The 42,223-nt window shown below is 35.6% G+C and carries 44 protein-coding genes and 1 tRNA gene (1 of these 45 running past the window's edge); 22 read left to right on the forward strand and 23 right to left on the reverse strand.

The window, feature by feature from the left end; genetic code table 11:
• The 7 genes from ABEG11_RS15860 to dnaA all read right to left on the reverse strand — a co-directional run.
• Window positions 1-324: the 5' end (the start) of a ParA family protein gene (locus ABEG11_RS15860; protein ID WP_348825157.1), read on the reverse strand. Its footprint begins 444 nt before the window's first position; 324 of the gene's 768 nt are visible here — the first part of the coding sequence; the start codon lies at window positions 322-324; the stop codon falls past the left edge of the window.
• 224 nt (window positions 325-548) lie between these two features.
• Window positions 549-1,430, reverse strand: a complete 882-nt coding sequence (locus ABEG11_RS15865) for an SDR family oxidoreductase (RefSeq protein ID WP_348825158.1) — start codon at window positions 1,428-1,430, stop codon at window positions 549-551.
• A 158-nt stretch (window positions 1,431-1,588) separates the two neighbouring features.
• Window positions 1,589-2,713: a methionine aminotransferase gene (locus tag ABEG11_RS15870; RefSeq protein WP_348825159.1), complete on the reverse strand. Its 1,125-nt coding sequence runs from the start codon at window positions 2,711-2,713 to the stop codon at window positions 1,589-1,591.
• Window positions 2,714-2,759: 46 nt separating this feature from the next.
• Window positions 2,760-3,179, reverse strand: coding sequence for an energy transducer TonB (locus ABEG11_RS15875; protein ID WP_348825160.1), 420 nt, complete (start codon window positions 3,177-3,179; stop codon window positions 2,760-2,762).
• An 18-nt stretch (window positions 3,180-3,197) separates the two neighbouring features.
• On the reverse strand, window positions 3,198-3,920 hold the full coding sequence (locus tag ABEG11_RS15880) for an SAM-dependent methyltransferase (RefSeq protein WP_348825161.1): 723 nt from the start codon (window positions 3,918-3,920) through the stop codon (window positions 3,198-3,200).
• A 69-nt stretch (window positions 3,921-3,989) separates the two neighbouring features.
• Window positions 3,990-4,457, reverse strand: a complete 468-nt coding sequence (locus tag ABEG11_RS15885; RefSeq protein ID WP_348825162.1) for a low molecular weight protein-tyrosine-phosphatase — start codon at window positions 4,455-4,457, stop codon at window positions 3,990-3,992.
• Between the two features lie 4 nt (window positions 4,458-4,461).
• Window positions 4,462-5,889 (reverse strand): chromosomal replication initiator protein DnaA, encoded by a 1,428-nt coding sequence (gene dnaA, locus ABEG11_RS15890; RefSeq protein ID WP_348825163.1) that lies wholly within the window; start codon window positions 5,887-5,889, stop codon window positions 4,462-4,464.
• 184 nt (window positions 5,890-6,073) lie between these two features.
• Between dnaA and ABEG11_RS15895 the strand changes: the two genes are divergently transcribed.
• Complete coding sequence (locus ABEG11_RS15895; protein ID WP_348825164.1) at window positions 6,074-6,478, forward strand: acyl-CoA thioesterase; 405 nt, start codon at window positions 6,074-6,076, stop codon at window positions 6,476-6,478.
• 30 nt (window positions 6,479-6,508) lie between these two features.
• Here ABEG11_RS15895 and ABEG11_RS15900 read toward each other — a convergent pair whose 3' ends face one another.
• From ABEG11_RS15900 to ribD, 3 genes are all read right to left on the reverse strand, one after another.
• Window positions 6,509-7,132, reverse strand: a complete 624-nt coding sequence (locus ABEG11_RS15900) for an IMPACT family protein (protein WP_348825165.1) — start codon at window positions 7,130-7,132, stop codon at window positions 6,509-6,511.
• A gap of 124 nt (window positions 7,133-7,256) precedes the next feature.
• Window positions 7,257-7,862: an HAD family hydrolase gene (locus ABEG11_RS15905; RefSeq protein ID WP_348825166.1), complete on the reverse strand. Its 606-nt coding sequence runs from the start codon at window positions 7,860-7,862 to the stop codon at window positions 7,257-7,259.
• Complete coding sequence (gene ribD, locus ABEG11_RS15910) at window positions 7,855-8,898, reverse strand: bifunctional diaminohydroxyphosphoribosylaminopyrimidine deaminase/5-amino-6-(5-phosphoribosylamino)uracil reductase RibD (RefSeq protein WP_348825167.1); 1,044 nt, start codon at window positions 8,896-8,898, stop codon at window positions 7,855-7,857. Before ribD ends, ABEG11_RS15905 begins: the two co-directional genes overlap by 8 nt.
• Before the next feature lie 105 nt (window positions 8,899-9,003).
• On the opposite strand from ribD, the gene ABEG11_RS15915 reads away from it, so the two are divergent.
• Window positions 9,004-9,495, forward strand: coding sequence for a GNAT family N-acetyltransferase (locus ABEG11_RS15915; protein WP_348825168.1), 492 nt, complete (start codon window positions 9,004-9,006; stop codon window positions 9,493-9,495).
• 77 nt (window positions 9,496-9,572) lie between these two features.
• Complete coding sequence (prmC, locus tag ABEG11_RS15920; protein ID WP_348825169.1) at window positions 9,573-10,430, forward strand: peptide chain release factor N(5)-glutamine methyltransferase; 858 nt, start codon at window positions 9,573-9,575, stop codon at window positions 10,428-10,430.
• 34 nt (window positions 10,431-10,464) lie between these two features.
• Here prmC and ABEG11_RS15925 read toward each other — a convergent pair whose 3' ends face one another.
• Together ABEG11_RS15925 and ABEG11_RS15930 are read right to left on the reverse strand one after the other, a co-directional pair.
• Window positions 10,465-10,824 carry a four helix bundle protein gene (locus tag ABEG11_RS15925; RefSeq protein ID WP_348825170.1) on the reverse strand — a complete coding sequence of 120 codons (360 nt, stop codon included), beginning with the start codon at window positions 10,822-10,824 and terminating at the stop codon, window positions 10,465-10,467.
• Window positions 10,825-10,933: 109 nt separating this feature from the next.
• Window positions 10,934-12,178 (reverse strand): ABC transporter permease, encoded by a 1,245-nt coding sequence (locus ABEG11_RS15930; protein ID WP_348825171.1) that lies wholly within the window; start codon window positions 12,176-12,178, stop codon window positions 10,934-10,936.
• 265 nt (window positions 12,179-12,443) lie between these two features.
• Here ABEG11_RS15930 and hisS point away from each other — a divergent pair, with 265 nt between their 5' ends.
• Window positions 12,444-13,814, forward strand: coding sequence for a histidine--tRNA ligase (gene hisS / locus ABEG11_RS15935; RefSeq protein ID WP_348825172.1), 1,371 nt, complete (start codon window positions 12,444-12,446; stop codon window positions 13,812-13,814).
• A gap of 84 nt (window positions 13,815-13,898) precedes the next feature.
• Here the strand turns inward: hisS and ABEG11_RS15940 are convergent, their stop codons facing one another.
• The gene (locus ABEG11_RS15940; protein ID WP_348825173.1) at window positions 13,899-14,591 is read right to left on the reverse strand and encodes a carboxylesterase family protein; all 693 of its coding nucleotides are present in this window, start codon (window positions 14,589-14,591) and stop codon (window positions 13,899-13,901) included.
• Between the two features lie 250 nt (window positions 14,592-14,841).
• Between ABEG11_RS15940 and ABEG11_RS15945 the strand changes: the two genes are divergently transcribed.
• Both ABEG11_RS15945 and ABEG11_RS15950 read left to right on the forward strand, forming a co-directional pair.
• Window positions 14,842-15,957 carry a PQQ-dependent sugar dehydrogenase gene (locus ABEG11_RS15945; RefSeq protein ID WP_348825174.1) on the forward strand — a complete coding sequence of 372 codons (1,116 nt, stop codon included), beginning with the start codon at window positions 14,842-14,844 and terminating at the stop codon, window positions 15,955-15,957.
• A 71-nt stretch (window positions 15,958-16,028) separates the two neighbouring features.
• A complete protein-coding gene (locus ABEG11_RS15950) occupies window positions 16,029-16,481 on the forward strand; it encodes a c-type cytochrome (RefSeq protein WP_348825175.1) in 453 nt (150 codons plus the stop codon).
• A 42-nt stretch (window positions 16,482-16,523) separates the two neighbouring features.
• On the opposite strand, the gene ABEG11_RS15955 is transcribed toward ABEG11_RS15950, so the two are convergent.
• Window positions 16,524-17,033, reverse strand: a complete 510-nt coding sequence (locus tag ABEG11_RS15955; RefSeq protein WP_348825176.1) for a DUF456 domain-containing protein — start codon at window positions 17,031-17,033, stop codon at window positions 16,524-16,526.
• Window positions 17,034-17,146: 113 nt separating this feature from the next.
• Here ABEG11_RS15955 and ABEG11_RS15960 point away from each other — a divergent pair, with 113 nt between their 5' ends.
• The gene (locus ABEG11_RS15960) at window positions 17,147-17,623 is read left to right on the forward strand and encodes a hypothetical protein (protein ID WP_348825177.1); all 477 of its coding nucleotides are present in this window, start codon (window positions 17,147-17,149) and stop codon (window positions 17,621-17,623) included.
• A gap of 206 nt (window positions 17,624-17,829) precedes the next feature.
• On the opposite strand, the gene ABEG11_RS15965 is transcribed toward ABEG11_RS15960, so the two are convergent.
• Together ABEG11_RS15965 and ABEG11_RS15970 are read right to left on the reverse strand one after the other, a co-directional pair.
• Window positions 17,830-18,927 (reverse strand): glycosyltransferase family 2 protein, encoded by a 1,098-nt coding sequence (locus ABEG11_RS15965; protein WP_348825178.1) that lies wholly within the window; start codon window positions 18,925-18,927, stop codon window positions 17,830-17,832.
• Window positions 18,924-19,868, reverse strand: a complete 945-nt coding sequence (locus ABEG11_RS15970) for a hypothetical protein (RefSeq protein ID WP_348825179.1) — start codon at window positions 19,866-19,868, stop codon at window positions 18,924-18,926. Before ABEG11_RS15970 ends, ABEG11_RS15965 begins: the two co-directional genes overlap by 4 nt.
• A 67-nt stretch (window positions 19,869-19,935) precedes the next feature.
• On the opposite strand from ABEG11_RS15970, the gene ABEG11_RS15975 reads away from it, so the two are divergent.
• The 10 genes from ABEG11_RS15975 (at window position 19,936) to ABEG11_RS16020 (ending at window position 27,877) form a co-directional block, all read left to right on the forward strand.
• Entirely contained in the window at window positions 19,936-20,358 is a 423-nt protein-coding gene (locus tag ABEG11_RS15975) for a DUF1003 domain-containing protein (protein WP_348825180.1), read from the forward strand.
• Window positions 20,359-20,367: 9 nt separating this feature from the next.
• Window positions 20,368-20,922, forward strand: coding sequence for a crossover junction endodeoxyribonuclease RuvC (gene ruvC / locus ABEG11_RS15980; RefSeq protein WP_348825181.1), 555 nt, complete (start codon window positions 20,368-20,370; stop codon window positions 20,920-20,922).
• A gap of 32 nt (window positions 20,923-20,954) precedes the next feature.
• On the forward strand, window positions 20,955-21,824 hold the full coding sequence (locus ABEG11_RS15985; RefSeq protein ID WP_348825182.1) for a hypothetical protein: 870 nt from the start codon (window positions 20,955-20,957) through the stop codon (window positions 21,822-21,824).
• Window positions 21,825-21,921: 97 nt separating this feature from the next.
• Window positions 21,922-23,058: a radical SAM family heme chaperone HemW gene (hemW, locus tag ABEG11_RS15990; protein ID WP_348825183.1), complete on the forward strand. Its 1,137-nt coding sequence runs from the start codon at window positions 21,922-21,924 to the stop codon at window positions 23,056-23,058.
• Between the two features lie 45 nt (window positions 23,059-23,103).
• Entirely contained in the window at window positions 23,104-23,559 is a 456-nt protein-coding gene (locus ABEG11_RS15995; RefSeq protein ID WP_348825184.1) for a DUF3291 domain-containing protein, read from the forward strand.
• Between the two features lie 4 nt (window positions 23,560-23,563).
• Window positions 23,564-24,337 carry a cyclase family protein gene (locus tag ABEG11_RS16000; RefSeq protein WP_348825185.1) on the forward strand — a complete coding sequence of 258 codons (774 nt, stop codon included), beginning with the start codon at window positions 23,564-23,566 and terminating at the stop codon, window positions 24,335-24,337.
• A 28-nt stretch (window positions 24,338-24,365) separates the two neighbouring features.
• Window positions 24,366-24,764, forward strand: a complete 399-nt coding sequence (locus ABEG11_RS16005; protein WP_348825186.1) for a GNAT family N-acetyltransferase — start codon at window positions 24,366-24,368, stop codon at window positions 24,762-24,764.
• Complete coding sequence (locus ABEG11_RS16010) at window positions 24,764-25,132, forward strand: MmcQ/YjbR family DNA-binding protein (protein ID WP_348825200.1); 369 nt, start codon at window positions 24,764-24,766, stop codon at window positions 25,130-25,132. Before ABEG11_RS16005 ends, ABEG11_RS16010 begins: the two co-directional genes overlap by 1 nt.
• A gap of 84 nt (window positions 25,133-25,216) precedes the next feature.
• A complete protein-coding gene (locus ABEG11_RS16015; RefSeq protein ID WP_348825187.1) occupies window positions 25,217-25,921 on the forward strand; it encodes a PH domain-containing protein in 705 nt (234 codons plus the stop codon).
• Between the two features lie 261 nt (window positions 25,922-26,182).
• The gene (locus ABEG11_RS16020; protein ID WP_348825188.1) at window positions 26,183-27,877 is read left to right on the forward strand and encodes an alkaline phosphatase D family protein; all 1,695 of its coding nucleotides are present in this window, start codon (window positions 26,183-26,185) and stop codon (window positions 27,875-27,877) included.
• A 79-nt stretch (window positions 27,878-27,956) separates the two neighbouring features.
• Here ABEG11_RS16020 and ABEG11_RS16025 read toward each other — a convergent pair whose 3' ends face one another.
• Complete coding sequence (locus ABEG11_RS16025; RefSeq protein ID WP_348825189.1) at window positions 27,957-29,057, reverse strand: DUF4407 domain-containing protein; 1,101 nt, start codon at window positions 29,055-29,057, stop codon at window positions 27,957-27,959.
• 234 nt (window positions 29,058-29,291) lie between these two features.
• Here ABEG11_RS16025 and ABEG11_RS16030 point away from each other — a divergent pair, with 234 nt between their 5' ends.
• The 3 genes from ABEG11_RS16030 (at window position 29,292) to ABEG11_RS16040 (ending at window position 34,229) form a co-directional block, all read left to right on the forward strand.
• Window positions 29,292-32,111, forward strand: a complete 2,820-nt coding sequence (locus ABEG11_RS16030) for a TonB-dependent receptor (RefSeq protein ID WP_348825190.1) — start codon at window positions 29,292-29,294, stop codon at window positions 32,109-32,111.
• A gap of 70 nt (window positions 32,112-32,181) precedes the next feature.
• Complete coding sequence (locus tag ABEG11_RS16035) at window positions 32,182-33,177, forward strand: metallophosphoesterase (protein ID WP_348825191.1); 996 nt, start codon at window positions 32,182-32,184, stop codon at window positions 33,175-33,177.
• Complete coding sequence (locus ABEG11_RS16040; protein WP_348825192.1) at window positions 33,174-34,229, forward strand: phytase; 1,056 nt, start codon at window positions 33,174-33,176, stop codon at window positions 34,227-34,229. Before ABEG11_RS16035 ends, ABEG11_RS16040 begins: the two co-directional genes overlap by 4 nt.
• Before the next feature lie 68 nt (window positions 34,230-34,297).
• Here ABEG11_RS16040 and pckA read toward each other — a convergent pair whose 3' ends face one another.
• Both pckA and ABEG11_RS16050 read right to left on the reverse strand, forming a co-directional pair.
• Entirely contained in the window at window positions 34,298-35,902 is a 1,605-nt protein-coding gene (gene pckA / locus ABEG11_RS16045; RefSeq protein WP_348825193.1) for a phosphoenolpyruvate carboxykinase (ATP), read from the reverse strand.
• Between the two features lie 65 nt (window positions 35,903-35,967).
• A complete protein-coding gene (locus ABEG11_RS16050; RefSeq protein ID WP_348825194.1) occupies window positions 35,968-36,369 on the reverse strand; it encodes a DUF423 domain-containing protein in 402 nt (133 codons plus the stop codon).
• A 307-nt stretch (window positions 36,370-36,676) separates the two neighbouring features.
• Between ABEG11_RS16050 and ABEG11_RS16055 the strand changes: the two genes are divergently transcribed.
• Entirely contained in the window at window positions 36,677-38,047 is a 1,371-nt protein-coding gene (locus tag ABEG11_RS16055; RefSeq protein WP_348825195.1) for a saccharopine dehydrogenase family protein, read from the forward strand.
• 31 nt (window positions 38,048-38,078) lie between these two features.
• Here ABEG11_RS16055 and ABEG11_RS16060 read toward each other — a convergent pair whose 3' ends face one another.
• The 4 genes from ABEG11_RS16060 to ABEG11_RS16075 all read right to left on the reverse strand — a co-directional run bounded on the left by ABEG11_RS16060 (window position 38,079) and on the right by ABEG11_RS16075 (window position 41,845).
• The gene (locus tag ABEG11_RS16060) at window positions 38,079-39,344 is read right to left on the reverse strand and encodes a M56 family metallopeptidase (protein ID WP_348825196.1); all 1,266 of its coding nucleotides are present in this window, start codon (window positions 39,342-39,344) and stop codon (window positions 38,079-38,081) included.
• Window positions 39,341-39,712, reverse strand: a complete 372-nt coding sequence (locus tag ABEG11_RS16065; RefSeq protein ID WP_348825197.1) for a BlaI/MecI/CopY family transcriptional regulator — start codon at window positions 39,710-39,712, stop codon at window positions 39,341-39,343. The genes ABEG11_RS16060 and ABEG11_RS16065 overlap by 4 nt, the downstream gene beginning before the upstream one ends.
• 17 nt (window positions 39,713-39,729) lie before the next feature.
• Window positions 39,730-40,155 (reverse strand): hypothetical protein, encoded by a 426-nt coding sequence (locus tag ABEG11_RS16070; protein ID WP_348825198.1) that lies wholly within the window; start codon window positions 40,153-40,155, stop codon window positions 39,730-39,732.
• Window positions 40,156-40,456: 301 nt separating this feature from the next.
• The gene (locus ABEG11_RS16075; RefSeq protein ID WP_348825199.1) at window positions 40,457-41,845 is read right to left on the reverse strand and encodes a dipeptidase; all 1,389 of its coding nucleotides are present in this window, start codon (window positions 41,843-41,845) and stop codon (window positions 40,457-40,459) included.
• A 110-nt stretch (window positions 41,846-41,955) separates the two neighbouring features.
• Between ABEG11_RS16075 and ABEG11_RS16080 the strand changes: the two genes are divergently transcribed.
• Window positions 41,956-42,037 (forward strand) — tRNA-Leu (locus tag ABEG11_RS16080).
• Window positions 42,038-42,223: the final 186 nt, after the last annotated feature.

The following is a 42,223-nucleotide window of genomic DNA, read 5'->3' on the forward strand; positions in this document are numbered from 1 at the left end:
GAGCATATATTCTCTGTTTTCTTTATCCACCAGTTCGATTTCAATCGCGACAAGGTCAATATGTGCAGGAATTAAATCAACATTTGGAGAGGAACATTTGATGACAGCCTCCAGCGGTGTGTGGCTGTGTTCGAGAATTTGATAGGTCCCAGTTTCAACTGTTTCGACATCAATTCCTAATCCAGATGTGGCATTTGCCTGAGGATCAGCATCTATTAGTAATACTTTTTTTTCTAATACACCAAGTGAAGCAGCTAGGTTAATTGAAGTTGTTGTTTTTCCAACTCCGCCTTTCTGATTTGCAATCGCTATGATTTTGCCCATTTATTTTCTAAATTTTGAACGGTAAAAATACAATTATTTATGGGTTTTGAAAATCTATTTTGTTAACAAAAACAAATAGTTTTTAGACTTCTGTATATAAGTTAATGAATATTGGCAGTTATTGTGTTTTAATTAAAATGCAAAAGAGAACTTTATAGCTCTCTCTTGCAGTTGTGTTATGTTAATATGCTCAAAAATAAAATGAATTTTAGCATTTTGTTTGGCTAGCGGTTCTTTTTAGCTTTAATCATCATTTCTAACTGATCCCAAAGTTCTTCGGGAATGGCTTCCAATAAATTAAATTGTCCAGCACCTTTGAGCCATTCGCCTCCATCAATTACGATTACTTCGCCATTTACGTAAGCAGAAAAATCAGAAACTAAATATGCTGCTAAATTGGCTAATTCCTGATGATCGCCTACTCTTTTCAGAGGAACTTTTTTTGCCATATCAAATTTCTCAGCCAGATCTCCTGGCAATAATCTATCCCAGGCTCCTTTGGTAGGAAATGGTCCGGGAGCTATTGCATTGGTTCGGATTCCGTATTTTGCCCATTCTACTGCCAAGCTTCTTGTCATTGCCAAAACGCCGGCTTTTGCTGTGGCACTTGGAACCACGTAGGCCGAACCTGTCCAGGCATAGGTGGTAACAATATTCAAAACAGTCGCCGAACTCTGTTTAGCATCGATCCAGTGTTTTCCAAAGGCAAGTGTACAGTTTTTGGTTCCTTTTAAAACTATATCAATAACAGTATCAAAAGCATTTGCTGATAAACGTTCAGTTGGTGAAATAAAGTTGCCCGCAGCATTGTTCAATAATACATCTACTTTCCCAAACGCTTTTAAGACTTCCTGCAGCATATTTTCGACTTCTTCATAATGACGGACATCACATTGAACTGGTAAACACGTGCCGCCCGTTTCAGTTTCTAATTCTTGTGCTGTATTTTTCAGTTTGTCTGAATCTCTGGAAGTAATGGCAACTTTTGCGCCCAACTCCAGGAAATATTTAGTCATCGCTTTTCCTAAGCCACTTCCGCCTCCTGTAACCACTATTACTTTGCCTTGTAATGCATCGTCTCTTAACATTTTATCGGTATAACTCATAATGTTTTATATTTTGAATTGTAAATATAACAAAATAAAATAGTATGCATGCATAATTTTTAAGTTGCCTAGTTTGTAAGTTTTTAAGTTTCTGAGATATGGAGAAACTGAAGGCTTTTGAAAAATCTTAGAAACTTAACACCTCAGTAATTTAGTAACTATACTTGACTCAATCTTCTTGCGGCTTCTTCTAATGTGAGATTGTCTTTGGCAAAACAGAAGCGTATCAGTTTTAAATCTTTTCCATTTTCATAAAAAGAGGATATCGGAATGGCAGCAACACCATAATCTTTGATTAATCGTTTGCAAAAATCTACGTCATTTTCATTCGAAATATTGGCATACGATGCTGTCTGGAAATAAGTTCCTTCGCATGGCATCAATTCGAATCGGCTTTTTTTTAATAATGTTCTGAAATAATCTCTTTTCTGTTGATAAAACGGGCTGATTTCATTTATATTAACCAAATCCAAATACTCAGAAACGGCTATCTGGCAGATACTATTGACGCTGAAAACCAGAAATTGATGGACTTTTTTGATTTCTTTCATCAAATAACCAGGAGCGACAAGATAACCTATTTTCCAGCCTGTTACATGGAATGATTTGCCAAATGAAGAAACTGTAATGCAGCGGTCGAGCAGTTTTTTTCGGGTATGGGTTGAAATATGTTTTTGTTCGAAGGTAATGTGTTCGTAAACTTCATCTGAAAGCAATAAAACATTGGGGTGTTTTTCCAGAAGTGTTTCAAGGTTTTCCAGATCGGAAGTATTTAGAATTTTGCCAGTTGGATTATGCGGATTATTGATGATAATCATTTTGGTTTTTTCTGAAAAAGCATTTGAAATGGTATTCCAGTTAGGTGTGTAATCGTCATTCAGTGCTACACGAACGGGTTTGGCTTTGCTTAATAAAATTGGAGCTTCATAACAATCATAGCTTGGCTCAAGAATAATTACTTCGTCATTTTCTTTTAATAAAGCCAGCAGTGCAGTGAAAATCGCTTGAGTGGCACCTGCTGTAACCAATATTTCAGTTTCAAGGATGTCACGCTGGTAAAAGGATTGTACTAAACGTGCAATATTGGCCAATAATGGAGGATAGCCAGACATGGGTGTGTATTGGTGTACATCTTCAGTCGCCAGCCGTGAAATGATTTGGGTTAATCTTTTATCTGCGGGAAAATTAGGGAATCCTTGCGAAAGATTAATTGCATTGTACTCAAAAGCCATTTTGGACATTACTGTAAAAATGCTTGTGCTTATATGTGGCAGTTTACTCATAAAAATATGGTATTAGAAACTTATAAGCCTAAATATAAAAACATTTTTATTGATTTATAGGTATTGCCATAGAATAAAGAACTCTTACTGCCTTGCCATTTTGTTTGCCTGGAATCCAATGTGGTACTATTTTTAATACTCTTATAGCTTCTTCACCTGTGCCATGTTTAAGATCTCTAATCACTTTTATGTCACTTAATGATCCATCTTTTTCGATTATGAAAGTAATATAAATTTTTCCTTTTAATCCAGCTGTTTCTGGGATTTTGTAGTTTTCTTTTATGAAACGATATAGCTCTTCCGATCCTCCAGGAAATACAGGTTTTACTTCTACACCGGTTAAGGCATGGATACTGTTATCTTCATTAATGACAGCTTGAGGAGAGTTGTTGCTTGAGTTGTTTTCCGATTGAGAAAATACATATTGAGACAAACTGATTAAAACTAATATTAAAATTTTTTTCATTTTATATTTTTTAAAAGTTTACATTTTATGAATGATAAAAATTGTAGGGCGTTTGTGTAAGTCAATAGATTCTTTTTTCCATGCCGAAATTTTTTTTGTTTTGATGTATTCCGTTGGCAGAGTGATATCTGTTGCAATGCATAAATGGGTTTCAGGATGCAAGGTTTGGATTAAATCTTCCAGTAATTTATTGTTGCGGTACGGAGTTTCTATAAAAATCTGAGATTGATTTTTTTCGAATGAAGTTCTTTCTAAACTTTTAAAACTCGCTCTTTTTTCGTCTTTTTCGATGGGTAAATAACCGTGAAAAGTAAAGCTCTGCCCGTTCATTCCAGAGGCCATTATAGCCAATAGAATAGAGGAAGGACCAACCAGCGGAACGACTTGAATTCCTTTTTCGTGGGCTAGTTTTACGATTACTGCACCGGGATCGGCTACTCCCGGACAGCCGGCTTCGCTCATGAGTCCCATGTTTTTTCCTTCCAAAAGAGGTTTGATGAACTCTTGATGTTCCTTTGTTTCGGTATGTTTATTGAGAACAAAAAGCTTTAATTCGGATTGCTTTTTCTCGGGATTAGTAAGTTTTATAGATTTACGGGCAGTTTTATCATTTTCAACTACATAGTAATCAATGAGATCTACGCATCTTTTTATGGTTTGCGGTAAAACATCCAATGGGTCGCAATCGCCCATTGTAGTTGGAATTAAGTACAATTTTCCAAAAAGAGGTGTCGGTTTCATAATCAGATGTTATTGTGTTTTGCTTCTAAAACGATTTTTGTTATGAAAGCAAAGATAAAAACGTATTTTTTACGAATGTTTAGCGATCAGCATCTTTGCTATTACTTCACAAGCATCATCGAGCATTTGATACACTTGGTCAAAACCATTTGCCATTCCATAATAAGGATCTGGAACATCTACATTTTCATCAGGAAATATAGCGTTTAAAATCAGCTGAACTTTGTTTTTATGAGCCTCGTTTTGTGCCAGATGAATCACGTCATTGTAATTGCTGTTATCCATCACAAAAATATAATCAAAAGTATCGAAATCAGCTCTCGAAAACTGTCTTCCTTTTTGATTGCAGATATCTAAGCCATTTTTTTTGGCGGTCGAAATGGATCGTTTGTCTGGTGAATGGCCAACATGCCAAGAACCTGTTCCTGCAGAATCTACCTGGAATAGTTCACTAGGAAGTTTAGATGCTAATATGCCTTCTGCCAGAGGAGACCGGCAGATGTTGCCCAGACAAACCATTAAAACTTTAACAGGCATTGCTTTATAGCGTTAATTTTGAATTGATATCTTCGACATACTTTTTGAATTGCTTGTCGGTAGCGACTAAATTGTCTACTGTTTTACAAGCGTGCAGTACGGTAGCGTGATCGCGGTCTCCTATTTGAGATCCAATATTGGCTAAGGATGCCTTAGTGAATTTTTTAGCAAAAAACATCGCTAATTGTCTCGCTTGCACAACATGTCTTTTTCTCGTCTTAGATTGTAAGGTTTCTATGTCCAATTGGAAATAATCGGAAACAATTTTCTGGATGTAATCGATAGAGATTTCTCTCTTTACATTTTTTACAAATTTTTCTACGACACTTTTGGCTAATTCAATGGTCACTTCTTTTTTGTTGAACGAAGATTGGGCGATCAATGATATGATGGCACCTTCCAGTTCGCGAACATTTGTTTTGATGTTTCTGGCAACATATTCTATAATTTCGTCTGGCATTTCGACACCATCTCGATATAGGATATTTTTTAGGATAGAAATTCTGGTTTCGTAATCCGGTTGGTGCAATTCTGCAGACAATCCCCATTTGAAACGGGATAACAAACGCTGTTCAATATCCTGCATGTCTACAGGAGCCTTGTCTGAAGTAAGGATTACCTGTTTTCCGTTTTGATGCAAATAATTGAAAATATGAAAGAATACGTCCTGTGTTCCGGATTTTCCAGAAAGGAATTGAACATCATCAATGATTAAAACGTCGATTAATTGGTAAAAATGAATGAAATCATTTCTATTGTTTTTCTTTACCGAGTCAATATATTGTTGCGTGAAAATTTCGGCAGAAATATATAGAACGGTTTTTTCAGGAAATTTGTCTTTAATCTCAACTCCAATGGCATGCGCCAAATGCGTTTTTCCCAGTCCAACCCCTCCAAAAATCAACAACGGATTAAAGGATGTTCCTCCAGGTTTGTTGGCGACAGCCATACCTGCAGAGCGGGCTAATCTATTGGAATCTCCTTCAAGGAAATTATCAAAACTGTAATTGGCATTTAGTTGCGATTCAATTTTTAAATTTCGGATTCCAGGAATTACAAAAGGATTTTTTAATTCAGGGTTAAGATTTTTAAAAGGCGCATCTACTTCCTGCGCTTTTACAGGTCCTCTATTGGCACTTGGCAGCTGTTCCGTAAACGGCTGTTTGTTACCATAAGTGTTTTCCATTTTAATTTTATAGAGTAACTTTGCATTTTTTCCAAGTTCTTTGGTCAAGGCCACTTTTAATAATTTTACATAGTGTTCTTCCAGCCATTCGTAGAAAAATTTACTTGGTACTTGAATATATAATGCATTATCGGTAAGCTCAACTGATTTAATTGGTTCAAACCAAGTTTTGTAGGCTTGATCTTGAATGTTGTCCTTTATAAAGGACAGACAGTTTTCCCATACTGATTGTGCAGTCTTGTTCATATATCTAGTTAAAATTATTTATTCTGGGTGCTTATTATCTTACAAAAAGAATGAGAAAATTATTCTTTTTTCGGGATAACAAATATGTGAACAATTATCTGTAAAAAAAAATATTTTAAGATATAATTTTTGAAAAAATTATTGTAAGAAGCTTTTTTGAGTTTAAATTTTTAATGCAAAATTAATGAAAGATCATCAAATTCAAATCCGTGTGCGTTACTCCGAAACGGATCAAATGGGCGTTGTTTATCACGGAAATTATATTCCCTATTTTGAGATAGGAAGAGTCGAATGGCTTAGAAACAAAGGGATTTCATATAAAAGCATGGAGGAAAGCGGTATTGGTCTCCCAATCGTGAACATGAATATCAGCTATAAAAAATCAGCTAGATATGATGAGCTGTTAACGGTGCATACGGTTTTCAAAAGTCAGACGTCTGTCAAGATTGAATTTGATTGTGCTATTTATAATGAAGCGAAAGAGTTATTAACAACTGCCCAATTTTTGCTGGTTTTTGTGTCTTTAAAAACGGGCAGGCCAACCGCTCCTCCGTCTTACATTTTGGAACTATTAAAATCCTTTGAATAATAATCAGAATGTGTTCTTTTTTATGAGAATTTACAGTTTTTTTATGTCAATTTCAAACAATGAATTAAAAGTGTCGAATATCATTTCGGCATTTTTTTTTCTGGTTTTTATCACAAATTTTCCAATTGGCAAATTCGTTTCTTCATTTATTTCCATTTCCTGATTTACAATATCCAGCTTTTTTTCTTTGATTACACGCATCACTTTATTCATGTTTTTATAATCGAATGAAATCTGAAAAGAAATATCAATGGTTTTTTCAATTATCTCACAAGTTTCCAGTGTCATTTGTGCCGAAGTCCTGTAAGCAGTTATCAAACCGCCAACGCCTAATTTTATTCCTCCATAAATCCGGACTACAACTACAAGAACGTTAGTTAGTCCAAAAGATTGTATCTGGCCATAAATTGGTGTTCCCGCCGTATTGCTGGGTTCTCCATCATCGTTGGCTCTGTATTGAATGGTTTCGGTTCCAATTTGATAGGCGTAGCAGTAATGAACAGCGTGGGGGTGCTTCTTTTTTAAGACTTCGATAATAGGTTTTACTTCTTCTTCGGATTCGATTGGGAAAGCATAGCCAAAGAATTTGCTGCTTTTTTCTTTAAATAGAGTTTCTTCAGAAGAAAATGCAATAGTGTTATAGGTATCTTTCATTTGTCAATGACAATATCAATATCAAAAAGTCAATATCAATTTAAAATTTAGGAATATGCGGCTATTATATTAGTTTTTCGTTTTTTTTCATTGTTATTGCCATTGCAATTGATTTTTGCCATTTCTATTGAATGATTTTTTTATCAAATAAATGAACAACGTCTTCTTCTCCTACTTGTAAATTCCAAATTTGAAGACCAAGTGCCGCCGCGGCATCTGTATTTTCTTTTTTGTCATCTATAAATAAGGTTTGTTTGGCCTGCAGTCCATGCTGTTCGAGTACAAAGCTGTATACATCAGGATTGGGTTTCCGCATTCCAATTTCAAAAGAGAAATATACTTTTTCAAAACATTGGTAAAAATCGCTGTAAAACGAAGCTCCCGTTTTTTGTTCGAAAGTTTCTATGTGAATCGCATCGGTATTGCTCAATAGAAACAAGCGGTACTTTTGCGAAAGCATTTGAAGAAATTCCAATCTGTATAATGGGAAGTCGGCTAATATGGAATTCCACGCTGCACGGATATCTTCAATCGAAGCATCGTTAGTGTGTTTTTGAATTCCAGATAAAAAATCATCACCCGAAATTGCGCCTACTTCATATTGTAAATTCAATTGGTTTAAATCTTCGTTCCAATGGGGTATGCCAAGATTTTTTAAACCGTCTAAAGTTGCCTGTTTGTCCAGATTGATAAATACATCTCCAAAATCAAAAATAATAGCATTAATCATGGTTTCTAATTATTGTAAGTTCGTCTTTTTCAATTAAATGTTTTTCGGAACCTGTTTTTGGCAGTAAAGGAGCTTTGATTCCTTTGTCTAATGTAGTTTTTCCTGTAAAAATTCGAGCTTCGTTCCAAAGATCAGCATCGATAAAGGTCTGTAAGGTCTGTAGTCCGCCTTCTATAATAACCGATTGAATGTTTTGTCGGTATAATGAATCAACGATTTGTTCGGCTATATTCTGTTTAAAATCAATTACTTCAAAGGTAGTGTTTTCTTCCGAGATGGCGTTTTCAGAATTCGTAAAGACAATCGTTTTTAACTGATTATCAAAAACAGCATTCTCTTTCGGAATGCGATTATTTTGATCCAATACAATTCGGACTGGATTGTTTCCCTGCCAGTCTCGGGCATTCAGTTTTGGATTATCATCGATTACGGTTTGCGTTCCTGCCAAAACAGCCTGTTCTTCAGTACGCCATTTGTGTGTCAGTTGTCGCGAATATTGATTGCTGATCCAAACTGGTTTTTTCTCGCTTTTTTCTAAAGGAGCAATAAAGCCATCCTGACTTTGCGCCCACTTTAATATAATGTATGGTTTTTTCTTTTGATGAAAAGTAAAAAAACGCTTGTTTAACTCATTGCATTCCTCTTCCAGAACTCCAGCAGTAACATGAATTCCCGCTTCAATTAATTTTTTTATACCCTTTCCTGAAACTTCGCTGAAAGGATCTACGGTACCAATGACCACATTTGGGATTTTGTTTTTTATGATTAAATCAGAGCATGGAGGAGTTTTTCCAAAGTGGCTGCAAGGTTCCAAGCTGACGTAGATAGTCGCTTTTGATAATAATGATTTGTCTTGGACAGAGTTTACGGCATTTACCTCGGCATGAGGCTCGCCAGCTTTTTTGTGCCAGCCTTCGCCTATGATTTTGTCTTCATAAACAATGACGCTTCCAACCATAGGATTTGGGTAAGTGGTTCCAAGACCGTTTTTGGCCAGAGCGATGCAGCGGCTCATGTATTTTTCATGTATCTTCACCTTGCAAAAATAGTGATTTTGAAATTAGGATTTAGTTTGAAAGTTTGGATGTTTTACCAATGACAATGGTTATTTTTGTGGTTTAAAATTAAAAATGCAGCTATAATGAACAATTGGATTATCAGAAAAATACAAAAAGAAGACAATCAGCAGGTTGCTCAATTAATAAGAGATGTTTTTGATGAATTGAATATTCCAAAGACAGGAACTGCTTACGAAGATCCTTATCTCGATTTCATGTTTGAAGAGTATAGCAAGCCAAGATCTGTTTATTATGTGGTGGAAAGTGAAGGGAAAATCTTTGGTTGTGCTGGAATTGCTCAACTTGCAAATGAAGCCGAAACTTTTTGCGAATTACAAAAAATGTATTTTCTTCCAGAAATCCGAGGAAAGGGAATAGGCAGTAAAATGATGGAGCAATGTTTGCAAAGTGCCCGTGATTTTGGTTTCGAAAAGTGTTATCTGGAAACAATGCCTTTTATGAATGATGCTCAAAAACTGTATAAAAAATCGGGTTTCGAAAATATCTGCTCGTCAATGGGGAGCACTGGGCATACAAGCTGTCCAGTCTGGATGCTTAAAGATTTAAGATTGTAGATTTTTGATTAACGATATTTGATTTCAGATTTAAGACTGAAATCTAAAAAATAAGATTTGCGAATTTGCGGTAGATTATGAAAATAAAAGAATATAGAGCTCAATTTATTGAAACTCTTACTCCGATTTATGATGAAGGTGAAGCGGAGAGTTTTTTCTATTTGATTTTAGAAAAAAAACAGCAGCTGAAAAGGATTGATTTGGCTCTGCATCCCAATTTGATATTTTCTGAAGAAGAAATTGCTGTCTGGAATTTAATTTTAGAACAATTGAAATTGGAAATCCCTATTCAGTATTTGCTTGGGAAAACCAGTTTTTATGGATTGGATTTCGAAGTCAATGAAAATGTCTTGATTCCAAGACCTGAGACAGAAGAATTGGTAGATTGGATTTTAGAAAGTCAAAAGCCGAAAGCCGAAAGTCAAAATCTGAAAATTCTGGATATTGGAACGGGAAGTGGCTGTATTGCTATTTCGTTGGCAAAAAACATTCCAAATGCTCAGGTTTTTGCTCTTGATGTTTCTGAAAAAGCTTTGGCAACAGCCAAAAAAAATGCAGTCCGCAACGAAGTAAATATTACGTTTCTTCATCAAAGTATTCTGGAAACAGCAGATTTAGGTCGAGAGTTTGATATTATTGTTTCAAATCCGCCCTACGTGCGACATCTTGAAAAAGAGGAAATCAGGAAAAATGTTTTGGACAATGAACCGCATCTGGCACTTTTTGTTGAAGACGATGATGCTTTGATTTTTTATAGAAAAATATCCGAATTGGCTCAGAAGAACTTATCAGATTCTGGAGAATTGTATTTTGAAATCAATCAGTATTTAGGAAAAGAAATGGTTGATTTATTGGAAGCAATGAATTTTAAGAATATTGAATTGAGGAAAGATATTTATGGAAATGACAGGATGATGAAGGCAGATTTCAGATAACAGGTTGCAGATAGCAGAAAACAGTTCTCAGAATTTAATTGAACTTGTCAGGATTGGACATCATGTAATTTAATAATTTTCCAATTTCTATACTTTTTGAAGTTAAGCCATCAAAATTTTCTTGATTGATATATCCACAAGCCAAAGAATATTCTAACCAAGATTGAGTTTCTGAGTTTTCGGCGTCACTATCCGTTAGCTTGGAAATGAAATGATTTACATATCTTCTCTTTCTGGTCGCTTCAGCAATATTTACAGAAACACTTCTTGAAGAACGCCTAATTTGATCTGTTAAAGAATATTTTTCTTCTGGTGGAAAGTTTTTCGTTAAATGATAGATAGACATTGCTAATTCAAATGATTTCTTGTAGGCTAATAAATCTTGAAATCTCATAGTGTCTTGAAAGTTATTAGTTTTTTTATTATATCAGTAATCTACTTAATCTGCCTTCTGAATACTGTTTTTGCCTGCCTTCTGCTATCTAAAATCTGCTATCTGAAACCTACTCATAACGCAACGCCTCAATGGGATCCAGATTTGCCGATTTCACCGAAGGATATAATCCAGAAACCACAGCTACTATAAAACTGGTAATTACAGCTGCCATAATTGCTCCCCACGGAATAACAAAAGCAAAGTCCATAGCACTCGAAATCGCAAAACCTATCAGAATTCCAAAAATAATCCCTACAAAGCCCCCTATTTGGCCAATCAGTAATGTTTCAATAAAAAACTGAAAGGCAATAGTAGTTTTTTTGGCACCCAAAGCTTTTCTGACTCCAATTTCTCTCGTACGTTCCGTTACCGAAACAATCATGATATTCATCAAGGCAATTGATGATCCTAAGATTGTAATAATTCCGATAAGCCAAGAGGCGATACCCAAATATTGTGTGATGCTCAATATTCTATTTATTAAATCGTCACTTCGTACAATTCCAAAATTATTGTCTTTTACTGGACTCAGTTTCCGGATTCTGCGCATGGTGCTTATAGCATAGTCAGTCGCTTGGCTTAATAATTCTTTTTTGCCTACCATAACACTGACAGAATAATTAATGTTTGGAGCAGTAAATAACGAACGGGCAACTTGTATAGGAATTAAAACTCTTAAATCCTGACTGTTTCCAAAGGTCGATCCTTTCTCCTTCAGCATGCCAATCACCTTGAATTTTGCACCTCGTATGGAAATCGTTTTGCCAATAGGGTTTACATCCTTAAGGATTCCTTTTGCAAAATCAGATCCCAATACACAAACATAAGCGTTGTTCGAAATGTCAAAATTGGTAAAATTTCTTCCCGAACTGGTTTCTAGGCCGGAGTTGCCTAAAAAATGATCATCAACACCCAAAACATTTATTTCAGGGTCTGTTTTTAAACTCTCATATCTCACTTCGGCAGTCGATGTGGCGGTAAAAGATAATGACGTTTCGGTCATTGGGTAGTTGTATTTGTTCTTGAAAGCCACCGCTTCGGGATAGGAAATAATAGGGTTTATAATTTCGCGTTCATCGCCACCACGGCGTCGGGAGGTGTTTTCATATTGATTAATGTTAAAAGTATTGGCTCCCATCGAAGCAAAATCCGATGATAATGTGTTCTCGAGTGCTGACACCACGGTCAGGATTCCAACCAAAGCCGTTATACCAATAGCAATAATCATCACCGTCAAAATGGTTCGCAATAATTGGGTTCGGATAGAGCCAAATGCAATTCTGATATTTTCCTTAAATAATTTTAGCATCATGAGTGTTTGACACCAAAATACAATTTTTGTTACAAATATAATTTGCGAAATAATACTATTTTTTAAGGAGCTATTTATTTCGTCAATTCGCTTCGCTAGCATTTCGTTATTGAAGAAGTTTAAATTAAAAGTTGAAATTTTCAAACGGAATTATTTTAAAAGTAGGATATTTGCAGAATTATTTAAAAAGGATGTTTTTGGATTTAGTTAATTTTTATCTGAATCCAAGAATCTAATAAATCTGAAAATCTAACAATATAAATAAATGGCTTCAAAACCAAGCATTCCAAAAGGAACCAGAGATTTTTCACCTGCCGAGGTGGCAAAAAGACAATACATTATCCAGATCATCAAAAATAATTTTGAAAAATTTGGATTTCAGCCTATAGAAACTCCTTCATTCGAAAATTCCGATACCTTGATGGGAAAATATGGAGAAGAAGGCGATCGATTGATTTTTAAGATATTAAATTCTGGGGATTATTTGGCTAAAGCCAATGAAACTCACTTGGAAGCCAAAGACAGTACACGATTAACATCAAGTATTTCCGAAAAAGCGTTGCGTTACGATTTAACTGTTCCATTTGCCCGCTACGTAGTACAGCATCAAAACGACATCGAATTTCCATTCAAAAGATACCAGATTCAGCCTGTTTGGCGTGCCGACCGTCCGCAGAAAGGCCGTTTCAGGGAATTTTTCCAATGTGATGCCGATGTGGTAGGTTCAAAATCGCTGTGGCAAGAAGTAGAGTTAGTACAATTGTATGATTCTGTTTTTACCGCTTTGGGATTGCAGGGAGTTACAGTTAAAATCAATAACCGAAAAATACTTTCCGGAATTGCCGAAGTCATTGGTGCATCTGATAAATTGATTGATTTTACGGTAGCTCTTGATAAACTTGATAAAATAGGCGAGGATGGCGTAAAGAAAGAAATGATCGAAAAAGGAATTTCCGAAGAAGCGATTGTTAAGGTTCAACCTTTATTTAACTTCACGGGAACCATTTCGGAGAAAATTGAAAAACTTTCCGTTTTATTGTCTTCTTCAGCCGAAGGATTAAAAGGGGTAGAAGAACTGCGTTTCATTTGTGATAACGTATTGAATTTAGGATTGTCTACTGCCAATTTGGATTTGGATGTAACATTGGCAAGAGGATTAAATTATTATACAGGAGCCATTTTTGAAGTTGCAGCTCCAAAAACCGTTTCAATGGGATCCATTGGTGGTGGTGGTCGCTATGATGACCTTACAGGTATTTTTGGATTAAAAAATATGAGCGGAGTAGGAATCTCTTTTGGGCTTGACCGCATTTATCTGGTTATCGAAGAGTTAGGATTGTTTCCAGAAGCGGTTACTTCTGCTTCGAAAGCTTTGTTCATTAACTATGGCGAAAAAGAAGCTTTCTATTCGATGAAAGCCATAAAGGAACTGCGCGCCGATGGAATAAAAGTAGAATTATATCCAGACAATGCTAAAGTTGCCAAACAGTTCCAGCATGCTGACAAACGACTTATACCTTACGCAGTAATTGTAGGAGGCGAAGAAATGAATGAAAATCAATTCAGCTTGAAAAACCTGGTTTCTGGTGAACAGAAAAAAGTGAATTTGGAAGAACTTAAGGCTGCCTTGAAATAAAACAAAATATAAAACACGAATTCCGCTGATTGTCACAATTATTGGTGATAATCAGCGGAATCCGTATTTTTAAAACTGAATTTTTTATGGGAGGAATTTTGTTTTTTCGAGCATCCACTTATAAATTTTATCTTCTCTGAAATAATGTTCAACACTGCCATGGTTGCCTCCTTTGACTATCGTAAAAGTAAGGTTCGCTTCAGGATTGCAGGTCTGGATGGCTTTGACCATTTTTTTAGACTCCGAAAGCGGAACAATATAATCTCTATTACCGTGTATAACCCACATTGGAATCTTTGCCAGATTGCAGGCATCTTTTACATTACCGCCTCCGCAAATAGCTACTGCTGCTGTAATTTTATCAGGATATTTGCCTGCAAAATCGAATGTTCCGTAACCGCCCAGGCTCATGCCGCATACATACACTTTAGTCAAATCAGTATTGTAATTATTTTGCACATACTCCAAAAGTTTTAAAAGTTTGTCTGGATTCCAGGCTCCGTGTGCAGTTTGTGGTGCAATGACAATAGCGGGAATTTCTTTTCCGGTTTCAATAGCACGGAGTATTCCATATCGTTTTACCCGATTCAAGTTTGTTCCTGAAAGGCTTTTGCCATGTAAAAACAAGATTACAGGGGCTTTGTTATCTAAGACTTCCTGTTTAGGCAAATTAATCCAGAAAGGATAGTCAGTTTGATCGGTTATGGCTTTTAATTGGGCTTGTGCTGTAGTAATAGTGCAGATAATAAGCAGGTAAAATAAATGTGAAAGGCGCATTATTGTTTTATTGTAGGTTTGAAATTGGATGGCAAATTAAGTTTTTTAATCAAGAGGGTCAATTTTTTTCGGCTTTTGATAGCTGAAAAAATGATTGGTGTTTTTTAAGTCGTTATGAATCATGTGAATATGTTTTATAAAAATTACCGCAGTAATCTTTTTAATAGCCGGATCTTATAGCCTAGATGCGTGAATTAATTGTTAAAAACCAGCCTGTAGAAACTTTATTTATTATTTTTATTAAAAAAAGATGGTCAAAATCACACTCTTGATTTGCGCTTTTATAAGTTTAAGCTGTCAGGGACAACAGGTAAATCCAAATGATATTCCTCTTCAGGAAGAAGTGAAAAACTATATTCTTGAAACCGTTATTGATGGTATCAGTAATCCTTGGGGAATGGCATTTCTTCCAGATGGATCAATACTGGTAACCGAAAAAAGCGGCATATTATATCATGTAAGGAACAATGTAAAAACCGAAGTCAAAAATGTTCCAGCTGTTTACAGCCGTGGACAGGGAGGTTTGCTCGATATAGTATTGCATCCAAATTATGCTAAGAACGGCTGGATTTATATTACCTATTCCAGCAAAGAAACAGAGGGAAGCAATACCAGATTAATTCGTGCAAAACTTGAAAACGAAAGCTTAACACAAATTGAATCTTTATATAAATGCGAACCTAACACAACTAAAAGCCATCATTTTGGTTCACGGATTGTTTTTGATAATCAAGGCTACCTTTATTTTTCGGCGGGAGAAAGAGGTGATCATTTTGTGAATCCACAGGACATTACTCGTGATAACGGAAAAATTTACCGATTGAATGATGATGGCAGCATACCAAAAGACAATCCTTTTGCTGGACAGCCCAAAGCTAAGGAAGCTATTTACTCATATGGACATCGTAATCCACAGGGATTAGTAAAAAATCCCATTACGGGAGCTATTTGGGAACATGAACATGGACCACAAGGAGGTGATGAAATCAATATTATAAAAAAAGGGGCTAATTATGGCTGGCCTGTAGTAACATACGGCATTGACTATGATAACACGGTTATAAGCAAAGAAAAACAAAAGGCTGGTATTGAAGATCCTCTGTATTACTGGATTCCATCAATTGCTCCTAGCGGGATGACTTTTGTAACGGGTAAGAAATACCCCGAATGGAAAGGCGCGCTTCTTGTGGGGTCTTTAAAATTCCAGTACCTGGAGTTGCTTAAATTAGATGGAAATAAAGTTATTGGAAGACAAAAAATAGCTGCCAATATTGGCAGATTGCGCAATGTAATTCAAGGGCCTGATGGCTATATTTACATTGGTGTAGAGGGAAAAGGAATCTTGAAAATTGTCCCTGACAAGTAAATTACAACGTTGCAATTATCAATCTTTTCATAGAGATTTATTTCAGTATTAAGTAATTTAAAACATTATCGATGATTACAAAAGTCAGTAATATTCCTCTGTTAGTTTTGTGCGGGCTGTTTTTTTTAAATACAGTATCTATAAAATCAAATCCCAATCTAAATTACATTGTGATAACAGACCAGCAGACTCCTTTGCAGGAAAGCATGGCAAGAGGAAAGGAGCTGTATGCTGAATTTTGTATCCAATGCCATTTAGCTGCAGGAAAAGGGAATGGCGATATTGTACCGCCTTTAGACAATTCCGACTGGCTGAATAAGAAAAAAACAGAGAGTATTCACGCTATAAAGTATGGGCAGACGGGGGAGATAATTGTCAATTCAAAGAGATACAATGGCACTATGCCCCAAATGGGTTTAAGCAATGAAGAAGTCGCAGATGTGATGAATTATATCTGTAATTCCTGGAGTAATAAACAAAATAAGATGATTACAGCAGAAGAGGTGGCCTTGGTAAAGCCATAATGCGGGCATTTAACAGGGTTCAGCTTTGTCCAGCCTAAAATTTTAGGATAGTTTCAATAAAGCGCCGCTATTTTGCCACACTATCCAAAGAAACAATCCCAAGTACATCATACATACCACAAATTTCATAAAAGAAGAAGCCAGAAAACCGAGCAGAGACCCAGTTGCTGCTTTCAAGGCACGCTGATGATCTTTGCTGTCATGTATCAGTTCGCCAATAAAAGCGCCGGCAAATGGACCTATAATAAAACCAAAAGGAATTGGAGCAAAAATTCCAATAATCAAGCCAATATTAGTCCCCCAGATGCCATAGGAACTTCCGCCAAATTTCTTGGTTCCCTTGGCTGGAATAATATAATCCAAAATGCTTAGCGCAATTGTAATCAATAACGAAATACCCAATACCCAATAATTAATGGGAACCGCATTTGTCAGGTAAAGCAACAGAATTCCAGCCCAGCTTATGCTTGGACCAGGCAAAACTGGAAGGAAACTCCCAAAAATTCCAACTATTACACAAATAAAGCCCAAAAACAAAAGCAGGATATCCATAAAAATATTTTTAGTAATTTTGAATTCGAAAATACGTCATTGTATTCACTGCACGAATATGAGAAAAATAATTGTATTTTTATAAAATAGTAGTCCCATTCAAAAAATAAGCCTTGAAGCAGTATTTCCTTTTTTTAGTTTTTATATTTTTTAATTCCTGTCAGTACTTTGACAAGGAGGTTCCTTCCGAAAAAGAATTGCTGCAAAAGGAGTTGAAAGCGATTAATTGGAAAGAAGTAGACGAGTATCCCTCAATGGTAGACTGTGATAAAATTGAAGATAAAAAACAGCGCCAGCAATGTTTTTTTGAGATTTTAACGCAGCTGATACAAGAGAAATTAAGCAATGACACCCTATCGATGCTCTATCCAGAGCTGGATACTATCGAAGTAAAAGTGACCGTTTTTCCAAATGCCACTATGAAGTTCGAGCCACAATTTCCTAGAGATTCGGTGGCTTATGATAAAGTAAAAATAGACAGCATCCTCAAAGCTCGTTTGATAGATTTTCCTAAAATTAATCCCGCAATAAAGAGGGGAATTCCAGTAAAAACCCAGTTTATCCTTCCAGTAATTTTAAAGGTGGAGTAGAATAGATTTCAGATTTCATCATAAATTTTCAACTTGAGTATTGTTTAAATAAAGAGCTATTTCCAGCTGTACACTATATCTGTTGTCCCGAACCCCGGGACAACAGGATGCCGTTCCCATCTGGGCTAGGGCATTCGTTCTTATAACAAGATTTGCGTAATAACATTAAGAATATTGAGAAACATCTAAAATCTGCAATCTGAAGTCTAAAATCTTCTCCCTTTCCATTCGTATTTACCAAATAAGGAATACAAAGCCACAGCAGTACTGAAAAACGGATACCACAAACTGCTTAAAAGCAGATAACGGATTGTATGTTTCGTTAAAAATTCATTTGTCTGTTTTATTAGAATTGTATCAATTCCGAACTTGATCAGGAAGAGAATCCCAATAAAAAAACAAGGAAACATCCCCAGAAAAGTCAATACAAAACAATAAACAAAACCGAAATTCATCAGAAAGACAATCAGTCCCAGTCTTTTCCCAAAAAGACTTTGATAAGAAGTGGTTTTGGAAGCCCAGCGCACGCGCTGGAAAAACAATGATTTCCAGTCACTGACGGGTTTTGTGGTGACAATGGTATTTTTCGATTTTAGGTAAGCCACTTTTTCAGGGTATTCGGTTATGGCTTTTTGCAGCAGAAAAACATCGTCACCGCTTGCAATCGCATTATTGCCTTCAAAGCCGTTTAATTTTTGAAAAAACGATCTGGTGTAGGCAAAATTAGCTCCGTTACACATAAATCCTTTATTGATCCCAAAACTGCCAATAGTTGCGCCTTGCAGACTCGCCAAATCCAATTGCTGAAAATGATGCAAAAAAGAATTTTGACAATTATAAGTAACCGCACCCGCAATCATTGAAACATGATGCAGCTGAATAAAATTATCCAATGCCAAGAGCCAATTTTCAGGCACTGCACAATCGGCATCGGTGGTGATAACCCAATCGGTTTTCACTATTTCCATAGCCGTTGTAATAGCATCTTTTTTGGGAGAATTTGAAACTCGAATATTATTTAGAGTATTAATCTTAAATCTGTAGTCTGCAATCTGCAATCTTTCATCTGATTCATCATCAACCAAAATCACTTCAAATAAATCAGTGGGGTAGTTCAGTTTTGAGAAACTTTCCAATAAAACTGGCAAATTTTCTTCTTCATTCCTGAAAGGAACAATAATGCTGAAGCTGGTTTTTGGCGTTGAGCCAATATATTCAAATCGGTTTATCATAGTAAAACCATAAATGAGCCAGCTTACAGCAAGCACATAAATGATTGTTATGCCTAATAAAAACAGAATCATAATGCCGTTTTGGGTTTGAAATTCAATACATAATAGCTTCCCCAAATAACGGGTAAAACTACGTTCAGCAACCACATCAGCGTGGAAACAAAGACAACCACCCATTCATTTACCCCCAATATTCCGAAGAAATACACAGCTACGCTTCCTTTTACGGCAAAATCCAAAAATTGAAAAGTAGGCAGAGCCGAAGCCAAAAAGTAAACACTTGTAATCACCGACATCAAAATGAGATAAGGTAAATCGACATCAAAGGCCAGAAACAGGAAATAGTATTGATGGGAAAAAACCAAATAACGTAAAATAGCCAAAAGCATATTTTTTTGATGAATCGATTTTGGGATTTCGTTGATTTTATGAATCAGTTTTTCAATTGAATAACCTTTGACAGTTACTTTTTTCGAAAAAAATAAAACTGCAAAAAGCAAAAAGCAGATTCCAAAAAGGATGGTAATCGATTTTTGAGTAATCACATTGTATTGCGCATTGAAATACAGCAGTCCAAAAACTCCAAAAATAACAGTCAGGATCATTTGGATTCCGTTACAGATCAGGTTCAAAAACACTATTTTTTTAGTTTCCTTTTTATCAAAATACAGTGCTTTTCCTGCGTATTCGCCCACGCCGTTTGGTGTAAATAAACCCGCTGTAAGTCCTGCGAGAACTTGTTTAACTGCTTCGCCCAAAGAAATCGGCCGAAGATAGGAAACCAAATATTTCCATTTTAAAATCTCAAATAAACGGTTGAGGACACTCAAAAGCAGTATAAAAACTATTCCAGTAACCGATTGATTTTTATGAAACAGGACTAAAAATTTTTGCCAGTCCAGTTTGTCGTTATTCGCCAGCTGGCTGTAAATAAAATAAAATGCCCCGCCTACAATCAAAAGTTTGACTAGAAGTACGAGGAATTGCTTAGTTTTGTGTGGTATTGAAATCATACCGCAAAGTAAAGGAAAACTAGTATATAAGATAGCACAGAGATTCATAAAACTAAACTCTTCAAAAATGAGCAATAACAAAACATGGCACGAAAAGCACAAAGATGAATTAGGCTTTGGCAGCCGTTTGGCCGATTGGGTCGCCAATGGAATGGGGTCTTGGCGGTTTATAATTCTTCAGACCGTTTTTGTAATAATCTGGATGGGATTGAATCTTGTTGGTTATGCATATCATTGGGATGCTTATCCTTTTATATTATTGAATCTTCTTTTCTCGACTCAGGCAGCTTATGCAGCACCTATTATTATGATGTCGCAAAACAGGCAGAGCGAACGAGACAGGGTTCAGGCACAATCGGATTATCAGACAAATGTGGATGCAAAGCTGGAAATTGAAGCTTTGGCAATTCGATTGGATAAAATTGAAACCGAAAAATTGGATAAAATAATTAAGTTGCTGGAAGAAATGGAAAGTAATTCGGCTAAATAAAAACATACTTTGACAAAAGAACGCATTATATTAGGAATAGATCCAGGAACCACGATTATGGGTTTCGGACTGATAAAAGTTGTCAACAAGAAAATGGAATTTCTGCAGCTCAACGAACTGCAATTGTCCAAATACGATAATCATTATCAAAAACTGAGAATCATTTTTGAACGAACTATCGAATTGATAGATACTCACAATCCAGACGAGATAGCGATTGAGGCGCCTTTCTTTGGCAAAAATGTGCAATCGATGCTAAAGCTTGGAAGGGCACAAGGCGTGGCAATGGCAGCGGGACTTTCCAGAGATATTCCTATCACAGAATACGAACCAAAAAAAATAAAAATGGCCATTACCGGAAACGGAAATGCGAGCAAGGAACAAGTGGCCAAAATGCTCCAGCAATTATTGGGATTGAAAGAATTACCTAAAAATCTGGATTCCACAGATGGATTGGCAGCAGCGGTTTGTCATTTTTTTAATTCGGGTAAAATTGTCGCTGGCAAAAGTTATTCTGGCTGGGATGCTTTTGTGAAACAAAACGAGGATAAAATAAGAAAATAGTTATATTTGTAAAATAACTTAACCTTTTAATAATGACAAAAATTAAATTTATTGCCTTTATTCTATTTTCTGCAATTTTCGCATCTTGTTCTTCTGGAGATGATACTAATGAAAATACTGAGAACCCATCTGCTACAGGCTCCTTTGACTTCGTTTATAATAACGAAACAAAAAAAGTTAATTCATGGGAAGCTAAAAAAATGGATGATTACATGCAGGTTAAAGGCTTAACATCCGATGGAATTGTAGTTAATTTTGTGTTTAATGTTTATGGCAATCTGTACGGGGCAAATACTTTTGGTGCATCAGCTGGAAGCCCTGTAATTACGCATGAAGCCTCGGAAGTTTTTACCTCCAACACTTTTACTTTTACCTTGGAAGAGCTGAATACAGCCAATAAAACGGTGAAAGTAAAATTTTCTGGTAAAATGTATATCGATGGATATGATACAGAATCTGATTTTATAGCAGTTAGTGGTTCATTTAATGTGCCGTATGTAAATGCAACCCCGGATATTCCAGGATTAGGAACTTCTGCAAAATTTAATGGTGTAAGCTGGCATGGTATGGCATTGGACAGCTCTACTACATGGTCGACTCAAATTACAACGCTGAATGTTCAGAATGATGGAGAATACAGTTTAGGCATCGTTTTCCCGAAAGGAGATTTAAAAACAGGTACTTTTTCTTTTACAGGCAATGATTTTTCTAATGGGATTTCTTTGGAAAAAGTTGATGTATCAACAGGTGAATTTGTGGAGTATAATGTTGCTGGTACAATAACTTACACAACTGTAGCTGATAATTATGTGGAAGGCACTTTTAGCCTGACGGCAACTCATCCTGATAATGATTCAAAAATTGTAATTACTGAAGGAAAGTTTAAAGAGATGACTAAATAACACTGTTTTTAAACATACAATAAAATAAATTAAAAGATATTTTTTAATTTAAATAGAAATTATTCAAGAGCAAGATTTAACTTGCTCTTTTTTTATTATGTCAGGAATCTATATACACATACCATTCTGCAAGCAGGCTTGCCATTACTGCGATTTTCATTTTTCGACTTCGATGAAGAAGAAAGAGGAAATGGTTTTGGCTATTGCCAAAGAAATACAAATGCGTAAAAACGAGTTTAAAGATGAGGTTGTAGAAACCATTTATTTTGGCGGAGGAACGCCCAGCAGATTGAAGATTGCAGATTTGAGATTGCAGATGGATACTATTTACAAGAATTATTCAGTTGTCCAAAATCCTGAAATTACCCTTGAAGCGAATCCAGATGATTTGTCTGAAGAATATTTGATTGAACTTTCAAAAATCGGGATTAACCGTTTAAGCATCGGGATTCAATCTTTTTTTGAAGATGATTTAAAGATGATGAATCGCGCCCATAATTCGGCAGAAGCTCAAAAATGTCTGGAATTAGCCACTAAATATTTTGACAATATTTCGCTCGATCTGATTTATGGAATTCCAGGAATGAGTAATGAAATGTGGAAACAGAATATTGAAACCGCTTTGAGTTTCGGCATTCCCCATATTTCGAGTTACGCTTTGACGGTCGAACCCAAAACAGCCTTGAGTAAACTTATTCAAACAGGAAAAATAACCAAGCCTAACGACGAACAAGCTCAGGAACATTTCTCGATTCTGGTTGAAACACTGGAAAGGAATGATTTTATACATTATGAACTGTCTAATTTTGGAAAGGAAAACTATTTTTCCAAAAACAATTCGGCTTATTGGTTAGGAAAAAAATATTTAGGAATCGGTCCTTCAGCCCATAGTTATGACGGCGTTTCCCGAAGCTGGAATATTTCGAATAATTCACTTTATTTAAAATCGATTCAGGAAGATAAACTGCCTAATGAAATTGAAATTTTGTCTATTTCTGACCGTTACAACGAATATATTATGACTGGTCTTCGGACTATTTGGGGTGTTTCTTTGGATAGAATTGAAGCAGAATTTGGGATTAAATATCTGGATTATTTGCAAAAACAGACTCAGAAATATCTAGGTGATGATTTGCTTTCGATTGAAAACAATATTTTGAAACCTACGTCAAAAGGAAAATTCTTGACTGATGGAATTGCATCAGATTTATTTTATTTAAATTTAGAGGTTTAACCGCAAGATTCACAAAGTTATAATTTTCAAATAAAGAATAAAAAAATGACAGAATATCAGCTTGCAGAAATAAATATTGCTAGAATGAAAGGCGTTAATATTGACGACCCAATCATGAAAGAATTTGTAGATAATTTGGGGAAAGTTAATGAAATTGCCGAGAATAGTGAGGGATTTGTTTGGCGGTTAAAAGATGAAGACAACAATGCGGTCAATTTTAATCCGTACAATGATGAGCAGATAATTGTAAATTATTCTATTTGGGAGAACATCGAAACCTTGGAACATTATATGTATAAAACCTTTCATTCGGAGTTTTTAAAACGCAGAAAAGAATGGTTTCAGACTTTTGGGCAGGTTTCTACAGCAATGTGGTGGATAAAAAAAGGCGAAATTCCGGACATTACCGAAGCTATGGAAAAACTGGATTATTTGCAAAAAAATGGTGCTTCCGAAATGGTTTTTAACTTTAGGAAAAAATTTCCTAAACCACTTTATTAGTTTTATGAAAGCTGTAATTGAACATAACAATCAAACTATTGTAGTTGATTTGTCAAAACCCATTGATATTTCTATTCCGTTGACGAATACCGACGAAAATCCTATTGCTTGGTATATCGAAAAACCTGTGATTGAACCTGTTGTTTCAGGAGATTGGATAGGTAAGGTTTCCGAAGGAAAATCATCAACAAACTTCAATAATATTTCCTTCAATCCGCATGGGCATGGTACGCATACCGAATGTCTCGGGCATATTACAAGGGAGTTTTACAGTGTCAATCAATCGCTGAAACAGTTTTTCTTTTTGGCAGAATTGGTTTCGGTGGTACCGGAAATGATGGGGGAGGATTTGGTAATAACACGAAATCAGATTAAAAATGTATTAGGTATTAAAAGTTCCGAAGCGATAATTATCAGGACATTGCCGAATTTTAAAATAAAGAAATCATTAAAATATTCGAATACGAATCCGCCTTATCTGGCCGAAGATGCGGCGCATTTCATTCGCGAAAGCGGTATCAAACATTTGCTGATTGATTTGCCGAGTGTGGACAAAGAGCATGACGAAGGAAAACTATTGGCACATAAAGCTTTTTGGAAAGTAAAGGATATTAATGTTTTAAATCACGATGCGCGATTGGACTGCACAATTACCGAAATGATTTTTGTTCCTGATGAAATCGAAGACGGCAGTTACTTGCTGAATCTGCAGATTGCTTCGTTTGAAAATGATGCGAGTCCGAGTAAACCTGTTTTATACAAAATAGAAGATTTTTGAGTTTACTGAATATTTAAATTAATCACTGATGATAACCGTTTCGACTGATAAAGAAAAACTGAATGTTCCTTTTATACAAAATTTTCTGAAAGATATTTATTGGGCAGCAGGAAGAACAATTGAGGAAGTACAGCAAACAATTGATGCTTCAGTTTGTTTTGGTATTTATCTGGATGAGGTCCAGATTGGGTTTGCCCGAGTCATTACTGATTATGTCGTTTTTGCTTACCTGATGGATGTTTTTATAACCGAAGAGCATAGAGGAAAAGGATATTCTTTGGTTTTAATAAATGCAATGATGAAAGAACCGCGGCTGCAGGAAGTAAAAATATGGCGATTGGCAACATCAGACGCTCATTTTTTATATGAGAAATTTGGTTTTAAAGCTCTAGCTCACCCAGAAAAAATGATGGAAAAAATAATATGATGAATCTAGAAACCTATTACGAATATTGCCTTTCCAAGAAAGGAGTTACAGAGCATTTCCCTTTTGATGAAGATACTCTGGTATTTAAAGTGGGAGGCAAGATGTTTGCCTTATCCTCTTTACTGCAGTGGGAAAAAGGAAATCCTTCAGTGAATCTTAAATGCGATCCTGAGCGCGCACAAGAACTGCGTGCCGAGTACGATGCGATTGAACCCGGATACCACATGAGTAAAGTGCATTGGAACACAATCGCCGTGAATCAGGATGTGCCTGATGTCCTGCTGAAAGAACTGATAGATCATTCCTATGAGTTGGTTTTTAAAAGTTTAACCAAGAAAATACAGAACGAAATTATTAACTTGAGCTAAAAATTTACCAAATAGACAAAGTAATTTAGAAAAATAGCACTTACTTTTGTTGAAAATATTTCAGACACTTTCAAATAAAAAAATATGATTGATAATCTTAAAAAATTCCTGAACGAGGAACAAGATCCAAAAGCCATCGAAAAAATCACTTCAAAGCTGAATGATTTATTGATGAAAAATGAAGAAGTTGGTTATATTGCGGTTCAGAAAAAACCAGCAATTACTGTTTTTCCAGATAGTATTGTGGTAACCAATAAAAGAATTATTATCTGCCAGCCCAAAAATATGGGGCTTTCAATGAATTTTACCGATTTTACCTGGGACGAAATCGAAACCACTTTTATGAAAGAGAATATTCTAGGTTCTGAATTTTCATTTTCAACCAAAACCCAGATTCAGGTTTCCATCGATTATATTCCAAAAATCCAGGCTAGAAAAATTGCCACATTTGCCAAAGAGCAATTGGATATTTTGAAAAATGGTGCAAATACTGCCGCTCCAGCATCAGTAATTACCGAAGAAATCGCTCCAGAATTGATTCAGGAATCAGAGCTGATTGAAGAAATGGAAACAGAAGAAGTAACTGATTTTGCCGAAATAATGCCGGTTGTTTCTAATCATGCTGAGCCTTTTGCAGAAAGTATAGCTGGTGGTGAAAAAATAAACAGCGGATTATCACAGGACGAACTTTTTGCAAAGCTGCAGAATTATAAAAAACTCCTTGATAACGGTTTGATTATGCAGGGTGAATATGATGCCTTCAAAAAAGAGATTTTGAGCCAGATGTAATTATAGCCGAAATCCTTAAAGAGAAAAGTCTTAAAGTCAGAAGTTAATTTCTTTCGACTTTAAGACTTTTCTCTTTATGGCTTATAGCGTTTTCATTTGCTTTTCAATAAAACTATTGGATTGCTTTACAAGTGACAGTCTGGTTATAAAAAATACTGAAAAAGCAATGAACCATGCTGTTAGTTTTTTGATGTTATCATAAAGCTTTATTAACGTCTGTTTTTCTTGTTGTCCTAATTTTATAGAAAATTAAGACACAATATGGAAACACCTAAAAACAGCAGAAGACAGTTCATTCGAAACACATTATTAGTAACAGGAGCAGTAATTTTAGCTCCAAATTTTATCAGCTGCAATGATGATGATAACAATGATGATGATAAAATTAACGTGAGTGATTATGCCAGAATAAATTTTGATCAGGGAGTCGCCAGTTTTGATCCTTCAAAATCAAAGGTAATCATATGGACAAGATACAATAGTCCTGGCAAGTTAATTCTTTGGGAGGTTTCTAAAGATATTGAGTTTAATAAAATACTTAGAAAAGGAACTATTACCACTGAGATTTCAAGAGACAATACTATTGCCATAGAGCTGACAGAACTTGAGGAAAATCAAAAATTGTATTACCGTTTCAGTAATAAAGAGGACAAAGCCATATCGGTTATTGGAGAGACAATTACTTTCCCGGAAAATGCCTCTAGTGTAAAGTTAGCGGTTTGTTCCTGTTCAAATTACCAGGCAGGTCTTTTTAATGTTTACAATGCTATGGCAAAATCTGATGCTGATGTTATTGTACATTTAGGAGATTATTTTTATGAATATGAAGCTGGCGGCTATGGGTCAAATGCCCAAAATGCTTCCTTAAACCGCTTTCACAAGCCAGCCCATGAAATCCTTACATTAGAGGATTACAGAACTCGTTACAAACAGTATAGATCTGATACAGATTTGCAGTTAGCTCATCAAAAAAAACCTTTTATATGTGTTTGGGATGATCACGAAGTTGCAAATGATGCTTATAAAGATGGAGCAGAGAATCATTCAGCAGATGAAGAAAGTTATGAAGCCAGAAAAACCTATGCCTTGCAAGCTTACAGCGAATTTTTACCATTTTCAAGGCTGGAAGCCAATAACCAAAGTCTTATTTACAGAAATTTTAATTTAGGAAATTTGGTAAATCTTACCATGTTAGATACCAGGATTATTGGCAGGGATAAACAATTAAACATTAATGAGTACATGACTGCTTCTGGTTTTAATGCTGTTAAATATCAAGCAGATATTACAAATCCATCAAGAACTTTATTAGGAAGTACTCAGCGTAATTGGTTAACGCAGATAGTAAATTCAAATACGGCTAAATGGCAGGTATTGGGACAGCAGGTGTTGATGGCCAGAATGTATGTTCCTGCAGAAATGTTAACTGCTTTTGGATCACCAGATTTCACTTCAATTTTAACAGAGCTGGTTACAATAAAAATAAGACAGCAAAAAAATGACCCAACACTAACTCCACAGGACATTGCTAGAGTTACTACTGTATTGCCTTATAATTTAGACGCTTGGGATGGATATCCTGTAGATCGTGAAGTGATGTATAATGCATTTGGCAATAAAAAAATCATTACACTTGCCGGTGATACTCACAATGCCTGGAGCAGTAAATTGACAAAACAAGACAAAACAGAAATAGGTATAGAGCTGGCAACGCCTGGAATAAGTTCTCCTGGTTTCGAAGTATATTTAGGAAATCCAACTCCACAGACTCTTACCGCTTTTGAAGGTGCTTTGACAACTTTGATTGATGATCTAGATTATTTTGATGCTTCCCGCAGAGGTTTCATTTTGACAACTTTCACCAATAGTAATGTGAAAGCAGAATGGGTATTTGTAAATACTATTTTGTCCTCATCATATACGGCATCAATTGGACATACTGTAGTTTATTCTTAATGATATTGTTTTAAAAAAAGGAGTCATTTCATAGTGAAATGACTCCTTTTTAATAGTAAGAATTCAGTTTTAGTTATACTTAAAGCGTCTGCTTTTGTTTTTCTAGAAATCCATTCGATTGCAGTTCCAGTAATTCTTCGGCATTTTTTCGCTGCAGATCGTATAGCCTTTTATCATCGGCAATATCTGCATAAACCTTGTCATGCATCAAAGCATTGGTTTTAATCAATAGTTCACGCTGATGTTTATTTTGATCCAAAGTAGCTTTGAGTGCTGTTTCCAGATCTTCCAATTTAAAATCGTATTCTCCTTTTGGAGATAATAATTTGGCAATAATTGGCGAAGTTTCAATTGCCAAAAATAACAGCATTATAAAGAATGAAGGCAGCCAAGGCAATTTATTCAATGCGTTGATTCGTGCCATCAAACCGTCAAAACCATCAATGACAGGCTGGGTTTCGGTTACTTTTTTATCTAAATCAGTCTGCAGGGTTTTGCTGTTTTTTTCAAGAACGGCAATTTTGGCCAGATTATTTTTCCGAATAGTGTCTAATTCATTTTTGGCCAGATTATGTTTGGCAATTTTTTCCTTAAAAACGGGACCTTTACCTAGTTTTTTTGTTCCAGCAGTTCCTTCGGCTTCCTGAATATAGGTTTGATACAGCGTGTTTACTTCTTTTTCTTTATTAGCAATTTCAGTTTTGAGGTTTGAAATTTCAGTTTTGTTTTTATCCAGATCGGATTTGAAATAATTAGCTACTTCTTTTTTGTTGTTCAAAGCCATAGCATTTTTCTCTTTCAATAAAACGGTATTGATTTCCTTTTCGAAAATTTTAATTTCCAATGGTTTCGAAATTACTATTGCGATGATAATTGCCAGAATTATCCGCGGAGCTGCCTGCAGCAATTCACTGGCAAAATTGTTTCTTTTCCGGATTGTAGAAACTATAAAGCGATCCAGATTAAAAATAAGCAAACTCCAGACAAGCCCAAAAAGCAATGCCGGAATAACATTGTCAAATACAGTAAAAAGGGCATAAGCACTGGCGATAAAAGCCATAACGGCTGTAAAAAAAACCGTGGCACCTATACCAGCATATTTGGTTTGTTCGCCTTCGGAGCAGCCGTCTAGCAGCGGTTTGTCTGCGCCTGAACACAAGATGAAAAATTGTTTTAACATGATTGAATGATTTTTGATTGATTGATACCGCAAATGTAAAGCCAAATTTTTGATTCTCACACAAATAGTTGTCCTGTTTTTATAAGGCATATTTGTATTTCAGCTTGTTAAGATTATTTTAATATTAATAATTCTCTATTTTATATCAGAAATCATAACGGTATGTTAATTTTTTTAAACGTGTTTAATAATGTTTGGATTCTAGTTTTGCAACCAAAATAAAACAAAAAAACAATGAAAAAATTCTATTTAATTGTAACACTCTTTTTATTAACGATTTCTGGTCACGCCCAGAAAGCCATACTCTCAGGAAAAATATTAGATGCCGATGACAAACTTTCTTTGCCAGGTGCAATGATTCAGATTGTTGGTGATAATAAATACACGACTTCGGATTATACTGGTCATTATGAATTTCTTAATTTAAATGCTGGTACTTATCAAGTTTCGATAAAATACATAGGTTATGGTTCTATAACTCAATCAATAACTGTAGAACAGGGAAAAAACAATGTACTTGATTTTTCTCTTAAAGTTTCAGGAACCGAGCTGAATGAAGTTGTGGTTGGAGACAATTTAAAAGGCCAGGCCAAAGCATTGAATCAGCAGAAAAACAATAAAAATATCGGAAACGTAATTTCGTCTGACCAAGTTGGGCGTTTTCCAGATGCTAATGTCGGAGATGCTTTAAAGCGCGTTCCGGGTATCACGATGCAGAATGATCAAGGCGAAGCCAGAAATATTATCATCAGAGGTCTGGCTCCATCGTTGAACTCTGTTACTCTGAACGGAGACCGAATTCCATCTGCCGAAGGCGATAACCGAAATGTGCAGATGGATTTAATTCCGTCTGATATGATTTCTACGATACAAGTTAGTAAAACCCTTACTCCAGATATGGATGCTGATGCTATTGGAGGTTCTGTAAATCTGGTAACAAGATCCTCTCCAAACGGCGAAAGAATCTCGGCAACTCTTGCTGGAGGCTATTTACCAATCCGTGACAAGGCTAGTTTTACAGCTGGATTAGTATATGGAAACCGTTTTTTTGACAATAAATTGGGAGCGGTTTTCAGCGGATCGTACAACAATGTAGATTATGGTTCTGATAATATCGAAAACGAATGGGTAAAAGATGATTTTGGCAATGAATTTCTACAGGCATCAGAAATCAGAAAATATGATGTACAGCGTATCCGCAGAAGTGCTTCGTTTGCTTTTGATTATAAATTTAATGAAAACAATACCATTTTTGCCAATGCAATTTACAACTGGAGAGATGATAGAGAAAACCGTTTCAGAACAACTTATGATGATATCGAAGCCATTTATGATGATGCTGACGAATCAAAAATTGTTGGTTTTGAAGGACGCGTAAAACGCCAGACCAAAGGCGGAATCGATAATGACAGAAACAAAAGCAGAAGACTGGAAGATCAGCGAGTGCAGAACTATTCACTTCGCGGAGAGCATTTAATTGGTTCCAAATTAGATTTGGACTGGTCTGCCAATTATTCCAATGCAAGAGAATACCGCCCGGAAGAGCGTTATATAGAATACCGCCAGAAAGGGCTGGATATGACTCAGGATTTATCAGATACGAGATTCCCCTTGATTACGACAGCAGGAGAATCCCTGGATGAATTCAAATTTGATTCGGTTACCGAAAATACAGATGATACCAGCGAAAGCGAATTTGGAGCAAAAGTAAATGTTCGTTTTCCTTTCACAATTATTCCATCAGAAAAAGGAAGAATCAGAACAGGTCTTAGGCTTCGTTTGAAAGAAAAAAAGAGAGACAATATTTTCTATGCCTATGAGCCTGCCGGAGATGGAATGGAGTTATTGTCACAAGTTGAAACAAGTTTTTTTGATGGAAAAGATTTTAATCCAGGCAGTAAGTATGTTCCGGGAACTTTTGCATCGGCAGATTATTTAGGAGGTTTAGATTTAAATAATGCTTCATTATTTGATAAAGAAACGGATCCGGCAGAATATTTGACAACTAATTATAATGCCAAAGAAAATATTTACGCAGCTTACATCAGATGGGATCAGGATTTTAATGATAAATTATCTATGGTTGTAGGTTTCCGTGTCGAAAACACTCACATTGATTATACAGGAAACCGCGTTCTTGACGAAGAAGAATTAGAAACCACTGTAAACAATACTAATACCTATACCAATGTATTGCCAAGCGTTACTCTGCAGTACAATGCTGCAAAAGACTTGATTTTAAGAGCTGCAGCAACTACAGCTTTGGCAAGACCAAATTATTATGCATTGGCTCCGTATGTTAATAATATTGCGGCCGACAAAGAAATTACTGCCGGTAATCCAAATCTGGATGTTACTTATGCTTACAATTATGATTTCATGGCCGAAAATTATTTCAAATCTGTTGGATTAATTTCGGGTGGTGTATTCTACAAAAAATTACATGATTTTATTTATAATTACAGTGATAATCAATATACAGCCGAGAAATTTGCAGCAGATTTTCCTGGTCAGATAAACCCTATTCCAGCTGGTGAAAACTGGTCTTTTGTACAGCCAAAAAATGGTGATACAGTTGATGTGTATGGTTTTGAATTCGCATTCCAGCGTCAGTTAGATTTTTTTGAAAGTAAATTTTTAAAAGGTTTCGGAATCTATCTAAACTATACCTACACAAAATCTGAGGCAAAAGGAATTGCTGATGAAGATGGAAACGAAAGAAAAGATATCAGCCTTCCGGGAACAGCTCCTCACATGTTTAATGGTTCTTTGTCCTGGGAAAATAATCGTTTTTCCGCTAGAATTTCTACCAACTTTACATCAGATTATTTAGATGAATTGGGTTCTGAGGCTTATAATGACAGCTATTATGACAAACAGTTATTCTTGGATGCTAATGCTTCTTATAAAATTACTCCAAAACTTAGAATTTTTGCAGAAGCGAACAACATAACTAATCAGCCATTGCGCTACTATCAGGGAGTTGAAGCGCATACTAAACAAGCCGAATACTATCAGGCGAGATACAATTTAGGTCTGAAATTCGATTTGTAATAGTTAATTTATATAATTGAAAAGGAAACAGGATGTAATGTCCTGTTCTCCTTTTTACAGTAATAATAAAATGAAACATATAATTTACGTTTTTTTATCGGTTCTTGTCTTTCAGACAGCGTGTGCACAACAGGCTGAAAAAAGAGAATTGTCCGGTTATACAGAAGGCTATATCCCACAGCTGCAAAAAATTGACAACAGCCTCAATTTTTTATTAATGGGTGATTTTGGCCGTTATGGCCAATTTTATCAAAAAGAAGTTGCTGTACAAATGGGGAAAGCAGCAGCTACAATCGGTTCTGAATTTGTCATTAGTGTAGGAGATAATTTTTATCCAAACGGTGTGCAGAGCACTACAGATTATTCTTGGACTGCTTCTTTTGAAAATATTTATACCGATTTTAGCCTGCAGAACGATTGGTTTGTGGCTCTGGGAAATCATGATTACAGAGGTAATGTTCAGGCACAGATCGATTATTCGGCAAAAAGCCGGCGCTGGCACATGCCTTCGACTTATTTTAAAAAGGAGTTTGGCTTAGAAGACGGCAATAAAGTTTTAGTTTTGTTTATGGATACTTCGCCATTTATAGATAAATATTACGATGCAGATTCTGGCATGAGCGAGGCTATCAAAGCGCAGGATACGACAGCTCAAAAAAAGTGGCTGTTAAAAGAATTAGCCACAACGGATAAAAAAGTGACATGGAAAATAGTAGTAGGCCATCATCCTTTGTATAGTGGAGGAAAACGTAAAACGAGTTCTGAAACTACAAGTTTCGAAAAAAAGTTTGCCGCTATTTTTGATAATCAAAAGGTAGATGCTTATTTCTGTGGTCACGAACACGATCTGCAGATTATAAAACCCAAAGGACGTTATACTACTCAGTTTCTGTCGGGTGCCGCTTGTACTGTCCGTTCCAGCGGGGAAAGAGAAGGAACGTTATTTTTTGCAGAAAAACCAGGATTTATGACCTTTTCCATTACAAATTCAAAATTGCTTGCACAAGTAGTTGATGGTGATGGAAAAGTTTTATTTACAACTCAAATAGAAAAAAAACAAAAATGAAAAGCATAAATAAAATAGCAGCAGCACTTGGGATGATTTCATTAGTTTCCTGCAGTGATAAATTGGCACCAGTTCGCAAAGATGCTGTAAAACCAACAATCGTTACCCAAAAATTACCTCACGATACTGATGATCCTTCGATTTGGATTCATCCGACAGACGCTTCAAAAAGTATTATTATTGGAACAGATAAAGATACTGACGGCGGTTTGTATGCTTTTGATCTGAATGGGAAAATTATTAAAAAGTCAATCCCATTAAAACGCCCAAACAATGTTGATATCGCTTACGGTTTAATAATCGATGGAAAAAAAACGGATATTGCCGTAACCACAGAGCGCGAAAGCAACACAATAAGAATTTTCAGCCTTCCTGATCTAAACCCGATCGATAATGGCGGAATTCCTGTTTTTGAAGGCGAAGCACTGCGTGATCCTATGGGAATTGCGTTGTACACACGCCCGAGTGACAAAAAGATTTTTGCTATAGTTGGAAGAAAATCCGGTCCTTCGGGGAGTTATTTATGGCAATATGAACTTTCGGGTTCAGGAAAATATGCGACGGCAGCAGTAGTTAGAAAATTTGGTGAGTATAGTGGCAAGAAAGAAATTGAAGCCATTGCAGTTGACAACGAATTAGGCACAGTTTTGTACTGTGATGAGCAATTCGGTATCAGGAAATACAACGCTGATCCCGCTTTGAATGATAATAAGGAATTGGCTCTTTTTGGTCAAAAGGATTTCAAAGCCGATCATGAGGGAATCGCAATTTATAAATCGACTGCCACAACGGGTTATATTCTGGTTTCCAATCAGCAGGCAAATACTTTTATGGTTTATCCGAGAGAAGGAGCAGACGGAAATCCAAATAATTATCCTTTACTAGCCGAAATTCCAACTTCGACAATAGAATGTGACGGGGCAGATGTAACAAGTATTAATCTGGGTGGTGAATTCAAAAATGGACTTTTTGCAGCTATGAGCAACGGTATGACTTTTCATTATTATGCCTGGGATTTGATTCAAGAAAAGATTAATCAGGCGAAAAAATAATTTTTATAAAAAGCAAAAAAAAGCTGTTCATGACGAACAGCTTTTTTGGTTTGAATTAGTAATTGTCCTTATTTTATTATTGGTGCGCCTGCTAATATTTCAGCATTGGCAAATGCTGCGAATTTTGCGAAGTTCTCTTCAAATTTATGAGCTAGCTCGTTTGCTTTTGTGTCATACAATGCTGGATTTTCCCACGTGTTTCTTGGGTTTAAAATTTCAGCTGGCACATTTGGGCAAGACTGCGGGATTGCGATTCCAAAAACATCGTGATTCAAAAATTCAACCGTGTCTAATTCTCCTTTCAGAGCTGCGGTAATCATTGCACGGGTGTATTTTAACTTCATTCGGCTTCCCGTTCCATAAGGTCCTCCAGTCCATCCTGTGTTGATCAGCCATACTTTTACATTGGCATCTTTCATTTTTTGACTCAGCATTTCAGCATATTTTGTTGGGTGCAAGGGCATAAACGGTGCGCCAAAACAGGCCGAAAAATTGGGCTGAGGTTCCGTAACACCTGCTTCGGTTCCGGCTACTTTTGCGGTGTATCCTGATATAAAATGATAAGCTGCCTGCCCAGCTGTCAGTTTTGAAATTGGAGGCAGAATACCGAAAGAATCTGCAGTTAAGAAGAAAATGTTTTTTGGATTTTTGCCAATAGATCCTGGCTGAATATTATCGATATGCTCAATCGGATAGCTTACTCTTGTGTTTTGGGTAATGGAAATATCTTCAAAATCTACTTCATTAGTTCCAGTTTTGAAAACAACATTCTCAAGAATGGCTCCTTTTTTGATTGCTCTGAAAATATCTGGCTCATTTTCCTCGGTAAGATTGATAACTTTGGCGTAACAGCCACCTTCAAAATTGAAAACAGTATTTTCATTGGTCCATCCATGTTCGTCATCACCAATTAATTTTCTTTCAGGATCTGCAGATAAAGTTGTTTTTCCAGTACCCGACAATCCAAAGAAAATTGCCGTATCACCATCTTCGCCAACATTGGCACTGCAGTGCATCGGCAAGGTGTTTTTGAAAACAGGCAAAATAAAGTTTAATGCCGAGAAGATTCCTTTTTTCATTTCGCCAGTATACCCTGTTCCTCCAATCAGAGCAATCTTTTTGGTAAAATCCAAAATTGCAAAATTACCTTGCCGTGTTCCGTCAACAGCAGGGTCTGCTAAGAATCCAGGGGCACAGATTACAGTCCATTCGGGAGCAAAGTCTGTCAATTCCTCATTTGTCAGTCTCAAAAACATGTTGTGGCAAAATAAATTAGCCCAGGCAGTTTCTGTCACTACCCGCACATTCAGCTTGTAATTTGAATCGGCACAAACATAAGAATCTCTGACAAAAATCTCCTTATTAGATAAGTAAGACGTTACTTTTTTATAAAGTGATTCAAAAGCTGCAGGTTCAAAAGGGATATTCACTTTTCCCCACCATACTTTATCTTCGGTAATGCTGTCCTTAACGATGAAACGGTCTTGAGGTGAACGTCCTGTAAATTCGCCAGTATTTATTGCAAGTGCTCCAGTACTGTTTTCTTGTCCCTGTCCAGACTGGATCGTAATCTCATGTAACTCATTCGGGCTTAGCTGATACTGAATTTTAGCATTTTCGATTCCCAAATTTTTTAACGAAATCGATTTCGTAAACAAAGCGTAGTTGTCCATAAAAATAAATTTTTGTGAGTGTTGTTTATTTCACTGCAAAAGTATAATTTTTTTTTACAACCACATTATATTTTATTTTTCTTTTTTAAAGGCTTTATTAAGTCAAAAAATAATAATAACCACGAAATAATAAGAAATAATCCTCCAATTGGTGTAATGAATCCAATCACTTTAAAGTCAATCGGAGTTAACGAATTGGTGGCCAAAAGATAAATGGAACCAGAGAAAAACAAAACTCCTGTAACGGTTAAGGTAAGTATCGTTTTTTTTAATTTTTGATTGATTAGAGTAGTTGTTCCAATGAATAATAAAAACAAAGCGTGGTACATTTGATATTTTACCCCTGTCTCGAAAGTGGCAAGCTGTTCTATTGAAAGCACTTTTTTTAATCCATGTGCACCGAAAGCTCCTAAAATTATTGCAATCATTCCCAAAACTGCTGCCGTAGAAATTATTTTCTTATCCATTTTTTTATATTTTATACTGACAAAAGTATTTCATAAATGTTTAATCCGAAAGCATTTTTTATATGACTTTTGCAGTAATTCTTTCAGCATTGATTTCTCTTCTATTAGTATTGCATTTTATTTTGTAAAAAAGAGTTTTAACTAAGAAAAATAAATATTTTTAAAATGATTTGTTATAAATTAAACAATATTGTATGTTTGTGTTATATTTTTATAAATAAAAATATTTGAAATAAGGATAAATACATCCTGTTTTAAAGATTTATATTGAATTTCTTGACAGTTGTGTTTTAAATTAAAAGAATTTATGAGAACAATTCTAATTATTGGAGCAGGAAGATCTGCATCATCATTGATACAATACCTTTTGCATAAATCGGATGCTGAAAACCTGCATCTTGTTATTGGAGATTTGTCTTTGGCTTTAGCTCAAAAAAAGACAAATGCTCATCCCAATGCAACTCCAATTGCCCTTGATATATTTGATGAGAATCAAAGAAAAACGGCTATCCAGAAAGCAGATATTGTTATTTCGATGCTGCCGGCACATCTGCATATAGAAGTAGCAAAGGATTGTATTGCGTATAAAAAACATCTGGTAACGGCATCATACATTAGCGATGCAATGCAGGGATTGGATGAGGCCGCTAAAGCAAATAATCTGATTTTTATGAATGAAATTGGGCTAGATCCCGGAATTGATCACATGAGTGCTATGAAAGTGATTGACGAAATTAGGGAACAAGGCGGAAAAATGCTTTTGTTTGAATCGTTTTGCGGCGGACTTGTTGCACCAGAATCGGATGATAATTTGTGGAATTATAAATTTACCTGGGCGCCAAGAAATGTGGTGCTTGCAGGGCAGGGAGGTGCAGCAAAATTTATACAGGAAGGAACTTATAAATATATTCCGTATATGAATTTATTTAGAAGAACCGAATTTCTGGAAGTAGAAGGTTATGGAAAATTTGAAGCTTATTCCAATAGGGATTCTCTAAAATATAAGAGTGTTTACGGACTTGATGATGTGCTAACTTTATACAGGGGGACAATTCGCCGGGTTGGATTTTCCAAAGCATGGAATATGTTTGTACAGTTAGGAATGACAGACGACAGCTATATTATGGAAAACTCCGAAAACATGAGCTATCGTCAGTTTGTGAATTCTTTTCTGCCCTATCATCCAACAGATTCGGTTGAAATAAAAATGCGGCTGATCTTGAAAATTGATCAGGATGATATCATGTGGGATAAACTGCTGGAACTGGATTTGTTTAATCCCAATAAAAAAGTAGGTCTGAAAGATGCTACTCCCGCACAAATCCTCGAAAAAATCCTGACTGACAGCTGGACTTTAAAACCCAATGACAAAGATATGATCGTGATGTATCATAAATTTGGATTTATTCTGAACGGTGATGAAAAGCAGATTGATTCCAAAATGGTCTGCATAGGCGAAGACCAGACTTATACAGCTATGGCCAAAACTGTTGGCTTGCCTGTTGCGATGGCAGCATTATTAATTTTGAACGGCAAAATTACAACTCCTGGGGTACAGCTTCCTATACGCAAAGAAGTATATCTGCCAATTTTGAAAGAGTTAGAGGGATATGGCGTGGTGTTCAATGAACAATCAATGCCTTATGTTGGCTACAATCCTGACAAGGTTTTTAATTAATTTTTTTTAGATTTTTATTTTTTTTTTAATTTTAACCTGGGCTTTGAATTGTTATAGGTAAGCTATATAATGTTCTAACAGGCTTGTTGTTTATTGTTCCTGGTAACCAATTTGGCGATAATTTTAAAACTCTAACAGCTTCTTCTCCTGTTCCATAACCAATATCTCTAAGTACTTTAAAATCGGATAAGGAACCGTCTTTTTCTACTATAAATGTTATGTATACTTTTCCTTTAAGTCCTTCTTCTTTTGGAGCTTGATAGTTTTTACCTATAAATTTGTAAAACTCTTCAATACCACCTGGGAACTCAGGTTTTATTTCTAATCCAGCAAGAGATCTTACTGTGTCATCTTCATCAGGCAACGTTGATTTTTCTTCTATACCAACGCTGCTTTTTTCAATTTCATTTTGTTTTTTTGTATTACTTTCTTCAGGATTATCTTTACAGCTAAAAACAAATAATAATAGGCTGGTAATAATTCCGATGCTGCATACTTTCAGAAATATTCTTGCGGGCGACTCTTTTTTTGTCATCATAATAAAACGTTTTTTAGTTATTAAATAGTTAATGTTACTTGCTAAAATGATATTAGTTTTATTAGAAGCAATCTCAAGTAACAAAGATTGATATTTGGTAACTTCTCTAAATTGATTATTTACCACAGCATCTGCTAAGAATTCGTGATTGAGTTTAATCGCTCTTTTATAGAGAATTACTAATGGATTAAACCAAAAAATAATTTGTAGAAACTCAATAAATAGTATGTCTAAAGTATGTTTTTGATCTAAATGTGCTTTTTCATGCGCAATTAATTCGGATGGAATTCTATCATTTTTGAATTCTTGTTTATTGATAAAGATTGCATTCCAGAAAGAATGTGGTAAAATAGGTTCATTTATTAGAATGATTTTTTCACCTTTAACAAATTGAACTTCACTTCTTAATACTTTATTATATAATGAAAATAAATTCAGAAGGAAACGAATAATTAATACTAAAAAAACTGTAATATAAATGGCAAGAATAATATTGGTTAAATCTAGGCTTTCGGCTAACGATTTGAAGCTTTGACTACTTTTTTGAATTGCTAATTCGTCTAATTGAACGGATATTATTTTGCTTGTAGCAGAAGGTTCAAACGAAATAAGTTGCAACGGAATCAAAAAACTAAAAACTAAACTTGCTAGTAAATAGATCCGATTAAAAAGAAACATTTTTTCGTTTTCTAGCCACAACCTATATATTAAGTAAAAAATAAATAGCAGTATTCCTGATTTTAAAAGGTATGTTGTCATTTTTTCTTTTTTTGAATTTGTGAATCGATTATTTTTTTAAGTTCCTCAAGTTCCGAAGTTGATAAGTTAGTTTCGGTAGTAAAAAAAGAAGCAAACTGTGAAGCCGAATTATTAAAGAAATTACTAATCAATCCGTTGACGTGTTTGGAGAAATAATCTGTTTTTTTGACCAAAGGATAATATTCCCGCGAATTCCCAAATTCATTATAAGCAACGAATTTTTTATCAATCATTCTTTTTAATAACGTGGCAACAGTTGTTGTGGCTGGTTTTGGATCTGGGTATGCTTCGAGCAAATCTTTCATGAAAGCTTTTTCAAGTTTCCAAAGGTGCTCCATTAATTGTTCTTCTGAGTTGGATAGCTGCATGGTTTATTTTTTAAGAGTTATTTTTTTACACTTTGTTCGGAGATTAATTCTCCTTTATTATACTTTTTGATTTCAGTTAATTTTCCTTTATCGGAATAGAATTGCCATTCTCCAAAATAAAACCAATGTGTTTCGACTGAATCAATTTCAATTTTAGTTTTTCCTTTAGATTGAAGCTTTCCATTTTCATGATAATATTTTACAATACAAATCCCGTTTTTATATTTCTCTGTTTTATAAATTTTATTATTGATATAAGATTTCCACTTTTTTACAGGAATATCATTTTTATAATATTCATACGATTTGTAATGAAGATTATCTTCCGAATATTCTTGAATCCAAACACCTTCTTTTCTCTTATTGATCTTTTGATTAATTAAAGTGTTTTTGCAGGCAGAAAATAAAACTCCGAATAAGAATAATACAAAAAGTTTTTTCATTTTTTAATTCTACATTTATAGATTATATTCTACAAATGTAGAGTAATGTTTTTAATAAACAAGTTTTTTTTGAATTTTTTTACAGAAAAAACCTAATACTGATGTAATTTAATTTTAAGAATCAATGTTTTATAAAATTCAAAAGCCTTAGCCCAGATGGGAACGGCATCCTGTTGTCCCGGGGTTCGGGACGACAGATATAGTGGGCAGCTGGAACTAGCTCCAAATATTTATTAGTATAATGAACAAAAAAAATCCGCTCATTGCTGAACGGATTCTGAATTGTATTGATAGCTGTGAATTACTTTGAAAGCTCCACAAAATATTTGTAAAACAGCGGAATGGTTTCAATTCCTTTTAGAAAATTGAAAATCCCGAAATGTTCGTTGGGTGAGTGAATGGCATCACTGTCAAGGCCAAATCCCATAAGGATTGTTTTGCTTTTCAGTTCTTTTTCAAATAATGCAACAATAGGAATACTTCCTCCGGAACGTACAGGAATTGCAGGAATTCCAAAGGTTTCGGTATAAGCTTTGTTTGCTGCCTGATACCCAATACTGTCAATTGGTGTCACATAGCCCTGACCGCCGTGATGAGGTGTAACTTTTACAGTAACGCCCGCAGGAGCAATGCTGATGAAGTGTTTGGTAAAAAGTTCTGTGATTTCTTCCCAGTCTTGGTTTGGAACTAAACGCATGGAGATTTTAGCAAAAGCTTTGCTGGCAATAACGGTTTTGGCACCTTCGCCAGTGTATCCTCCCCAGATTCCATTTACATCCAGCGTTGGGCGTATTGAATTGCGCTCATTAGTCACATAGCCGCTTTCGCCGTAAATGTCATTTAAGTCTAATGCTTTTTTGTATTTATCAAGGTCAAAAGGAGCTTTGGCCATTTCGGCTCTTTCTTCAAGAGAAAGTTCTTCGACATTGTCATAGAAACCAGGAATTGTAATATGATTGTTTTCGTCGTGAAGCTGCGCAATCATTTTGGCCAAAATATTAATTGGGTTTGCCACTGCACCGCCGTATAAACCAGAATGAAGATCGCGATTTGGGCCGGTAACTTCAACTTCGACATAGCTCAAACCACGAAGTCCAGTTGTAATGGAAGGCTGCTGATTAGAGATCATTCCAGTGTCCGAAATCAAAATCACATCGTTTTTTAGTTTTTCGGTATTGTTTTCTACGAAGGTTTTTAGGTTGACACTTCCAACTTCTTCTTCACCTTCAATCATGAATTTTACGTTACAAGGCAAAGTACTGGTTTGTATCATGTATTCAAAAGCTTTCACGTGCATGTACATCTGGCCTTTGTCATCGCAGGCACCTCTGGCAAAGATGGCGCCTTCGGGATGTATGTCTGTTTTTTTGATGACAGGTTCAAAAGGAGGAGAAGTCCATAATTCTAATGGATCAGCTGGCTGAACATCATAATGACCATATACTAGAACTGTAGGCAGATTTGGGTCAATTATTTTCTCTCCATATACAATTGGATAGCCGGCAGTGTCGCAAATTTCGGCAAAATCGCATCCTGCAGCCTCTAAACTTGTTTTTACAGCCTCGGCAGTGTCAAGGACGTCTTGGGAAAAAGCAGTGTCTGCACTTACAGATGGAATTTTTAAAAGTTCTATTAATTCGTTGATAAACCGGTCTTTGTGTTTTGTAACGTATTGTTTTATGTCTTCCATTAAATCAGATTTTTTTGAATATCAAAAATACAAAAAAATAGAATAAAAATTTTTTTTTAAAAAGTTCTTGGAATATTCGAAGTTATGCTTATCTTTGCACCCACAATTACGCGGATATGGTGAAATTGGTAGACATGCCAGACTTAGGATCTGGTGCCGCAAGGCGTGTAGGTTCGAGTCCTATTATCCGCACTTTAAAAATCCTTTAAACGTTGTAAACTAACGGTTAAAGGATTTTTTATTTTTAGTCTATTCCCGTATTTCTCCCCCAAAACACGGATCAAGAACAAAAGGGGATCAGGGATCAGGTGCAAAAGTTGGGGATTAAGCAAAAAGATTTGATAATCTGAAGAGGAAAAAATCTACTTTTCTTACTCC

The sequence above is a fragment of the Flavobacterium aestuarii genome (assembly GCF_040049115.1).
In the GTDB taxonomy this organism is placed as follows: domain Bacteria; phylum Bacteroidota; class Bacteroidia; order Flavobacteriales; family Flavobacteriaceae; genus Flavobacterium; species Flavobacterium aestuarii.

Excerpts from the sequence above, each read along its gene's own strand:
- ABEG11_RS15865 (WP_348825158.1), bottom strand. The coding sequence starts at position 1,430 with ATGAGTTATACCGATAAAATGTTAAGAGACGATGCATTACAAGGCAAA.
- ABEG11_RS15870 (WP_348825159.1), bottom strand. The coding sequence starts at position 2,713 with ATGAGTAAACTGCCACATATAAGCACAAGCATTTTTACAGTAATGTCC.
- ABEG11_RS15875 (WP_348825160.1), bottom strand. The coding sequence starts at position 3,179 with ATGAAAAAAATTTTAATATTAGTTTTAATCAGTTTGTCTCAATATGTA.
- ABEG11_RS15880 (WP_348825161.1), bottom strand. The coding sequence starts at position 3,920 with ATGAAACCGACACCTCTTTTTGGAAAATTGTACTTAATTCCAACTACA.
- ABEG11_RS15885 (WP_348825162.1), bottom strand. The coding sequence starts at position 4,457 with ATGCCTGTTAAAGTTTTAATGGTTTGTCTGGGCAACATCTGCCGGTCT.
- dnaA (WP_348825163.1), bottom strand. The coding sequence starts at position 5,889 with ATGAACAAGACTGCACAATCAGTATGGGAAAACTGTCTGTCCTTTATA.
- ABEG11_RS15895 (WP_348825164.1), top strand. The coding sequence starts at position 6,074 with ATGAAAGATCATCAAATTCAAATCCGTGTGCGTTACTCCGAAACGGAT.
- ABEG11_RS15900 (WP_348825165.1), bottom strand. The coding sequence starts at position 7,132 with ATGAAAGATACCTATAACACTATTGCATTTTCTTCTGAAGAAACTCTA.
- ABEG11_RS15905 (WP_348825166.1), bottom strand. The coding sequence starts at position 7,862 with ATGATTAATGCTATTATTTTTGATTTTGGAGATGTATTTATCAATCTG.
- ABEG11_RS15915 (WP_348825168.1), top strand. The coding sequence starts at position 9,004 with ATGAACAATTGGATTATCAGAAAAATACAAAAAGAAGACAATCAGCAG.
- prmC (WP_348825169.1), top strand. The coding sequence starts at position 9,573 with ATGAAAATAAAAGAATATAGAGCTCAATTTATTGAAACTCTTACTCCG.
- ABEG11_RS15925 (WP_348825170.1), bottom strand. The coding sequence starts at position 10,824 with ATGAGATTTCAAGATTTATTAGCCTACAAGAAATCATTTGAATTAGCA.
- ABEG11_RS15930 (WP_348825171.1), bottom strand. The coding sequence starts at position 12,178 with ATGATGCTAAAATTATTTAAGGAAAATATCAGAATTGCATTTGGCTCT.
- hisS (WP_348825172.1), top strand. The coding sequence starts at position 12,444 with ATGGCTTCAAAACCAAGCATTCCAAAAGGAACCAGAGATTTTTCACCT.
- ABEG11_RS15940 (WP_348825173.1), bottom strand. The coding sequence starts at position 14,591 with ATGCGCCTTTCACATTTATTTTACCTGCTTATTATCTGCACTATTACT.
- ABEG11_RS15945 (WP_348825174.1), top strand. The coding sequence starts at position 14,842 with ATGGTCAAAATCACACTCTTGATTTGCGCTTTTATAAGTTTAAGCTGT.
- ABEG11_RS15950 (WP_348825175.1), top strand. The coding sequence starts at position 16,029 with ATGATTACAAAAGTCAGTAATATTCCTCTGTTAGTTTTGTGCGGGCTG.
- ABEG11_RS15955 (WP_348825176.1), bottom strand. The coding sequence starts at position 17,033 with ATGGATATCCTGCTTTTGTTTTTGGGCTTTATTTGTGTAATAGTTGGA.
- ABEG11_RS15965 (WP_348825178.1), bottom strand. The coding sequence starts at position 18,927 with ATGATTCTGTTTTTATTAGGCATAACAATCATTTATGTGCTTGCTGTA.
- ABEG11_RS15970 (WP_348825179.1), bottom strand. The coding sequence starts at position 19,868 with ATGATTTCAATACCACACAAAACTAAGCAATTCCTCGTACTTCTAGTC.
- ABEG11_RS15975 (WP_348825180.1), top strand. The coding sequence starts at position 19,936 with ATGAGCAATAACAAAACATGGCACGAAAAGCACAAAGATGAATTAGGC.
- ABEG11_RS15985 (WP_348825182.1), top strand. The coding sequence starts at position 20,955 with ATGACAAAAATTAAATTTATTGCCTTTATTCTATTTTCTGCAATTTTC.
- hemW (WP_348825183.1), top strand. The coding sequence starts at position 21,922 with ATGTCAGGAATCTATATACACATACCATTCTGCAAGCAGGCTTGCCAT.
- ABEG11_RS15995 (WP_348825184.1), top strand. The coding sequence starts at position 23,104 with ATGACAGAATATCAGCTTGCAGAAATAAATATTGCTAGAATGAAAGGC.
- ABEG11_RS16000 (WP_348825185.1), top strand. The coding sequence starts at position 23,564 with ATGAAAGCTGTAATTGAACATAACAATCAAACTATTGTAGTTGATTTG.
- ABEG11_RS16005 (WP_348825186.1), top strand. The coding sequence starts at position 24,366 with ATGATAACCGTTTCGACTGATAAAGAAAAACTGAATGTTCCTTTTATA.
- ABEG11_RS16010 (WP_348825200.1), top strand. The coding sequence starts at position 24,764 with ATGAATCTAGAAACCTATTACGAATATTGCCTTTCCAAGAAAGGAGTT.
- ABEG11_RS16015 (WP_348825187.1), top strand. The coding sequence starts at position 25,217 with ATGATTGATAATCTTAAAAAATTCCTGAACGAGGAACAAGATCCAAAA.
- ABEG11_RS16020 (WP_348825188.1), top strand. The coding sequence starts at position 26,183 with ATGGAAACACCTAAAAACAGCAGAAGACAGTTCATTCGAAACACATTA.
- ABEG11_RS16025 (WP_348825189.1), bottom strand. The coding sequence starts at position 29,057 with ATGTTAAAACAATTTTTCATCTTGTGTTCAGGCGCAGACAAACCGCTG.
- ABEG11_RS16030 (WP_348825190.1), top strand. The coding sequence starts at position 29,292 with ATGAAAAAATTCTATTTAATTGTAACACTCTTTTTATTAACGATTTCT.
- ABEG11_RS16035 (WP_348825191.1), top strand. The coding sequence starts at position 32,182 with ATGAAACATATAATTTACGTTTTTTTATCGGTTCTTGTCTTTCAGACA.
- ABEG11_RS16040 (WP_348825192.1), top strand. The coding sequence starts at position 33,174 with ATGAAAAGCATAAATAAAATAGCAGCAGCACTTGGGATGATTTCATTA.
- pckA (WP_348825193.1), bottom strand. The coding sequence starts at position 35,902 with ATGGACAACTACGCTTTGTTTACGAAATCGATTTCGTTAAAAAATTTG.
- ABEG11_RS16050 (WP_348825194.1), bottom strand. The coding sequence starts at position 36,369 with ATGGATAAGAAAATAATTTCTACGGCAGCAGTTTTGGGAATGATTGCA.
- ABEG11_RS16055 (WP_348825195.1), top strand. The coding sequence starts at position 36,677 with ATGAGAACAATTCTAATTATTGGAGCAGGAAGATCTGCATCATCATTG.
- ABEG11_RS16060 (WP_348825196.1), bottom strand. The coding sequence starts at position 39,344 with ATGACAACATACCTTTTAAAATCAGGAATACTGCTATTTATTTTTTAC.
- ABEG11_RS16065 (WP_348825197.1), bottom strand. The coding sequence starts at position 39,712 with ATGCAGCTATCCAACTCAGAAGAACAATTAATGGAGCACCTTTGGAAA.
- ABEG11_RS16070 (WP_348825198.1), bottom strand. The coding sequence starts at position 40,155 with ATGAAAAAACTTTTTGTATTATTCTTATTCGGAGTTTTATTTTCTGCC.
- ABEG11_RS16075 (WP_348825199.1), bottom strand. The coding sequence starts at position 41,845 with ATGGAAGACATAAAACAATACGTTACAAAACACAAAGACCGGTTTATC.